This window comes from Vibrio sp. FF266 (genome assembly GCF_041439695.1).
GTDB classification, from domain to species: Bacteria; Pseudomonadota; Gammaproteobacteria; order Enterobacterales; family Vibrionaceae; genus Vibrio; species Vibrio tasmaniensis_A.
The window spans coordinates 1-44,111 of sequence record NZ_JBGOOO010000035.1 but is presented as its reverse complement, the minus strand read 5'-3'; the positions used below and the strand labels follow the sequence as shown (position 1 = coordinate 44,111).

The window sequence follows — 44,111 nt, the reverse complement described above, 5'->3', positions numbered from 1 at the left end:
TTACCTCAGCCTTCCAAGCTGATGATGCGGGTTCGATTCCCGCTGCACGCTCCAATTCCTCTTTATGTTTCGTTACGTGTTTTCTTCCAGCGATACCCTATTCAAAAAACTTCTCCGCTCGTTAAATCTATAAGCATTAATCCATATAGCTTAAACCCATTTTGTTAAGTCTAACCAACCACCGCTAATTGAGCCGCTAGCGCTATTAACTCCTTAAATCGCTTCGAATTTCTTAAACCTTTCCCATCACATATTGCAGTCTAGCTTTTAACGATTTTCAAAATTGTTCCAATTTAATAATCTTGGTCAATATCTGCAAAAATCATTGTGTTAATGTGCGCGCATTAGCAACAACCAAAAATAATTAAAAATGTTTAAAAGCAATGAGTTAACAATAAACATCGAAGCAATCAATGTCGCACTGTCAAAAGTCGAAAATGCGAACAAAATTCAGCTTAATACGTTGAAAGGTTATGTGAGCAGCGAACCAGAACAGGCCGTGCTTGCGTTTCGTTCTTTGAATGAAGTGGAATCGATCGACGACAAGCTTAAGAAGATCATGTCAGAGCTACCACACCTCAGTGGCGAAGCTCACCACCTACTAGAAACATCGATCCTATTACAGTAGTGGCCAAGAAAGATAAGTCTCAACTAGCGTGATGAACTAAGACTTATCTTTTAGCTTTCTGTTTTTAGTACTTTTCTAGCAGCTATTTCTAGCTCTATTAGATAATGCCTAAAGCGTTATCGACTTCGCCATGCCCGCTTCCGCATGTCCTGGAATATTGCAGGCAAATTCGACTTGATTATCACCGTGGAAATGCCAAAGCATCTGCTTTGCTTTGCCCGGCTTAACTGTAACTGTGCTGCCCGAGTCATGAGCGTGATTACCCATGTTTTTCATCATTTCACGGTGCTCTAACTGCTCTGAAGCAGAACCAATCGAGAATTCGTGATCAATCTTGCCCGTGTTCATAACAACGAACTGCACCACGTCGTTCGGCTCAATATCAACCTTGTTCTTAAAGGTGATTTTCATATCGTCACTTAACAGAACATGAACCACTTTATCCGGCTTTGCGCCTGTCGCAGGCATACCCACTTCAGACATGCCTTCCATATTCATCATTCCATCCATATTCATCATCTTCGAATGGTCCATCTTTCCATCCTTCATCATGCTGTGATCCATTTTTGAATGATCCATCTCTCCACTCTTCATCATCGAATGGTCCATTTCAGCAAAAGCCGTTGCAGTAGTTAACGTCATTGCAATCGCAATAAGTGTCTTTTTCATGATCGTTCCTTAGATTAATTCAGTTATTTATTTGTTAGTTTCACATGTTCATGTGGTACGCCCTTACCCACTCTGTTTTTGGTAGGTAAGGGCTAATAATCAATACGTTATTTGTTTGTCTCGTTTTGGCTATGCGTAATCTCACGCTGTTTCCAGAGCTTAAAGATTGCAGGCAAAACCAGTAGGGTAAGCAACAGTGCAGACGCCATTCCGCCTATCATCGGCGCAGCAATTCGCTGCATCACTTCAGAACCCGTTCCCTCGCCATACATAATTGGAATGAGGCCAATAATCACCGTAAGTACTGTCATCATCACTGGGCGAACACGTAGTCCTGCGCCCTCACGAATCGCATCCGTTAAGTCTTCACCCTGAAGCGCTTGCTGGTTCTGCTCCGCATCCAATTTCTTGTAGTGCCATGCTTGGTTTAGGTAGACCAACATAATGACGCCTATCTCAACAGCTACCCCGGCAAGGGCGATGAAGCCCACCCCCACTGCAATGGAGAAGTTGTAATTGAGGATATGCATTAGCCATAAACCACCAACCATCGCGAGTGGTAATGTCAGCATGATCATCATCACCTCACCGACACGGCGGAAACTGAGGTAGAGCAACAACATGATGATGGCGATGGTAATTGGCACAACGACACTTAAACGTTCTTTGGCGCGCTCCATGTATTCGTATTGACCAGACCATGCCAATGAATATCCAGCAGGCAAGACGATTTGATCTGTAACGACTTTTTGCGCCTCTGCCACATAAGAACCAAGGTCGCGACCTTCGATGTCAACGAACACCCAGCCATTAGGACGCGCGTTCTCCGTCTTAATCATTGGTGGCCCATCTTCATAGCGAATATCCGCGACATCAGACAAAGCAATTCGCGCTCCATTTGGTGTCACTAACGGCAGGTTCTGCAGCTTAACGACAGAATCACGATAGCTTTGTGGGTAACGGACATTGATTGGGTAACGCTCTAGCCCCTCAACGGTTTCGCCCACGTTCATGCCACCAACCGCAGTCGAAATAACCTGTTGCACTTCTTTAATGCTCAAGCCATATCGCGCAGCAGAACGACGTTTGATGTCTATCGTGACATAGCGACCACCAGCCACACGTTCGGCATACACAGAAGCCGTACCGCTAACACCATTTAAGATAGGTTCGAGCTGAGAGCCAATGTCCTCTATAACACTCAGATCTGGCCCTGCTATTTTGATTCCGATTGGCGTTTTAATACCGGTCGCTAACATGTCGATCCGAGTCTTGATTGGCATAACCCATGCGTTAGTCAAACCGGGGAATTGAATCAGAGCATCAAACTCTTTTCGTAGCGACTCAGTAGTGACACCGTCACGCCATTCATCTCTTGGTTTAAGCTGAATAACCGTTTCAATCATAGTCAGTGGCGCAGGATCGGTTGCTGTCTCTGCTCGGCCAATTTTTCCCCACGTGGTTTCGACTTCTGGAATGGTTTTGATGAGCTTGTTGGTTTGTTGCAACAACTCACGAGCCTTACCTATTGAGATACCCGGATACGTGGTTGGCATGTACATCAAATCCCCTTCGTCTAAAGGAGGGATGAATTCACTACCAAGTTTACTGGTTGGGTAATAAGCAGACGCCATTAAGCCAAGTGCGATAACAATCATCACCTTTGGATACTTTAGGCTGAGGTTCAGAAGCGGTTTATACATCGCCACTAGGCTGCGGTTTACTGGGTTTTTGTGTTCAGGTAGCACGTTGCCGCGAATGAAGTAACCCATTAGCACAGGCACAAGCGTGATAGCCAAACCCGCCGCTGCCGCCATCGCATACGTCTTGGTAAACGCAAGTGGCGAGAACATCTTGCCTTCTTGCCCTTCTAGCGCGAACACAGGCACAAAGCTCAAGGTAATGATAATCAGAGAGAAGAAAAGCGGTGCGCCAACTTCTTCTGCTGCCTTACCAATCACTTGCCAACGGTTTTTATCAGTGAGCGGAGTCCGTTCAATGTGTTTATGAACGTTCTCGATCATCACTATGGCACCATCCACCATGGCGCCAATCGCAATCGCTATTCCGCCAAGAGACATGATGTTGGCGTTAATACCCTGCCAATGCATAACGATGAATGCGCCTAAGATACCAACAGGTAAACTTAATGCGATAACCAACGACGAGCGGATATGGAACAAGAACAGCGCACACACGACGGCGACCACGATGAACTCTTCAGCCAGCTTCTTCCAAAGGTTTTCAACGGCTGAATCAATCAAAGTCGAACGGTCATAAGTCGCGACAATCTCGACACCGTCAGGTAAGCCAGCTTGCAGTTCAGCGAGCTTGGATTTGACTGAGTCGATCACTTCACTGGCATTTTCACCAAAGCGCATCACGATAACGCCGCCAACCGCTTCTCCTTCACCATTAAGTTCAGAGATACCACGACGCATTTGCGGGCCAAGGTTAATGTCAGCAATGTCACCTAATAGCAGCGGAGTACCTTTGTCGGTCACTTTTAGCGGCAGAGATTGAATATCTTCGATGCTTGTCAGGTAACCGGTGGTACGAACCATATGTTCGGCTTCCGCAATCTCAACAACAGACGCTCCTGTTTCTTGATTACCATCTTGGATTGCCTTGTTGACTTGCTGAAGCGTCAGGTCATATGCACGTAACTTGGCCGGATCAATCTGTACTTGATACTGCTTCACCATGCCACCAACGGTCGCCACTTCAGACACGCCTTCTACAGTTTGCAATTCATACTTCAAGAACCAATCTTGCAAACTACGAAGTTCCGCTAAGTCGTGCTGACCTGTTTTATCTTGCAACACGTAGCTGTAAACCCAGCCCACACCGGTTGCATCGGGTCCTAGTGTTGGCTTGGCACTCGATGGCAAGTTAGGTGCAACTTGGCTTAAGTACTCCAACACTCGTGAACGCGCCCAGTACATATCGGTATCGTCATTGAAGATGATATAGACATAGGAATCACCAAAGAACGAGTAGCCACGAACTGTTTCAGCACCCGGTACAGCTAACATGGCGGTGGTCAATGGATAGGTCACCTGATCCTCGACCACCTGTGGGGCTTGACCCGGATAACTGGTTTTGATGATTACCTGAACATCTGACAAATCAGGAATGGCATCGACAGGTGTATTTTTAACGCTGTATAAACCGCCAAATACGATGGCGACAGTGGCAACCAGCACTAAGAAACGGTTGCTAATAGACCAGCGAATAATTGCATTGATCATAGTTCGCCCTCACCCGTGCTATTCGTCGGTTCGAGAGATTTGAGCACATAATCAGAACCTTGCTTCGCCACTAGAAACCGAATGGTTTGACCCTCGGCAAACTCAGATAAATCAAGGTCATCACTGGCTTGGAAATTCATTTCACCCGCTTTCCAATTCCACTCAGGGACTGGCTGATGTTTTACAGTGATCATGCCAAAATCTGCCATCAACATGGTGATGTCACCCGTTACCCAAACTTCGCCGGCGATCTTGTGTTTGTTGACCTTGTAATCAACAACCTCGTACTGCCCTGACTCTGTCTTTCTCATCTCAAAATCAATCGCCTTACCACGTTTCACGTCACTCATGTCTAAGCCTTCCGCAAAGGTGAAATTCATCACCATACCCGGCCAATCCCATTCAGGAACAGGCTGATGGTTAATCGTCACCATACGGCTGCCTTGCATAACGTCGGAAATTTCACCGTTTGCCCACACGGTTTCAGCTTCTTCCTCAACACCATTGATGCGTGACAGATCAGCAGATTGGCTCGCTTCAGAATCCAACATGAAGTGCGCAGAAGTGACAATGTTCTCACCTTGCTCTAGCCCTTGAAGCACCTCTATTTTTTCGCCAGCTTCACGACCAACCTCAATACGAGCAGAGCGATACTTGCCAGAACCTTCTGACATCACCACTCGAGTCATACCACCGGAGTGAATCACCGAAGATCTTGGGATAGTAAGAACCGCTTCATCACTAATGGGTTTCAGCGCAATATTGGCAAACATATTTGGCTTAAGCTCGCCATGGGGATTGGAGAACTTCAAACGAACGCGCAAGGTTCGAGTTTTTGGGTCAAGGATTGGGTACACGTAATCGACATTACCCAACCACTCTTTGCCGGGAATGGCATCTAGCGTCATCACCGCATTGCTGCCTGACGAGATCCAATGCGCTTGGCGCTCAAACACCTCTGCATCAACCCATACTTCGCCTAATGGGCCAGCACTGATCACCGCTTGTGCAGGTGAAAGATAACCACCTTCTCGGATATTCAGGCTTGCGATGACACCATCGGCTGGCGCTTTGACTTCAATGGTTTGCGAGGCTTTGCCTTTGCGCGTAATAGCGCGGATTTGAGTCTTATCAACACCCAAGGTAATTAGGCGTTCAGTCGAGCCCTTGATCAAACCTTTACGACCCGTTTTATAAGCACTGATCAACTCTTCTTGTGCTTTAACAAGCTCTGGAGAATAGAGTGTGAAAAGCACATCACCTTTGTTTACCTTCTCACCCACTGAGTTGATGTAGAGCTTCTCAACCCAACCAGCTGCTCTTACGTTGGTTTGCCACAATGTACTTTCATCGAACGCCACATAACCCACGGTTTCAATCCGAGGAGACAGCGCTTCGAACTTAACTTTCGCTGTTTTGACACCCAGATTATTTTCTACCGACGAATCAATGAACACGGTACCGGGCTCATCTTTAACACCACTTGAGTCATCCGCGTAAACAGGGATTAAATCCATCCCCATAGGTGACTGACCCGGCTTGTCTCGCTGATAATTTGGATCCATCGGAGCCACCCAATACAGAGGTTCATCCTTGGCCTGTTTACTTACATCTGCGCCTGTACTCGTTGCCATTGCTGACATGTCATGTGCTGGATTAATTAGAAAATGGTTCACACCAAAACCCAATGCACCACCGACCAATAAAGCGATTGTTGCTACTTTTACTGTACTCATTGTCTATTCCCTTATTGATTGGCTGTGTGTTTAGTCGCGCTTGAATTGAGTTGTGGTTGGTTTACTTGGTATTCAAAGCCACTGACTAACGCCGCCAGTTTGCTGTTAACGATGTTGAGATCGGTGATCAAACGTTGTTGCTCTAACTTAAGCGCCAGCTCATCGGTCGTTGCTAAAATGACATCGTTAAACTGGGCGGTATTGTTTTGATAGCCCCTCTCAACCGCGCTGATTCGGGCTGCGGTTTGAGGAAGCAAGGACGTTTGATAGCGATCTAATCGCTGGATCAGATTTGATCTGTCCACCAGCAATGCGTTCACTTGCGCGTTCATTTGGGAAAGTAAGGTGTCTTTTTGAGATTTGGCCGCACCAACTTGATACTGAGCAGCCGATAAGTTTTTATCTTGTCGGTTCCCTGTAAACAGCGGGATGTCGACAGTCAGATAAGCACTTACCAGATCAGAAGTTGGTTCACCCGCCATGTTATTGGCTTGACGGTGTGCATACATCACTTCCACCCCAAACTGCGGGGTATAAGCTTGCTCGGCTAACTCAACCTGAGTTTGATTGGAGGAAATACTGACATCGGAGATCTTAACCAAAGGATGGTCAGTCAGTAGCTGGTAGTGCTTGGTTGAATCAATATTGGTCGCTAATTTACTTTCCAACAACGACCAATCGATTTGGTTAGTTGCATTCAGTGTGCCCTGAGAATCAAGAACCTGAGAGCCTAGCCAATCAGAACCCAACCATTCAGAAAGCTGAGAGATTAGACGACGCTGAACCTGCTGGTTTGCCTGAAGTTTCTCATCAAGCTTGCTCACTTGAAGCTGAGCGTTAAGCAGATCTTGCGCTTCACTTTTACCAATCGAGTAATTGGTTTGTACATAGTTTTCAAGCTCAACCAACAAACGACGATTTTGACGAATCACCGACTCAGCCTTTTGCTGATAACCTAACTCAAGCCAAAGCTGCGTCATGCTATTCGCAACCGTCAATTCTCTTGCTTGCACCTGCAAAGCTAAAGCATCTGCCTGTTGGCCTGCCTTTTTCTGTTGGAGGTTAAGCGTATCGCCACGCTCAAACTGCTGCATCAGCCCTACCGATATATTAGTCATCGGGTCTTCGTCGAATTGAAAGCTATCGACAGGCAAACCGCCAAATCCAACTTTTAATTTCGGGTCCATTAAGGTCGCGCTGGCAATGCCCGTTTCTCGCATCGCTTGAGACTGAGCAAAGTACTGTTTGCGATTTCCATCTTCGCTTAAAGCAATCTCAATCAGTGTATTGAGTTGCTGCGTCGAGCTTGCTTGGTCATGTGCTGAGATGTGTTGAGCATTTGAAGCTGACGCCGTGGTAGCCGCGAGCGTAGCACTTGAAAACAAGGCCATAGGCAAGGCAGCAGCAACCACTAAGCTCGTGTTCATGACAAACACAGAGGTTGTTGGTTTCATATTCACAATGAATGTCCATATCTAGCGCTAATTAGCGCATAAAAAAGAATGGCTTATCAGATTTATCTAACTGATAGAGCTGTATTTTTAGATATAGGTTTATGCGGAAGGTGGGCGTAGCAAAGATTGTGCACGTGCGACTTTCTGGCCAATCGTGACCGATTGAAAACGAGCTAATGAAAAGGAAAGTTGATCAACGGCTTGAACAGCCTGGATTGGATAGGGACTTGCAGAACACATTGAGGCACAGCAATCGGCACTCGAACAATGGTTACCCATCATCGGAATGCCGTCTTCGCTCATTGAAGACATATCGAATTGAGCCATCAAAGCATGGGCACTCATGTTAGAGTCTTCAGCGTGTACTTCTTCACTCATCACATGACACCCTGCCATTGAATCATTAACCGAAGTATCGCTGTGGTAACAAGCCGACTTGCTCGACCCCATTTCCATCATCATTACTTCAGTCATCAAGGCTGAGGAGCTTGAGGCATAGCTAGACATCAACATCGCAATGATGCTGAAAACAATAATCCAAGTTTTTCGGAATGTGTTTGTCATAGTTTACCTTTGAATTTACATCGCAACTATAAACGTTCCCCTTAGGGTAAGGTCAATGCCATTGTGCCGATATTTACCTGACCGTTGAAAAAGTATTCATCCTCTCTTTCATCAAAATGAGATAATTCTTCGACTTTGCAGTTTTTTCTTTAAAAATTATCCAATTAGCTAGCGAAACCTCTATCTGTGTATTTTACTTAAGATAGTGCAACCACGATTCACGGATGATAAAAATGGCTAACAAAAAAAACGTCGAAGCAAACAAGAAAAATACAGAAATCAAAAATAAGAAAAGTAACAAGCTAGAACAAAAGAAACCAACACAAAAAAAGAAGCGCAGACTGCATTCACATCTAAAAGTGAATATCCCACTTTTTCAGTCACTCATGATGATTTTGCCATCATTGGCTAAACACGCTGCTGCAGAAAGTATAGACAATTCCAGCGACGCAGCAGATCAAGTAACCGCAAATAACGTGACCGAAAAAAATGTCACCGATGACCATAACAAGGCGGATTCATCAGCGGTTGCTCTCCAAGAAGCTCAGACGAGTGACAACGACGTAAACTCAACCTTAAGTGCAAGTCATGCCGCCCATGGTTCGAGCTCTCACTTGGTTCCTTCTCATCATTTATCGACGCTTTCTCACCCGCAAGTCCATTACATTCCTTCGGTATCGATGCCGACTATCTCCTCAGGAAGTAACGGTCAGCCGACTCATTCGAATGCGCCTACGACGCCCGCTTTACCCGTCACCTTTATGCCAGAAGTCATAAAAGGTACGTACGGAGAGCTTCATGTTGATGCAAATGGTCAATACACATTCGTATTGAATCCAAATTCTCCTCAATACATCCTGTTAAATCAGCACCAACCAGGTACTGACCATTTTGCGTTACATCTATCTAATGGCTCGAGCATCATTGTCCAGATACCAGTAACAGGTAAGCAAGACACGCCAAGTATTTCTGGAGACTTAACAGGTGTGGTAACAGAAGATCACAATATTGATTCACAAGGCTTGTTACATGCCAACGGCAAAATCGATGTCATAGACCCTGACCAAAATGAAAGTTCGGTTACACCGGAAGTTATCTCAGGTAAATATGGTTCATTAACTATCGATGCTGATGGACATTGGCAGTATCAAGTTGATAACTCGCTCTCTAATGTTCAAGCTTTAACCGCAGCCACTTCATTGCACGAAAGCTTCACTATTCACACCAAAGATGGCACTCCACAAACCATTGATATGACGATCGGCGGGAACGACGACAACGCCGTTATCACAGGTGTGGATGCAGGCACGTTAACTGAAGATTTAACGACACAAGTTCAAGGGCAGCTTTCGGTAACAGATTCAGATCTTGGAGAAGATCATTTTCAGGCATCACAAGTAACTAGCAATTTCGGTACGCTAAGCATCACCAAAGACGGTGCGTGGACATACAATTTAGACAACAATAACCCAGTAGTTCAAAGACTTGGCCAAGGTTCAACTGCGACAGACATCGTCACTGTTCACTCAGCTGATGGTACAGCGCATCAAGTTATGGTTACGATCAATGGCACCAACGACCATGCAGTAATCACGAGTAGTACAGCAAATTCACCAAGTTCGTTTTTCGCTATCGGGACAAGTAATGGCTCAAGCCAAGTTACTGAAGATAAAGATCTAACGGTTTCAGGCCAACTCAACATCACCGATATCGACTCAAAAGAGGCGCATTTTTCTAATTCCGACCTCAAGGGGACACTGGGTACTTTACACCTTAAAGACAATGGCGATTGGACCTACGATCTAGATAATAAAAATTCACAAGTTCAGGCTCTTGGTCAAGGCTCTACAACAACAGACATCATAACCATCCACTCCGCCGACGGCACTCCTCATCAAATTGCAATTACCGTTAACGGCACCAATGATAAAGCCGTGATAAGTGGAACCAGTGCCGGCGCGGTAACCGAAGAGTCCCAACTTCAGACCTCGGGCATACTGACTGTTACGGATGTGGATACCGGTGAAGCGCACTTCGCTACTTCATCCACAGGAAATACCGATATTGCAGGCTCGTTTGGTACGCTTCATCTGACCGATACTGGTTCTTGGACGTACGATCTTGATAACACTAACCCGACCGTTCAAGCATTAGGTAAGGGCTCGACAGCTACTGATACCATCACCGTTCATTCTGCTGATGGCACGCCGCATCAAGTGACTATCACAGTAAATGGCACTAATGACGCAGCTACTGTCAGCAGTGCGACCGTTGCCATCTATGAAACCGACAAAGCGGTAACCACCTCAGGCACACTAACCAGTACTGACGTGGATAACCCAGACAATGCGTTTACGCCGGATTCTATTTCAGGCACCAACGGTGACCTGACTATCGATGCTAATGGTCATTGGGCGTTCACCGCGAACGGTGCGTTTAACCAATTAAACGTCGGCGATAAGGTCGAAGAAACCTTCACGGTGTCGTCTGTTGATGGCACACCGTCCACTATCAAGGTGACAATTAACGGTACTAACGACACCGCAACTGTCAGTAGCGCGACCGTTGCCATCGATGAGACTGACAAAGCAGTAACTACCTCAGGAACCCTAACCAGCACCGATGTGGACAACCCAGACAACACGTTTACTCCGGATTCCATTGCTGGCACCAATGGCGACCTCACCATTGATGCCACAGGCCACTGGGTATTCACTGCCAACAGCGCGTTTAATCAACTAAACGTTGGCGACAAAGTCGAAGAAACCTTTACTGTATCGTCTGTTGATGGCACACCTTCGACCATCAAAATCACTATTAATGGTACCAATGACAAAGCCGTGATAAGCGGAACAAGTGCCGGCGCGGTCACCGAAGAATCTCAACTTCAAACCTCTGGCTCACTGACTGTGACTGATGTTGATGCCGGTCAAGCACACTTCTCCAATACCGATATTGCTGGGACTTTAGGCACCTTACACCTCACTAATTCGGGGACATGGACTTACGACTTAGATAACACCAACCCAACCGTTCAAGCGTTAGGTAAAGGAACAACCGCTACCGATACCATTACTGTTCATTCTGCTGACGGCACACCACATCAAATTACTATTACGGTTAATGGCACTAACGACAAGGCCATCTTTGGCGGTACAAACTCTGGTGCAGTGACTGAAGAATCTCAACTTCAAACCTCTGGTACGTTGACTGTCACTGACGTAGATACCGGCGAAGCACACTTCTCCAACACAGATATCGTAGGCAACATGGGGACGCTGCACCTGACAGATTCTGGTTCTTGGACGTACGCTCTTGACAATACAAACCCTAACGTTCAAGCGCTAGGCAAAGGAGCAACCGCTACCGATACCATCACTGTTCATTCTGCTGATGGCACGCCACATCAAGTGACTATCACAGTAAATGGCACCAATGATACGGCTGTAATTGGCGGTACAAGTGCTGGCGCAGTAACAGAAGAGACACAACTACAAACTACTGGCACATTAACCATTACTGATACCGATAGCGGTGAAGCACACTTTGCGAATACTGATATCCAAGGCACCTTAGGTACATTACATCTAACGGATAATGGCGCTTGGACGTACGACTTAGATAACACTAACCCAGCAGTTCAAGCGTTAGGTAATGGCGCAACCGCTACTGATACCATTACCGTTCATTCAGTCGATGGCACGCCGCATCAAATAACCATTACAGTGAATGGAACTAATGATGCTGCTGTGGTAGGTGGAGTAGATACTGCAAGTGTCACTGAGAAAGCGGCTGGAGATAATATGTCACCAGATCATGCTCAATCGGGTATGGCGACACTTCGAGTTAGTACACTAAACGCTAATGGACATTTATCTGTGATTGATCCTGACTCTGGTCAGTCTGGCTTTGCTGATAATAATGTGGGGTATAACTATCACGGTACATATGGTGACTTAATTTTAAATCCAAATGGCGATTGGAATTACTATGCCGATGCTGGAAGTCTCACTCACATTGGTGGAAGGCCCACGACCAGAGGCTCCGCTATCGATAAGTTAGGTGAGGGTGAAACACTCACAGACACTATCACCGTTCACACAAAAGATGGAACACCACATAATATAGTCATCACTATCAATGGTAGTAACGACAGGCCTTATTGCTCTTCAGAAGTACAACTCAACGCAGGTACTGAAGATACGAGACAAACCATTACAGCTGCACAACTGTTACAAAATTCAATAGATGTCGATAAAAATGACTCTGGACTGCTTACAGTAGCAAACCTTCATCCAGATCACGGCTCGATTTTAGATAACCAAAATGGTACATACACTTTCACACCAGAAAAAGACTATAACGGTAAAGTTCATTTCACCTATGATGTCAAAGATGCACATGGCGGTGTCACTCATACTGGAGCTACCAGCAGTTTAAGTGCTGTTGCTGATAAAGCGGTTATAAGCGGTAGTGATACCGGAACGATTATTGAAGATCATAATGTGGGTCACAGTTCATTACAGCCTGTCGTTGCATCGGGTTTGCTGAGTGTGACAGATCCTGATGCAGGGCAAGACCATTTTCAGGTCAATCTGTTATTAGGAGAACAGGCGATTCACGATCCCTTTGGTGGTTTTTTACGCATTACACCAAGTGGCGCTTGGGGATATGAAGTAGCCAATAGTCGCTTGCAATCATTAGCTGAAGGTGAAGTAGAAAAAGTTGTATATCGTGTTTACTCTGCAGACCACACTGCCCACGATATAACAATAACGGTGACAGGCACCAACGATCAACCGAGCATTACTGCGACGACACTTGCACATGGCACTGAAGATACGCATTACCAAATGCAAGCCAGTCAGTTTGGATTCAGTGATATCGACACAGGCGATACGTTACATTCCATCGCAATCACAGATCTACCATCAGCAACACAAGGTAAGTTTGTACTTGATGGAAACGATGTTACAGCGGGGCAACACATCTCTACAGCTGACATCAGTAAACTTCAGTTCGTTCCTGCGCAAGATTTTAATGGCGATGTTCAGTTTAAATTTACAGTAAATGATGGACATGAAGATTCGTTAGAAGCTACCAATACCCTGCATATTGATGCGGTTGGAGATAAAGCCGCTATATCAGGTGTGGATACTGGCGATGTTTATGAAAACAGAAACCCTGATATGTCGCCAGACTTTGCCCAGCCCGGTATGGCACATTTAACTAATAGTATGATTCATGTTGAGGGGCAACTAACAATCATCGATCCAGATACCGGCGAGAATAGTTTTGATTCTAAGGGTATTGGTTATACCTATCATGGAAAATATGGCCATTTGATTCTTAATACAGATGGTAAATGGTTTTATGGTGTTGCAACCGGCACTGCTGATGTAAATGGTGGATTAACAACAAAGGTAGGATCGACGATTGATCAACTTGGTGCAAATGAGACACTCACTGATACGATAACGATACAAAGTAAAGACGGTACTACTCATGATATTGTTATCACCATTCATGGCGACAACGACCGTCCATACTGCTCTTCAGAAGTGCAGCTCAACAGCGGTAAAGAAGACCTCGCGCAAACCATCACGGCCACCGAACTCTTAGCAAACACTATAGACGTGGATAGCAACGACCTAGGCAAACTCACCGTTGCGAATCTTCACGCTGATCATGGTTCTATTCTAGATAATCAAGACGGCACATACACTTTTACTCCAACCAAAGACTACAACGGCCAAGTGCACTTCACTTATGACGTGACAGATGCTCATGGTGGAACGACTCATACAGGGGCGTCTACCACACTCACCGCTACCCCAGACGGCGCCATCATTTCAGAAGTGACAACTGACCACGTCACTGAAGATGGTTCACACAGCGGCCACAATGCAGGGGTTACAACTGAGCTCGCGAATGGAAGACTACAAGTTGTGGATCCAGATAGCGGGGAGAATAAATTCCAATACAGTCAGTTTGGTGAATCAGCAGTTCACGATCCGTTTGGTGGCATGTTACGTATTGATAGCATGGGCAATTGGGGGTACAGCGTTAATAATGCCAATTTGCAACACCTTGCTCAAGGGCAAACTGAAACCGTTATCTACCGTGTTCATAGTTATGATGGAACGGCATACGAGTTGCACATAGACGTTGTAGGCACCAATGATACGCCAACCGTTACCCAAGTTGCGCTGAGTAACGGCACTGAAGACACACATTACCAAATGCAAGCCAGTCAGTTTGGATTCAGTGATATCGACACAGGCGATACGTTACATTCCATAGCAGTCACAGATCTACCATCAGCAACACAAGGTAAGTTTGTGCTTGATGGACACGATGTTACAGCGGGGCAACACATCCCTACAGCTGACATCAGTAAACTTCAGTTCGTTCCTGCGCAAGATTTTAATGGCGATGTTCAGTTTAAATATACTGTTAACGATGGGCATGTTGACTCACAAGAGGCTACTAACACTCTTCATATTGATGCCGTTGGGGACGCAGCAGTAATCACTGGAACTACAACTGGCGATGTCGATGAAGGGCATGGCACCTATCATGATCGGTCACCAAACTACGCACAGCCTGGGATGGCTAAATTAACCAATGACCCTTTATATACTGATGGCAAGTTAGAGATTATTGACCCAGACACTGGCGAAGCACAATTTGATACAAAAGGCGTAGGCTACTCCTACCATGGCACTTATGGTCAATTAATACTAAATGCCGATGGTAATTGGCATTATAAGGTTACCGTTGGTAGTAACCAACAAAACGTAGCCACAAAGATCGATCAATTAGGCGATGGGCAAGAATTAACAGATACGATTACCATTTATTCTAAAGATGGTACTGCGCAAGACATAGTCATTACCATTCATGGTGATAATGATAGACCTTATATCAGTTCTGAAGTAACACTTTCCACAGGCACAGAAGATACAGCTCTTACTTTCACCAAAGCTGATTTATTAGCCAATACTGTCGACGTGGATGCCAATGACGCAGGTAAGCTTTCCATTGAGAATCTGTTAGTCGATCACGGGTCTGTTGTCGATAACAAAGATGGTACTTATACCTTTACTCCAACCAAAGACTACAACGGCCAAGTGCACTTCACTTATGACGTGACAGATGCTCATGGTGGAACGACTCATACAGGCGCAAACACGTCTCTTGCTGCTGTTAATGATGTCGCCACATTTGCCGGTGACTCCAGCAGCATAAAAGAAGATACAAACATTCACCACAACGCGCATATCACGGGGTCAGCAACTATTCCAGATGCCCTTTCTTGTCATGGGCACCTGATTGTATCTGACGCTGATGGTCATGGCGAAGCTGCATTAGATCTTAAGGGGCAACCGAAAATATCTCTGGATGGAACCTACGGTCATTTCGACATCACTAGTACTGGGACATGGGTTTATAAAGCAGACAACAAGAGTACGCAGATTCAAGACTTAGACAATGGACAAACACTCACAGATAGCATTGAAGTCACATCAAAAGATGGTACCAAGCATTCAATAACCGTCACGATTAATGGGACCACCGATGATCCTGTTCTACACAGCCTCAGTGATTCTGGTGTTCAACATAGTGGTCCAGTTGAAGGGAATCTACTTACTGGCTCTGGGACGGATCAAGGATTGAGCGGTGCAGCAACAGACACCGATTCCAACGCACATCTGGTGTTGCAAGATATTCAAATAAAAGACCCGGTGTCAGGTTATGTCGCGGTAAGGCCGGGGCAACCACATACTATGGCCGGTATCGGTACACTCGCGATCGAAGCGAATGGTCATTATACCTTCACCCCGGAAGCTGGCTTTACAGGTAAAGTGCCAAGTATGGTTTATCGCGTCGGCGATGATGGCGGTAACCCAATAGGAGACTCTTCTCAAAATTCTCTCTCTATTGAAGTCACCCCTCCCCTGCAACATGCGCCAACGGTTACAGCGCAAACCGTTTCTACAAATGAAGACATCACCAGAACCTTTACAACCAGTGAATTTGGTTACAGTGATCAAGATGGTGACGCCCTGCAGTTCGTGACTATTAGCAGCATACCGAGTCATGGATTATTACTCTTAAACGGTAATGCCGTAACCGCCAACCAGCAAATCAGTAAGGCAGACTTAGACGCAGGTCATTTAACCTTCACGCCAATCAGTAATGAAAATGGTGCAAACTATGCGCAATTTACATTTACTGCAAATGATGGCCATCAAGATTCAGCAAGTGCAACGATGGTAGTGGATGTCAATGCAGTCAATGATGCACCTATCGTTGGATCGAGTTTTATTAGTTCTTTAGAAGATAAGCCTCATGCGTTCACCACCGCAGACTTTAAATACTCTGATATTGATGGAGATGCGTTAAACCACATCACGATTACCAATGTCGCCCATGGCGTGTTATCGCTGAATGGCACCACAGTGAATGTTGGTGATGACGTCAGCGCCTCCGATGTTTCATCACTCATCTTCACCCCAACTCACAACTATTTTAGTTCTGGTGTCAGCGGGCTGGGTGCGGTGCAATTTACCGCAAACGATGGCCAAGCTGATTCAAAAGAAGGGTCAATATTCATTAACATTGCTAATGCCGCCGACCCAGCAACATTCGGAGGCGATTCCACAGGGGTAGGTCAAGAAGACATGACACTTCAAGCGTCAGGTACGTTGACATCTAGCGATCCAGATGGAACTACAGGCTTTATTGCCGTTCAAGGTGGTGCTGGGATAGTAGGAAGTAAAGGTTATGGGCATGCACACATTGATAGTAATGGTCACTGGACTTACGACCTTTACAACAAACACCCAATCGTTCAACAGCTTGGCGAAGGTCAGACAGACACTGAAACCATTACGGTTCAATCTGCAGATGGTACGCACCATGACATCGTGGTCACTATTACCGGAACCAATGACGCACCGATTCTCGGCGTTAACCAAACATCATCAACAGCAGGTACATTAACAGAGACAGATGTAGACGTTAATGACACTCATATGTTCTCTGTCGTCAGCTCAACAGGGCAATTCGGTTCATTGTCGGTCGATCCAAATACTGGTGACTACGTCTACACACCAAATACGTCTATCACAGGGATGAGTTATAACTCTGCCACCAACTCCTATCATGGTGTCGATGTATTCGAAGTAAAAGTCAGTGACGGCCATACTGAAGATTCGAAATTCATCACCTTTGATGCCTCGGGACATGTCACCATGTCACCAACGGGTGGCCTAGTCATATCAACCACAGTACCTCAACAACCTACGGTTACAACGACACTACCAACCGTGCAAATGGTCACCAACGTAGCGCCAACCAACTCGGTGACATTGGATTTGGCATCAACGAGTGACTCGGGTTCGTCGAACACTGACAATCTTACCAACGACACTACGCCAACGATTACCGGACACACTGATATTCCATTCTCGAAAGTCACTATTTACGATGGTTCAACACCCGTTGGACACGCGGTATCAGATGCTTCTGGCCAATATAACGTTGTAGTAAGCAGCTTACCGAATGGCGATCATAATCTATCCGCCAAAGCATTGGCTCCTTCATCAGTGCTACCGGCTACATCTTCGCTTCTTTCCGTCCATATAGATACACAAGTACACGTCGGTATTCAAACAGACCCAATTACCGCCGACAATGTGATTAATGCTCAAGAATCCAACAGCTCCATTGACATCACCGGATCCGTTTCTGGCGATTATAATGCAGGCGACATTGTGACTTTAGATGTAAATGGGACACAGCATACTGGCGTGGTCGATGCAAAAGGACACTATTCAATTGCCGTACCTGGCAGTGAACTCATTGCCGATGCTGACCAAAAAATAGAGGCATCAGTAGCGGTAACAGATACCGCAGGTAATAGCGCTCATGCCACTGCAGATGTTACTTACCAAGTTGATACACAGGTTAGCGTTCCTACGATTACCTTTGAAAACGCAGGGGCAGACAACTTATACAGCAAAGCTGAAATCGCCCGAGGACAAGCAAACACGATCACAGCAACCGTTACGCCTCCTGGTGATGCCAAAATCGGAGAGCATCTTGTCGTTAACGGACAAGATCATGTATTAGATGCTCATACTCTGCAGCATGGAATACAAATTGAAGTTCATCCCGGTTCTAATGTACAAGCAACAATGACTGACGAACACGGTAATACCGCAGGTAGCCAAGGTTTCGCTGCAAGCGCTATTCCTGAACCTATCATTGTCAGACCACCATCGGGAAGCCACCAAGTGTCTGGCACACTTGGGGTACCACCACTGTTACCATCTTTAACTCCGGTACCAACAGCACAAAGCGGTTGGCGAATCCATTTACCTAATGGACAGTACGTCACTAGTCATCATGGCCAATACGGGACATTAACTATTGATCCTCAGACCGGTCATTTACATTATCAAGAGCAAGCCCAAGTTCACACGGGCCCTCATGGCAGCGCTTCTGGTATAGGTCAACATGAAGATAAATTTGAAGTGGCATTGCAAGGGACAAATCAAGATGAAGTTGTCGCCCATGTGAATATCCAGATACTCAGTCATGGGCCAGGAAATAGTGGAAAGCTGACAGTTGGAACTGAAGTGGTTGATATGACAATCACTCCTGTCGTCCATACATCACACCCTGCTCCACCACCACCGCCTCCTGTTCAACATGACGAGCCAGACATGGCTTCGCAAGCCGACTTTACGGTCACACTAAGCGATGATAGTAATCTGGATTTAACCCAGCAGACCCATCAAGAACCCGAACAGAAAACCAGCCACCATGGTGCAGCAGCTTATCTGGATGCATTGGGCATCAAACCCGATGCGACATCGACAACGGTTCACGATCAACCTGCGGATATGGATATCGTACTTGCACAAGTCGACCAACAAGATGCAACAACACATGACCAAGCGCACTTGGATATGTCAGACGCGTTGGAACACCATGATGCGAACATCAACCATAACCAAGATGATGAGCACCATCACCACAACGATATCGATGGGTTACCGGACATTGATCCAAATAGTTAACGCATAAAATGCCAATCACTAAAACCAAAAAAGGAACACTATTTAGTGTTCCTTTTTATTTCTATTCTCTTTTAAATTTCAGTTATAACTTTTAACTATAAAACAAACTAACGCTCCCCAAACGCGACACTCACGTTGGTATAAATCGGTTTCCATAAATACTGGAATACTGACTTCTCACCGGTTGTAATATCTACCTCGCCCGTCATACCTGGCAAGATAGAAAAGCTCTCAGGATTATCACGGAAATAGGGAACATCCACCGAGACGACGACTTCATAATAGATCTCGCCACGCTCGCTTTGACTTGTGGTCGGTGAAATACTCTCAACCGCCCCTTTTAGCGCCCCAAAGCGGCTGTAATCAAACGCATCAATCTTGATACGAGTCGGCTGCCCTACACTCACAAAACCAATATCTCTTGGCGACAAACGAGCTTTAAAGTCGGCTTTCCCACCAACAGGAACAATTTCAACCACAGTGCCACCCGGCTGAATAACACCTCCGTTCTTTGTACTTGGCAGGCTTTGCACCAAACCTTGTAGCGGCGACACTAACATGGTGTTGGTCAGTTTCGCTTGGCTTGAACGTACTCTGGCGTTCAGGGCTGACAAGTCAGAGACGGCTTTAGAACGATCATCGCTCACTTTAGCTTTCGCCTCGGCCAGAAGCTGTATGATTTTTTGGTCATTACTGTCAGCTTGTCTAATCAATACCGACTTCTTGCCACGAGCTTCTTCAATTTTCTGCTCAATACTGGCCAGTTTTTGACGCATTTCAAGCACACGTAAGCGTGAAATGTTGCCCGATTTATAACCCTTTTCTAGTATATTCAACTCTTGCTTAGTCGCATTCAACTCTTTCTCATAACTCGGCAAGGCCTTTTCTACACTACGAAGCTGCTCTGCAATTTGTTCGCTCTCTTTCTCAAGCACCACACGCTTTTGGAAGTAGAGGGCTTTTTGCGCGTTCAGCTGCGCTTTTTGTTGGCTGACGATCTCTGGGTAATCGACCTCAAACTCAGCAAGGTTAGGCTCACGCTGCTCAAGCAGCGCATTCATACGTTCCACACTGGCTAGAAGCGTCACTTGTTGGGACTTTAGCTCTTCAAGGGCGGTACGCTGGAAAGTGGCATCAAACTCAACAAGCGGCTGGCCTTTCTCAACCAACTGCCCTTCTTTAACGAGAATTTGCTTTAACTTCCCGCCAATCGCGCTTTGTAATACTTGCTTCTCGCCTTCCGGAATCACAGCACCTTTGGCTTTGGCGATTTCATCAACTTGAGTGACTACAGACCAAGTGGCAAAAGCAATAACACATAAGGCAACCGACCATGTGGCCAGCGCCAATGTACGAGCCGTATTTTGTGATTCAACAAGTTCACCGTAGCGCTTGCCCTTCTCGATAGATTGTTTAGTCATTAGCGACTCCTTGCTTAGACTTTGATTGTTCTTGTTGGGCTGCATTTTTTTGAGCAGACGCCTCTTGAGTTGACGGCTGTAGCTCTTGAGATAACGGTTGCTCAGATAACTGCGGTTCTTGAGAAGCTTGAGGCTCTGAAGGCTGTTCCTGCTTCGAAGACTGCTCCGGCTCTAATGGACCGGCATAAACCACTGCACCTTCATTTAATACCACCACTTTATCGGCAAGCTTGATTAAATCCGGATCGTGGGACGTGTAAATCACCGTTGCTTTTCCTTTTTTCGACTGCACAAACTCACCAAATATACGTTTAGCATTTGGGTGAGCATCAGGCACAGGATTATCCATTAAGAACATTGGGGAGTCATAAACCAGCGCTTTTGCATCAATGAGGATCTGCGCGACGCTGCCAGACAACATGTCAAAAAGGCTGTCCGGCTGAATACTGCTGATGGAAGTATCGAGCCCACCTGATAATGTCTCGAACCAACGCTTTCCGCCCACCATTTCAATTGCAGATATCATTTTCTTATCTTCGACTTTGTGACCGTCGTTTAGCCACTCTCGAATACTCAGCGTAAGCAAATCAGGATATGCGGCTCGAATAAAACACCAGTGGCGATAAAGCTGCGGATCGTATTGAACGAGGTTAACGCCTTCAAGCTCGACCATGCCATTTTGGATAGGCTGCAAGCCAGACAGCACTTCAATTAATGTTGATTTACCGCTCCCAGAAGGGCCGGTAATCGCGACAATTTCACCGGCTTCAATATCAAAACTCACACCGTTCAAGGCCGGGCGACTCTGTTTGGGATAGCGCAGTGTCACTTGGTCTAATTTCAAGTTAGGCGCTACCACAGGTAACGGGTGATGCTGGTAACTGAATTCACGCTCAGACGGCTGAGACAAAATACGGTTCACTTGCAGCTTGGATTGATTAAAGCTATTAAAACGCATAGCGCTGTTTGCCAACACCTGAGCTGGGCCAGTCACCTTAGATATCAACATCATTGAAGCAATCAAACCACCGGGCGTCATCACTTGTTCAAAAATAAGTCCTATTCCTAACCCCATCACGGCGAGTGTCGACCCCACACCAATGAAATAGTAAATCGAGGTGTACCGGCTCTGGAGAACCGATTGATTAAAGGTCACTGTTGAAGCAAGAAGATTGGCCTTTTTGAAACGTTGAATCCAGTGCTCTGAGAATCCAGCACTGCGAATAAAGGCAAGCTTGGATGACAGCTCATTAGTCATGTTTTGACGATTCGTACCTGCCACTGTCGATTGCATAGAGCGCTTGCTGCTAGAGCGTATCGAGCGTTTTGCTAGCAAGTAATAAAGGATTAAAGAGACGACTGGAACCAGTACCAACCACCCGCCTAAAACACCTATCGCAAGTACAAAAATAAGAATGAATGGTAGGTCAAATAACGCATTTCCTAATGGCCCCGATAGCACACCTGAAATACGCTCTGACAGCATCACTTGGTTTTGCTGACTAGAAGAAGCTGTTTGCTGATTTTGAGCATAGCTATTACGAAGCAGACGCTGCACGAGGGATTGAGAAATCTCACGACTTACTCGGTTGGAAACTGAAGCAAACACTCGGCTACGTAATGTTCTCAACCAACCCATCATCACAAACAACAACGCCGCGCCAATGGCGATACCTTGCAACTCATGCCCTGCATCACCACCAATCACATGGTCATAAATCGACATCGTGATGAAGGGAACAGCAAGCGCAAATAAGTTAGTGATAAAGCTGACCAATAACAATTTAGGAATGATGGGACGAAACGCATGTAACCTTTCGCCAACCCAATCAGGAGAGGCCTTCTCTAATGGTGGCCCTTCGATAACAATACAAAACTGAGGGATATCGGTGATGTCGTCATTGGCATTAAAGGCAACAAATTGCTTGGATTCTAAATGACCAGAGACCAGCTCATGTTCACCAAGTACCAGTAAGACCAATTTATGTTCACCAACTTCATCTAGGTTGGCAACCAAGCGATAAGGCAGTGCAAGCCTGTCTAACAAGGCAAACATATCGTCGATTGATTCAATGCCATTTTCATCGACCCATTGATGTGCGAACAACTGGATATTAGCATTAACTTCCAACTGCTTAAGAACGGAAAGGCTCTCGGTTTCTAAATGATTCATCACCTCTTGTCGACCGCTGGTATCTGCACGGTTGTTCGTACCTGAAGGGTTACCAATATCTAAACGATTCATACGATAGCCTCCTGGTTGCTCTCGCTGTCGACCGTAATAGCTCGACTTTCCACTGTAATGATTCGATTAGCCAATTCGCGAAGCTTCGAATGGTAGCTCACCATCAGTATCGTGCGTCCTGCCGTTACTTCTTCTTCCAACACCTTAGCTAGATTCCCAAGGGCGTCTAAATCAAGTGAAGAATCCGGCCTTTCCAACATGATTATGGGTTTATCACTTGCCAATTGAGCCGCGATATTGAGCATTTTCACGTTACCCATACTCAACAAAGAAGCACTCGTATGGCCAATTTGTGTCTCGAGCCCATCGGGTAATCGAGTAATCTCTTTGGTTAAACCCAAACGCTTTGCATAGTCACTGGCGCTTTGCGTTTTCTCAGGGTCAAAGCCACACAAGTTGTCGAGAATAGTACCCGACACCAACTGCCCTTTAACGCCACAGTAGGCCACAATATTGGTTACGGATGCGATTGAAACTGCAGCTCCGTTAATGAAGCACTCACCCGCTTTTAGATCATCAATACCTGCAATCGACGACAATAAATGACTGTTGGTGTGGCGATCTTCACTCTCTAACAATACCAACTCACCTTTATTCAGTGTCACATCTGCATGAGAGAGTTCACCATACCTTTCAACGGTCGCTTGCTTGATTTCCAACGTATCAAAGTCAGATAAGTGGTTCTCAGCATGCTCAGAATCTGAAGATTCCGATAGTGATAAGTCACTCAATTTTTCTATTGCCTGATTGGCACTGTGTATTGAATTAAGCTTGATTCTAACCCCAACCAGAGCACTCAAAGGCGCAACCGCTCTGCCAGATAAGATAGAACATGCTGCCAAGCCACCAGTAGTTAACTGACCATCCAACACCCATAAGCTGCCAGTGATCACGAGTAAAACTGACGTGGCTAATGCAGCAAGCTGAATACATTCTTGGGCGAAGGCGTTCTGTTCTTCTTCTCTCGCTTTAGACTGAGAGCGAACATTATTGAGGGATTTAAACTGATTGAAGATTCGAGACTCAACAGCCTGGCGTTTGATTCCCTGAATGGTTTGGCTCAGTAAAATCAAGAACGCTTTTCGCTCCTGCTCATCTTGGGAAGCTTCTTCACTTAAGCTTTTAACGCGAATAGAAGATAACCAAACGATTCCGAGAGTAATCAGCCAAACTGCCAAAGGTATCGCCACCAGCTCACCGCCGATGTAAGCCACCAAGCCCAAGAAGAACAAGGCAAAAGGCAAATCAATAAAGCCTGCAATCACACCACCGGAATACCAATCTTTGACTTTGGATACAGAACCAAGCCCCTCTTCCACGCCGCCAACACCAATTTGGCGGAGATGGCCTGATGAAGCCGTTGTTACTCTTTCAACCAAGGTTTGATAGGTCGCTTTCTCGGTATTGCTGGCCGCGGCTGACAAAAGCCAAGTACGCACAAACCGGATCAATGCTTCCATGGCAACAGCCAACGCTGCACCCGCCAACAACAAAGTGGCAGTACCGTAACTTTGGTTAGGTAAAATACGATCGTAAATTTGTAAAACCGTTAACGGAACGGCGAGAGAGAGAAGATTTATGAGTAAAGAAGGCAGTAGGACTTTCCCCACCACCCCTTTGTTTTTCATTGAACTTGCGGGCATACACAATCCTTATCCATGCTTATGAAATAAGATTGGTACACCATGTTGAGTATTGCAAGGTAACGGACTGATTTAACGTGTTTTTCAATATAAATATGACACAGATCTTTCTACACAAATCTGTGGCTATACCCGTACCTTAAAAACGCACCTTACAAATGCTCGTTACAAGCGCTCCTTACAAACAATTGTCGTAATCCGTTATCGCCTGCTTTAACTTTGAAAAGTCTGAGTTACATAAATACGGTTTCAGCGCTTCAAATTTATCTGAGGGCCACTCGTATATTTTGAATGAAATGAGCTCGTCAATAACGGACTCATCAAAGCGGTATTTGACGACTTTAGCTGGAGAACCACCGACAATGCTGTAGGGTGCGACGTCTTTAGTCACCACACTATTCGCTGCAACTACAGCGCCTTCGCCAATCGTCACACCGGGCATAACCATCGCTCGCATGCCTAACCACACCCCATCTTCAATGTGAGTGTCACCTTTGCCAATGTAGGCATCGTCGATGACATCCATAAATGGATACAGCGAAAACCAATCAACTCTGTGGGTATGGTTGCCCCCCATCAAAATCACGACCTCTGCGCCAATACAGACATAATCGCCGATATAGAGTTCGTCGATTTTCCATCGTGGCTCCCACTGGCGGCTGACTTCGTCGCCGTGTAAATAACGCACTACCGATTGTTCAAAACCATTATCCCAGCAATCGCTGTAATAACTGTGTTGACCTTTTACATGAATATTGGGGTTGGTTACGACTTCATGCAGCAACTCGAATTTGGACCAATGCTTCTTTTGCATTTTTACCTCTGAATGATCTATTTAGTTTTATTCGTTAACTATCAAAATGTTCGACGATGCAAATCCAAGGTGCACAAACTAACGCCCTATAAACACAGGGTTCACTGGGATGAATAGTGAGTATCACGCTTAAATCATAGCAATGTCGCTAAAACTAAAGAGACGTCAGTGGATTCGAGGTTGCTTAAGAAGAGGAAGTAGTTTCAAAGTTTGTCCAGTTTTTATCGATAACTTGGTTGGATAATTTACAGGCGTAGTGTATCTGTTTAGTCGCACCCATTTGACAGGAAGATGTGATTACTAAGGTTTCAAATTTCGTTTCGTAGAATACGGCATGAACAAGAGCCTGCGCGATTACACAGGCTCAAACTTAGACTCGGCTATAAATTTCGGCTCACGCTTGGAGTTGGGCTCAGCGACTACATACGTGCAAGCTGTACTTTTCTGTCTTTATTCACCACGCAAAAATTACCGCGCTTAGTACGACACTTAGAGCATCGTTCGCATTCAACAGGGCTTCTATCCCCTTCCTTCCAGCGCTTAACTAAATGGGGTTCAGAAAGCAGCGGTCTTGAAAGCGCGAAGTACTCAATGCCCGTGTTGTTTGCAATCGCTTCTATAGCATCAAAATCCGTTAGGCCGCCAACCGTGATCACCGGGATATTAACGTCTTGGCTGATCGCGTGACCATACTCATGGAAATAGCCTTCAGCTTGAATGGTAAAACCATCGTGCGACTCGCCAATCATAGTGTCTGCTTTGCCATGAATATTGCCTGACACGACAATGCCATCCACACCCACTTGTTCAAGCTTTTTACAGACAATACGTGTTTCCTCAAAGGTGACGCCACCTTCAAAAAACTCGGATGCCGTGAGCTTAACTAAGATAGGGAAATCATCACCCACCAGCTTACGTGTCGCGGTATAGATCTCTAACAAAAATCTCATGCGGTTTTCTAAGCTACCGCCGTATTCATCTTCACGTTGGTTGTAATAAGGGCTTAGAAATTGGTTAATCAGGTAAGTGTGAGCGGCATGAATTTCAACGCCATCAAAACTTGACTTCTGTGCTCTTAATGACGCTTGAGCAAAGGCATCAACAATGTAGTCGATCTCGCGTTTGGTCATCGCTTTGCCTAGTGTTTGAGTTCCTTTTTCTGGAACCTCACTTGGTGCGTAGATGACTCGTTCACCAAGATCATGTGTGGTTTTGGTGCCACCATAAGCCAACTGCATCACGATTTTAGAGTCGTTGTCGTGCACCAGCTGAGTCAGCTTCTGATACTCTTCGATGAATGAGTCGTTATACATACCCATCATGCCCGCATTCGGCTTTTCTTCTTCAACGATGTTCGCGTAACCCGTCACGATCAGGCCGACTTCACCTTGAGCCAGCTCTTCATAGATAGCGTACAGTTTATCTGTCATATGCCCGTCTTCGGTAGCCATATTTTCCCACGTTGCACTTCTAATGAAGCGGTTCTTTAGTGTCATCTTGCCAATGTGGGTTTCTGTAAACAAAGTGCTCAAGTCTTATCCTCATTAAATCTTTATTATGTTTGCCCATTTTAAAAGACAAAAGAGAACCACTTCTTATTCACAAAGTGACTCTCTTTTGTCCATTACTGAATGGGCGTTGATTTATGCGGATAGTACAGAGAATAAGGCGAGGAAAACTTAATCTAGATTAAGAGAGCAGTACTCTCACATGAGAAAGAGATAGAAAGCAGCAGAAAGAGATAAAAAAGATTGGGAAATAGAATAAAAGCAAGTCGCTCAGTTTTAATAAGCGACTTTGTTCAATTTAATCTGGACTAAGTTAATGGTTCTTACGAGAGGTGTCCACCTGCGAATTGCTGCCTGCTAACAGCTATTTAAACTCATAGGTGTAAGATGCACCAACACTGTTGTTCTCTCCAAAATCATCCTCAGCAAAAATTGTGAAGAAATTGAATGATTGAGCATCACTCAATTTATAACTCGCACCAACGCCAGTCCAATAGCCAGAGTAATCGTCAGAACCCATTGAACCACCACCAAAGCCCATGATAGACCATTCATCGGTTATCGTTTTTAAGCCAAACGCTCCGATATAACCACCATGTGTCGAGCTCGGCATCAATACATAATCAGAACCCACATTCTCATCATCGAATACGGCTACTTCACCATCGTTGTAGCTGTAACCAGCCATTGGGAAGATTTGCCAACCGAACGGCTCAATATCGAAATAGCTCAGTGGTATAAATGTGCCAATACTGTAGTTGTTCTTATAAGCATCGTTATCATATTCAGAACGGCTAAAGTTGAAATTCACGATACCCATAGGCAACAGCCATGAACCGCCTAATCGCCACTCTTCGCCGTCCGCATTGACACGAGCGTTGATCATTCGCGCTTCATCTAAACCGATAGAGCCTGAGAACTGCAAATCTTCGTTATAAGCAACGCCCGCTTTGGTCACGATTTTAGTCGGATCATCAGGGTGCTTCTCTTCAGCAAAAGCCCCCATCGACCCGAACGTTGCAGCAGCAACAAGTAATAAAGTACGTAATGTCATTAGAAGGTCGCACTAACGCCAACAAAGTGGATACGGCCATCGAAAGAACCATTGAGCAAGTTGCGCCCTGTAGGTCCATCACGATTCATCTCAACCGAACCTAAGTCCGCGTATTCGTAGAACACATCGATCAAGATATCATCCCAATACGTTGAAGCACCTACAGAGTAGCGGTACTGTTCGCCTACAGGGAGGTCAACCCATTGCATTGACGGATCGTCTTGTGGTGATGTTTCGTAAGAGAAGCCAGCTTTTAGACGCCAATCTGAGTTAAGTTGATAATCAGCACCAACCGCAAATTTCCAAACATCATCCCAGTCACGATCGATCTGGAGCCCCCCTATTTGGGTTCCAAAATCGAGAACAGTAGTATCCCACTCACTCCAACGGTGCAACTGAATACTCGCCAACAGGTCAAGCTGTTGGTTCAACGCATAGCTCGCACTTAAGTCAATAATTTCTGGAACTACAATATCTGTAGATAAAGAGTTCAGTAGTCCGATATTTGTTGGACCTTTTACGTCATTATTGAACTCATGTTCTAGCTTCGAACGGTAACTCGCACCCAACTTAAGCTTATCTGTCGGGGTATACATCACGCCAAGGTTATAGCCGTATGCCCAATCTGTGTCTTGTTTGACGGTCAACGCAGATGTTGACTGTTGTAATGCAGCCCAACTCAATTGAATACCTGCGCCAACAGACCATTGGTCATTCAGCTTATAACTCAGTGATGGATTCACTTGCATTGCGGTCAGAGTAATTTCTTCTAGAAGGGCTGCACCTGCCCAATCGCTACCGTAATCAAGGCTTGAGCCACCGACAGCGCCAAGTGCTATACCAAGGTGCAGTTGTTCTGTTACTTGATGCGCGTGGAAAGCACCAAATGAAGGCAACACTGAATGGCCTTTACCATCACCGCTAGAGTCTTGGTTGTCTTGATATTTCATCTCAAGGTCAAACGCCATGGTATTGATAGTCGTTTTGCTTTCGCCCATGTGAGACATGGTTGCTGGGTTGGTCCACATCGCAGCAGCTGAACGAGAGTAAACACCGTCACCGGCACCAGTTGTACCGGCATTGGCGACGACAGCTTCTTGTAAAAATAGACCACTTGCGAAAGCATTTAAACTTGTAAAAATTGCGGTGGCAGCTAGCGAGTAAGTAAAAGTTTTGTTCATCAGATTGCTCATTTAGCCTTAGACATTAAATTGATCTAAGGTTACCGCAAAGCCCTATAAACAATGGGAATACCCGTTATTACTTTACAAGCGTTATTTGAACTTTCTAGCGACGTATGGACGCGGCTTGTCTCGATGAATTTCACGTTGAGCAGCAATTGCTCTGTTCTTACCTAGCCCTACCTTTATTTGATACCAAGTCTCGTAAAATAAGGCGAACCCAGGACTGGACCACCAAGTCTTGTTGTAGAGTTTCTTATTAGCTGCGACGACATCTGGCGAACGATTCGCGCACTCAAGTGCCAACGCATAAGCTTCAGCGTAAGGATCTTCGGCGATTTTAGTCACCAAGCCATATTCCTTAGCGGTTTGGCTGTCGAGCACTTTGGCCGTCATTGCCATTTCTAAGGTGTGATCTTTACGCATCAGCTCGCGAAATGCGATGGCGCCTCCCATGTCAGGAATCAACCCCCACTTCGCTTCCAATATCGAGAAGTTCGCATCTGGGCTAGCGATTCTAAAATCGCCACCACTGGCTAATTGAAGCCCACCTCCCCAACAACGCCCGTGAATCGCAAAAATGACAGGGCAAGGGATCTCTCGCCAACCAATAGAAAAATACTGAGCCGCATTTGGCAACGTCGGCAACCATTTGAACAAAAGCTTCATCGCTCCAACTTTACTGTTCAATAACGATTTAACATCGAGCCCTGAACAAAAATCCGTACCATTACCTTTCACTATCACAGCGCGAATCTCGTTATTCTTTTTGAGTTCTCTGATCATATTATCGACGCCTTCAAACATCGCCATATCAATAGCGTTGAGCTTATCGGGTCTATTCAGCACAACGGTGGCAATTTGGTTTTCATCAATGGAACAAGTGATACGATCGAGGTTTGGCATGGTGGCTACCTTATGAGTGGTCAGACCTTTAGATTATACATTTTATTAACATATGCCAAACTTGCACATTAAGAAGCGAGACCTGTGTTGCTTAACACCTCCCCCTTACACAAACGACATCAATAAAAAAGCAGTGATGGTTCGCTCCATTCACTGCTTTTCATTCGTAGCTTTTATTGCCAGTAGCTTTGATAATCAAGGGCTCTCTGTTTTGACAGAACCTATGTTCTTCGAGATTTCAGTAACAAGAAGATGAAATAACTGCCACCAATAATTGAAACTAACGTCCCTGCTGCAAGCTGCGCTGGGAACACCACCACTTGCCCTAACCAGTCTGCAAATAGCATGAGAGCAGCACCAATTAAAAACGACAAGATGATCTGCTCTCGAACCAAGCGAGCCCCCATCATTGCAGCGATATGCGGAGCTAACAAGCCGACAAATGCGACTGGCCCCATGGTGGTTGTCACGACCGAGCATAAGATCGCAACAATACACAACAATGCCACGTAGGCGAGATTGATATTTAACCCTCTGGCACTCGCGAACTGACGTCCAGTCGCAATTAAGGTCACCCAACGACTCAACAGTAAAGCAGCCCCGATAGAAGCCGTTATCACCATGGCCAAAATCATTGCTGATTCAGGTTCAACACGATAGGTAGACCCCGCTAACCAAGCCAATAAAGTGTATTTCCCCTCACCCACTCGCGTTAAAGAGAATTGCACCAAAGCTTCTAGCATTGCGGTGAGCGAGATACCAGTCAGGATTAAAATAGACGGCGCAAACTGGTGCTTCTTGCCAAGAAGTAACAATAAACACAGTGCAATCGCACTGCCCAAAAACGCAACCCACGGGCTCAAGGAGTGAATCGAATATCCCATAAACAGGCTACTGAAAATCAACGCCAGAACTGCGCCCGCCGACACACCAAGAATGTCCGGGCTTGCAAGCGGATTGTAGACTAACCTTTGTAAAATCACGCCCGCCACCGCCAAACCGCCACCAGCGAATATCGCCGTTAATATTCTCGGCCAACGAATCGACCATTCAAATGCGTCTGGGATAACAAAATAGCCCATATCAGAAGAAGGCTGTGACAATGCACTCAACGCCAACAGCCCAAAAATCATTGTGCTTAACAAGAAGTAAGCCAAAGGTGAAATAAACTTTGGGCCTTTAGGCATCGAGAAAAACAGCTGATCTTGAGCCGATAATTGCTTTCTCGCAATTATGATCAACGCTGGAGCGCCAATGACCGCGGTTGCCGTCCCTGTTGGAATCATATCCAAAGACCATTGTGCCAAGAAGATCGCTAAACTGTCAGTGACGCAAAGCAGTAACGCACCTAATACACAGCTTGCGACGAGTTCAGATTTGGCCTTTAGAAAACCTAGATGCCTCGCAATGTTCGGAGCTATCAAACCAATAAAGCTGATCACGCCCACTGAGGTAATCGACACCGACACCAACCAAACGCCAACCGCCATCAATACAAAGAATGTTGCGCCAATATTGAGCCCGCGTGCTGCTGCCCCTTCAGTGCCAATCGAAAGTAAAGTCAGGACTCTTGGCGCCAATAAGAAGATGGCGATGATCGGCAGTAGCTTAGGCATTAACCAAAGTACTTGTTCCCAACCGTTCTGTCCTAGATCACCCGCTCCCCATACAAACAAGTTCTGTGCGTACTGGTCGTTAAGCAGGATAATTGCTGTCGCAAATGCCCCTAGTAACAAGTTGACCGCCATGCCCGCCAAAACAATTGGCAAGCCGCTCATGTTTTTGATTCCGACAATCGAAACAATCAACCCCATCGCCAGCAGTGCACCGATCAGAGCGAACCAAACTGAATACTGAGCGACCAACATCGGCGCAACCACATTCAGAATAACCAGACCAAGCCATGCTCCTGACGATGTACCTAAGGTTAGCGGCGACATCATGCGATTTTGTGTCAGTTGTTGAAACAGGCTACCTATGGTGCCGAGTGTTCCGCCAACCAAGATCGCCATGACCAAGCGAGGCAAGTTGACATAGATTAACGCCATCAACTCGAATGAATCATCAACCATTGAGTTGAATGCCGCGCTGTCACTGATCAGTGAAACTTGCTGGAGCAGCTCACCGATAGGGCCAAATTCAGATTGCCCTAACCATAAATGAACAAGGGAAGCGAAAAACAGCACTGCCCCCATCACCAAACCACTGGATTTCATTACTACTCCGCTAACGTCAACAGCGATTGCGCCATAGCTTCTGCGTTATACAAAATCGACATGGCACCGCCGTAACTCCAACTTGCCGCTACTGGGCTAAATTGACCATTACGAACAAAAGGCATGCTCTTCCAAACCGGAGAACGGTCTAGTTTGTCTTGATATGGGAAAGGTTCAAAGTAAAGTGCAATGCCCTTCTTTACGTTCTTAAGCTCTGTCATTCGTTTTTGACTGATGCCCCACTGACTCGCAGGAAGATCCATCGCATTTTCAAAACCTAACTGTTCAAGCGCATATTGTGGAATAGAGTTATCGCCGTAAATGAACACCGATGTGGTGCTCGCAAAACGGAAAGAGGTCACTTTCGGTTTGTCGCCCGGATACGCTTTATCCAGTTCAGCCTTAAGGACAGCGATACGCTCATCCATTGCGGCCAGCTTTTGGTTCGCTTGTTCTTCTTTACCAAGCAACTGTCCGATCTTCTTGAAGTTCTCGATAGCAGCCGCTGCATTGCTGTGTTGTTCACTGTACGTTTGGTAGTAAAGCACGGGCGCAATTTCAGATAGTCGCTCCTGAAGATCTTTCTGAGGCGAAGCGATGAGAATCACATCAGGATTTAGCTTCTTCAAAGCAGAAAAATTGGGCTCAGTTCGAGTGCCAATGTCCGCCACGCCTTCTGGAATGGCAGGTTGAACAACCCAATCGGTATAACCTGCAATATCAGGGACCGCGACTGGCGTAACACCGAGTTCAATCACTTGTTCGGCTATGTCCCAGTTCAGCGCCGCCACTCTAACAGGCTGAGCTTCAAGGGTTTTAACGCCCTCGCTATCTTCAACTTGGTAATCAGCCATCGCATTAAACGATAAAGCGCTCGCTAATACGGATACTGCTAGCTTTGTATGCAAGCTCTTTATTTTAGAAACATGGGAAGCTATTCGTTGTAAATTCATATTGTTGCCTACTCAATCTAAATTCTATATTTATTCAAACGACAAAAGCAGCCCAGTAATGGCTGCTTTAAATTGATAACCCTAACTTAGTTAGAATTCGTAATTAACATTAAATTCTACAGTTTGCTCTTGACCGTACCAGCAATAGCTCTCATTCCAACAAGTGTAATACTCTTCATTGAATATGTTATTTGCAACGACATTAGCTGTTGTGTTCTTAAGCGAGCTGTTAACCTCTCCTAAGTCATAACCTAGAGACAAATCAACTAAAGTATATGATGGTACTTGGCCTTTATTTTTGTCTGACGTATCGTTTAGAACAGTTTCTCCCACATAACGCACGCCACCGCCGACTCTAAGGCCACTCATTGCACCACTACGTACAAAATAGTTAGCCCAAACATTTGCAGTATGATCTGGTACAAATACTGGTGTTTGCCCGATATTTGATGCGTTTCTATCTTCAGTAATTTCCATATCGGTGTATGTGTAGTTCGCTAACACATCCAAGTTATCAGTGACTTGTGCTCGTCCTTCTAACTCAATACCTTGTGATCGAATCTCACCAACTGAAGTCCATGGTGAAGCTCCATCAGGACGAACGCCCACATTTTTTTTGTTCACTTGGAACAGAGCCATCGAGCCTGAAATCATATTCTCATATGAGTCATACTTAAGACCCAACTCAACTTGTTCACCTGTTTCAGGATCTAGGTTGTTACCGTTAGTATCTAACTTTACACTCGGTTCAAAACTGGTAGCAAAGTTAGCAAATGGAGATAAACCATTATCAAATTTGTACAAAGCACCTAAGCGGTATGAGAAATTAGTATCATCAGTATCCGTTTTACTTGGTGCACCACCAAATACTGATACTTTTGTCGTTGTTTCGACTTTGTCAAAACGACCACCAGCAATAAACACCCAATTATCAATCAACATCTGGTCTTGGAAATAGAAACCAAGCTGACTCACTTCAATGTCGTTATTTTGATAATACGTTTTAGTAAAATCATTCGGGTTCAGCTTATCGTTATTTGGATTGTAAAGGTTGATGCTATCAACACCTGCGAAAGCGTCGTAGGCTACATCACCCTCTGTGTTTCGATAATCCACACCAAAAAGTAAATAGTGATCCAATGAGCCAGTCGACACTAGGCCCGATAGTTGGTTATCAACACTAATACCCGTAGAACTTTCATCGGTGCTATATGCTGAACGAGCTAATGAGCCAGTTGAAGCATCAAAATTGCCACTGCTAGTACTTTCTTGATAAAAGTCAGTTTTCATATAACGGAAATTCTGAAGAAATGCCCAATTTGAGTTGAAATCATGGTTAAACTTATAGCCAGTAATCAAGAAATCACGTTTGATGGTGTTGTAATTAACATCCCCGGCAAATGTCGAAGGTGAGACTTTTCCTGATTCAATCGCCGCTAATGGGAGTGTCACGTTCTGACCTAGTGCAGGGTCATTCTGATAATAAAGATTGAAGTTAATAAAGGTTTTATCAGACACATACCAATCGATTGATGGCGCAATCACATAGCGCTCTTCCTCAACGCCGTCTACTTGCGTATCTTTCTTACGACCCAGAGCAACCAAGCGATAAGCAACGTTGTCACTCAAAGCACCCGTTGTATCAATTGAAGCTTCAACTAAGTTATCTAAACCCGTTGCTAAGCCAATTTTCGTAGACTCTTCAAACTTAGGCGCTTTTGCAATGATATTAACCATGCCTCCTGGTGGCATTGACCCGTAAAGAACCGATGTTGGACCTTTAAATATTTCCAAACGCTCCATTGCAATAGGATCAATCTGAGGTTGTACGTTCCATCCAGGAAGGATTGGCAACATCATTCCGTCATAATAGTTATTCGTAGAGTCAAAACCGCGAATTTTAACCCAATCACTAAGAACCACTGCACCACCTTTATTCTCGGTTGATACACCTGGTGCATAACGAAGAGCTTGCATTACAGACTTAACACCACGTTGTTCCATCTGTTCGCTTTCGATAACGTTAAGTGTTTGCGGCGTTTCTTCTGGCGCTAAAACGGTTTTCGTTGCTGTATTACGGTAGGCTTTACCCATAACAGTAATAGTTTCTACATTCGAATCTGCCGAAGTAGCGGTATCTTCCGCGAATGCTTGCGCTGAAAACGCAGTCAGCAATGCGACTGCCAATGATGAATACTTAAAACGAGTGTGAGTGGTCATGATTCCCTCGGTACCAATGCTTAATTGTAAATAGTAATAAATCTCATTTGCATTGTATGTATCTAGAGATGGGATAATTAACAATTTGGTGCAAATTCAAAAAGAACTTGGCCTATTTTGAGTAAAACCAGGTCAATTGCTGATTAAACACACAATTGATCTAGTAACATTTGACCTTGTAGCCTTTGACCTTGTAACACAAAGGCTTTTGAGAAGGGGGGAGAAAGTCGGAGGGCTGAAATATGACTACGATTTAATAATAGGAACCCAGTACTCCATTTCCGCATCAGAAGCATGAGCTTGATAGCCAAATGGGTACATCTCAAGTTCATAACCATCAACGCCACGATAACCTGAATTTGGAAGCCAATTAAGCACAAACCAACTTAGAGTATGGGGTAGATGCTCTATAGGACCACGGTGCTTCACTACAGCATAGGTTTGCTTCGGAATCGTCAGCACCTCTAACTTATCAGAGATAATACTAGGCAGTTGCGGGATAGAGATCTCGTCATGAAGCTCAACGCCCGCACAATAGTAAATATTGGTTCCGTCAAAACAAGACTGAGTCAGGTCAACAACGCCAATAAACTGGAGCATGTTGGCGTCAGGGATTTCAACCTCACCTTCTAAACGTGACCATAGCTGAGGGACTTTCTGCGCGAAGTCTTGCGTGAGTGAAAACAAGCCACTGATTTCTGATGTCATTCCTTTCACTAAGAAAGACTCTCTTTCATCAATGCGTACTTCCACAAAGCTTAACGCCCTATTTTCTGAATTACTCGCCGTCTCAGATACTTGTATCGGCTTTTTTAGCCCTACTCTTTTGCCTGCTTTTCTATACTGACTTGGGCTTACCCCAAACATTTGCTTAAACGAACGGCTAAAGCTTATTTCTGAATTGAATCCGAGACCAAGCGCAATATCGATAACACGATCTTTTCCATCAAGCAGCTCTTCGGCAGCCTGACTTAACTTTAACTCTCTCACATAGTTCGCCACGGTAAGCCCGGTTTCGGCTTGAAACACTCTTTGCAGCTGCCAACGAGACCAACAGCTTTGCGTCGCTAAATCTTCTAGCGATAACGCAGAGCTAAGATTCGCATGGATATAAGCCAGAACGCGGCTGATACGGTCAAATGCAGGTGTGTTCATATTCAAGCTTTCATCTTCTCTATTTTTGACTAGGGCGTGTTGGGTTCAACAATACTTTTATCACTTAAAGTGGCTTTTATCACTGAAAAAAGGACAGCCCACCCAAACTTTATAAATCTCAAAAACGTAAAAAGCACCGAGTAGATGCTCCATTTTGTATGGTTATCCTCGACTATGTTCGTTATGATAACGCAACTGATTCTCATTTATTGATTTAAGATGCTTCCCCAACTGCACAATATTATCACTCGTCGGAAAGCCCCGTCTCTACATCAAAAAATCTTCGCTTACTCAAAACAAGTGACCCCTTATTTAAGCGGAAGCTTTGGTGCACTTAATAACAAGAGCATTGCGGTAACAAATGAGAATAGCCATAAAGAGCTCAAACGAGTTTACGATGGTCTTTCGCAAAGCCACCCAGAAGCAGGCAAAGCGTATTGGTTAACGCGAACCTGGGATCTCGTGTGTTGGCAGCCTATCTATGTGACTTTCATTTCTATCTATGGGCTTCATTCATTGCCCGACATCAAGAATATCGGTCAATTTAGATACAAAGAGTTCATTACTGGCTACCGCTTCTTTAATGGTGATCATCAACATGGTTCACCAGAAGAGCTGATTCCCGATGCTGGTGAAGCCATTCTTGCACTGACTGAGTTTTATCGAAGCCAGATCAGTGAATGGACACGTATTCGCCCAGGATTTACCAATCATTTATTGGCCGATCTATTGTTAGGCAGTTTGATAAAACTTCAGCAACACGAACCAAGCCTGACCAACGATTACATTATTGCGCAAGCTAAGCTTTGGTTAGAAGCATGCCAGTTGTCTGAAAATCATTTAGACAGCCTTAAAGTGGACTCTAGTTCGGGGATGTTAAAACTGATCAGAATCAGCTGCTGCCTGGTTTATAAGTGCGATTCAAGAAAGTACTGTGATAATTGCCCTAGGCATCCAGACAACAAAAAAATCGCTTAGTCACGCCATTTATTAAAGTTCAATACGACGATCCTTCTCCCATTGAGCTTCGCTACTGATCTAATTACAGGACTGACATGTTTCAGCTTTCAAACATAAAAATTGTTCGTGATGAACGAACCATTCTCTCAATCGAAGACCTCACGATTTCGACCAATGAACTGACAGTCGTTCTTGGCCATAATGGTTCGGGTAAATCTACACTCGTTAATTTACTCTCAGGGCAGATGTCGCCGGATCACGGCAGCGTGGAACTAGACGGCGCTTCCCTCTCTTCATTCAAAAGCAAAGATTTAGCGAAAAAAATTGCTTATCTACCGCAAAAGCTCCCCGCTTCTGCAGGCTTAACCGTAGAAGAGTTGGTTCGTTTAGGTCGCTTCCCATGGAGAGGCGCGCTAGGCCGTTGGAATTCAGAAGATAAGTCGATTATCCAACAAGCGATGGAAAGAACCGGTGTCACTGAATTCTCGCAAGCCTTGGCGGATGATTTATCTGGAGGAGAGCGTCAACGCGCGTGGGTATCGATGTTGTTGGCTCAGCAATCACCAGTACTAATCCTTGATGAACCAACTTCGGCACTGGATGTGCATCATCAGTTTCAGCTTATGGGTTTACTGTCTGAACTCAACAAAACGGAAAATGTTGGGGTGATCGTCATTTTGCACGATTTGAACTTAGCACTGCGTTACGCGACACACATCGTTGCACTGAAAAAAGGTCAGATTGCTTTTGAAGGCAGTGCGGATAAGTTACTTGATGAACAAGCGCTGTCAGCTTTGTATGAGTCTCCGATTCGACTGATCGATCATCCAGTTCCAGCTAAGACAGCAGCAAGTGAGAAGGTTGCAGTCGTCTGTGAATAGTTCGGGCATTTCAGCTTAAGTCTAAGCTCTAAGCTCTAAGCTCTAAGCTCTAAGCTCTAAGCTCTAAGCTCTAAGCATAAAGAAGGCCATTGAAATCATAAACTTCAATGGCCTTTTCGTTTTTCACTCGCTAGCTAAATAACTAATTAACTAATTAACTAATTAACTAATTAGCTCAGCTGCGACTCTCTCGCTTCTTGACTACTGAAACCACGTAAAATATTAATCAGAGTAATAATAGTGAACAACATGATGACAAGCGATAAATGCCACGCTTCTCCTAGCCCTAGTTGAACTAGCCCCATACTCACCATTGAAGACACCACCATCTGCCCGCCGCCAGACATCGCAGCAGCAGCGCCAGCGTTCTTCTTATAAGGCAACATCACCAACGCCTGAGCACAAGGCAATGCAATACCATTGCCAAGAATCATCAAGAACTGGCCAAGCATGAGATACAAAGGCTCAAGTGGGCAAAAGAAAAGCCACAACGCCGCGAAGATATGCAATACAGGGGTACATAACAGAGTTTTCTTGTTGCCCAACATGGGGCGAATACGGTTACATAAACTTGTTCCACCCAGCATGCCTAAAGCAGGAATGACCGCCCACATAGCGTATTCATCAGACGTCATGCCAATCTGGTTTTGCATAATAAATGGCATCACTGATACGGTAGTGATCATCAAACTAAAGTTAAGCCAGCCAATACTCGCAAAACTCATAAAATAGCGAGAAGTTAGCAACTCTTTGTATTGAGAAACCATTTTATTTGGCGAAGGAATAGCGGAGATCTGAGTGACGGTTTCCTTAAACTTGAACGCCAAAACCACCCAAGCTAATGAGACATAGCCAAGTAGCGAGATGAACACCATGCTCCAGCCAAAATGGAAGTTAATAAAGCCGCCGATTACGGGCGCAATCAAAGGTGTAATAGACGCGACCATCGCAATGTAGGACATAGCTAAAGGTAAATCTGCCCCACTGAATCTATCCCGCGTGGAAGCACGAGCAAGTACAGCGCAACAACCCGTTCCTAAGCCTTGCAGAAAACGTCCCATCACCATGCTAGTAAATGAATGGCTAAAGAAGATGATCATTAATAGCCCAAGCATCGCAATCAACAAACCACTTAACAGCACCTTCTTACGCCCTAGAGCATCGGAAATTGGACCATAGATAAACTGAGAAGGTCCAAAACCTAACAAATAGACACTCACCAGAAGCTGAGCTTGCTCTAGCGAAACATCAAAGTCTTTCGCGATCCATGGTAATGATGGAAATACCAGCCCCATACTGAGTTGGCCGATGCTGATGACCAAACACGCAAGTAGGATCGATTTAAAGTCAAATCGACGACTCATGATGTAAAGTATCCAATATAACAGCTGTTTTGAGATCGGGTGGTTTGAGAATAGATAGCTTGAGTATCAACCTGACAACATACAGACAGAGAAAACAGCGAAGATGTTGCAAGGGTAGTATTCATTATGCTCCGAAGGAATCGAATAGAGAATGGCAGGCTAAACATACGTGAGCTTGCTTACTCATACAACACTGGTTGAACTAAATAAATGAATAGTCACTTTTCAGTAACCCAACCTTTGCACCTGTCGACCACAAGCTAAACTAATACCACGTCATGAAAACAAAGGACTCCCATGAACAATCATCATCGTCTTATTTCCTGTGCTTTGGCACTCATCGCATCGAGTCCAATATCCTCTGCTTTTGCATGGCAAGTAGAGAAGATCACCGACGGACTCGTGATCCCTTGGGGGTTGGCTTATATCAACGATAACTCCATGCTAGTAACAGAAAAAGCTGGCGTCATTAAACAGGTTGATTTAAAGACGGGTGAGCAAAGCACGCTGTTCAGGCTGCCCAATGTTTGGGCGAAAGGCCAAGGTGGTCTGTTGGATATCGCGCTCTCCCCTTTTGAAAACGAAAAGTTCTACGTCACTTACAGTAAAGACGTCGATGGTGAAGGCGTAACGACACTGGCTTCTGCTAATTACAGCAATCATGAAGTTACCAATTGGACAGACGTGTTTGTATCTAAATCCAGAACGGACACCGGACGTCACTTTGGTAGCCGTATCACCTTTGATGATAGCCACCTGTATTTTTCAATCGGCGACCGTGGTGATCGAGACAACGGCCAAGACACCATGACTCACGCCGGATCAATATTACGATTGAATGCTGATGGAAGCACACCAAGCGATAACCCGTTCTCGGATAACAGCAAGGTACTCAATGAGATTTGGAGCTATGGCCATCGTAATCCACAAGGCTTGTATTACGACTTCCCGACCCAGAAGCTGTGGTCGATTGAACACGGCCCGCGAGGTGGTGACGAAATCAACCTAATTAAAGCAGGTGCCAACTACGGGTGGCCTGTCACATCACACGGAAAAGAGTATTGGGGCCCAATTAGCGTAGGCGAGTCTGAAACTAAGGATGGCATTGAAGCGCCTAAAAAAGTCTACGTGCCTTCAATCGCTCCGGGCAGCTTGATTGTTTACCAAGGTGACAAATACCCAGAGTTGAAAGGAAAGCTGCTGGCCGGCGCGCTTAAACTTACCCACATCAATATTGTGACAGTCAATGGACAAGGTGAAACAATTAAAGAGGAACGTATTTTAGAAGATTTAGGCGAGAGGATAAGAGACATTGAAACTTCACCAAGCGGCGACATCTTTTTCAGTACCGATAATGGCAACCTGTATCGCTTGAAAAAGTAGTCAAAAGCTCGTTCCAATAGACACATGATGCTTACCGTGAGATTTATAAATATAAGCCGTTAAAATTGGGGCCAGGCACCAATTAGCGGCTTAATAATTTGGAAAATAAATGTGCCAAAACAGTGCAATTACTCCAAATTCGTCATCAATTTCGACCACCTTTTTCACAAAAACTACAACAAATCACCATACAACTGTAACTCCATGATATTTAAGGAATGCAAAGTTTGACTACCCCCAAGTTTCTGCAACCTTTCACTATGGATTCGATTGACTATCCCCTAATTTGATTTAGACTTCATCTCGGCTAGAAAGAAAGTTCTTTGTATATAAACATTTCGTTGGATTACTAGTAACCCCGTTGTGTTGTACGCAATAGCAATAAACTTTTCCGCGCTATCAGTGCCACAATTGGCTCAAAATAAAAATTTAATTTTAGGATATCATCATGTCTAACACAGTTACTGGTAAAGTAAAATGGTTCAACGAAACTAAAGGCTTCGGCTTCATCGAGCAAGAAAACGGCCCAGACGTATTTGCACACTTCTCTGCAATCACAGGCGACGGTTTCAAAACTCTTGCTGAAGGCCAACAAGTTGAGTTCACTGTATCTCAAGGTCAAAAAGGCCCACAAGCTGACAGCATCAAAGTACTTTAATTTAGTATTTTAAAGCTTTCTAAAAATAGCCAGCCTCTGCTGGCTATTTTTTTACCCGCTATTCAGAGATTTAGGGTAGTTAGTTCTATTCAACGTTTTCGCGAACGTGAACACATTCTTAGAAGCAACACCTATCCTGTATGAAATGAAGCTCATCGGTAAATCAGAGAAACGAACAAGACGCCCTACTACCGATGAAATAGACTTGTTGAAAGAGGCACTAGAAGAGCGCGAACAGCGCAGAGAAAACAAAATCCCCTACTCTATACTTTTAGACTTCAGCATCCTGAGCTGTATGAGGGTAAGCGAAGTGTGTGGTATTCGTTGGGGAGAGTTAATTTTCCCTTGCAACCTACGCTATCATGACCTACGCCGTGAAGGTGCAAGCCGCTTGTTTGAGAAAGGCTTTACCATTGAGGAAGTTGCTCAGTAACTGGTCATAAGAACCTAAACACCTTGTGGCAGGTTTATACCCAGCTGTTTCCGCATAAATTGCATAAACGCAAGATATGAACAAAGCTACTAAAAAGGAGCCTATTGACTCCTTTTTAGCGAACTCAACTATGTGAGTGTTTACCCCTACAACTATCAAATTCCCTTATCGAACCTAAGGGCGTAATAGCTGTAAAGTCTTCAAATCACAATAGAGCCGAGAACAAACCCGGCTATTGATATTGATTATTCTTACTTCTTACGGAATGAAAGGTACTGCTCTTTCAAATCGTTAGGTAATAGCTCTATCTGCTCTTCAGAAAAACGCGTTTTTTCATCAATTGTAACATTTATAAATTCAACACCTTGTAAAACTGCACCTTCCGCATGAGTAGGTTCATCTTCATCAACATTAGTAATACATTCAGAGAAGTTCACGCCTGATAGATCAACATTAGAAAATATAACCTGCGATAATCTCGAACCTGAAAATGAACTTTTAGACAGATCCGAATTTATATATTTCACGCTGCTTTGTCTAGAGTCAATAAACTCAGCTTCGATCAACTTGCAATCATCGAATGTAACTCCTTGAAGAGATGAAGCCTCAAAGGTAGCGTTAAGAGCCGGGCAAACCTTGAATCGAACTGAATACAATACGGCCCTATCAAAAGATGCTTCATTTAAAGTTGAGTTATGGAATTTACCTCCATTAAACATTGAATTCTGGAAATGGGAGTTGTCGAGGTTACAGTCATCAAAGACAGTAGATCGTAGAGCAGTATTAAAGCACCCTGCGTACGAAAAGTTACTACCTGTGAACATTGAGTGCAAATGAGAACCAAAACTAATGTTACCTCCATGAAAATTCACATTTGAAATCTGGAGGAAGTTAAAATTAACTAGTGGAAAACTACAATGCGGAAAAGACATATAACTGAGTGCTTTACTACTCTGATGTCCTCCAACCCGTGGTAAAAATGCGACAACCCAATCCCTTAACAAATTATTGTCTGCATCTGTTTCAAACTCTGAGCTGCTCTCTGTTCTCTGTGCACATGCAAAATGCACATTCATCAAAGTGGCATTTGCATTCTGTATATAAGCTTTCATTTCATGAAAGTTCAAACCAAGTATTTTTTCAATTGGCCAATTTTGAGTAATACTTCGCTTTATTAGTTGCTGAGCGGTTTTCTGCCATTCAGGTTTGAAATCTTTATGGTCTCGAATTTCATTTACTAAAAAATCAAATATGTACCGATCGACTTTCGCTGGGCCACATAATTCTAACCAACTTGTCAATGCAGCTTCTTCATTAAAAGGGAAACTCGTCGGATCTTGATAGTATGACTGAAGGTGCTTGTGAATTTGAGTAAACTTCCTAGCGATCTTTCTTCCGATTAAGTATTCATCAAAGCTTTTATGTGTAAATTCAAATGTATTTTCATTACTCACGTGCTGTTCGCTTTCTCTAAAATAGAAAGCTGTAAGCAATTTAGAAACACCTCTTCTAGCATCTTCTTTAAATTCGCCTAACTGTGAACTCAAATTCGCTTTTTCACAAGCAAGTTGAATACTAGAAAGAGTTGCAGTTCTACCATGCCCATGCCAAACAGCTAGAGCAATTTCTTCTAAAACAAGTTCGAAAGAGCCTTGTGTCAGATCTATGATCCGCACCAGAAGTTTTGGACACTGAGTTAAGTGAGTACAATCACTAACGAG

Annotated in this window: 25 protein-coding genes and 1 pseudogene; 7 read left to right on the top strand and 19 right to left on the bottom strand. The window is 44.8% G+C overall.

Going from position 1 to position 44,111, the window contains the following annotated elements; genetic code table 11:
* The first annotated feature begins 370 nt into the window (after positions 1–370).
* Entirely contained in the window at positions 371–628 is a 258-nt protein-coding gene (locus tag ACED59_RS19720) for a hypothetical protein (RefSeq protein WP_016788617.1), read from the top strand.
* Positions 629–736: 108 nt separating this feature from the next.
* On the opposite strand, the gene ACED59_RS19715 is transcribed toward ACED59_RS19720, so the two are convergent.
* The 5 genes from ACED59_RS19715 to ACED59_RS19695 form a co-directional block, all read right to left on the bottom strand.
* A complete protein-coding gene (locus ACED59_RS19715; protein WP_017099022.1) occupies positions 737–1,297 on the bottom strand; it encodes a cupredoxin family protein in 561 nt (186 codons plus the stop codon).
* Positions 1,298–1,404: 107 nt separating this feature from the next.
* Positions 1,405–4,548, bottom strand: coding sequence for an efflux RND transporter permease subunit (locus ACED59_RS19710; RefSeq protein ID WP_017099023.1), 3,144 nt, complete (start codon positions 4,546–4,548; stop codon positions 1,405–1,407).
* The gene (locus ACED59_RS19705) at positions 4,545–6,284 is read right to left on the bottom strand and encodes an efflux RND transporter periplasmic adaptor subunit (protein WP_017099024.1); all 1,740 of its coding nucleotides are present in this window, start codon (positions 6,282–6,284) and stop codon (positions 4,545–4,547) included. The genes ACED59_RS19710 and ACED59_RS19705 overlap by 4 nt, the downstream gene beginning before the upstream one ends.
* Before the next feature lie 11 nt (positions 6,285–6,295).
* Positions 6,296–7,738, bottom strand: coding sequence for a TolC family protein (locus tag ACED59_RS19700; protein WP_029224059.1), 1,443 nt, complete (start codon positions 7,736–7,738; stop codon positions 6,296–6,298).
* Positions 7,739–7,837: 99 nt separating this feature from the next.
* Complete coding sequence (locus tag ACED59_RS19695) at positions 7,838–8,302, bottom strand: hypothetical protein (RefSeq protein ID WP_017099026.1); 465 nt, start codon at positions 8,300–8,302, stop codon at positions 7,838–7,840.
* A 233-nt stretch (positions 8,303–8,535) separates the two neighbouring features.
* Here ACED59_RS19695 and ACED59_RS19690 point away from each other — a divergent pair, with 233 nt between their 5' ends.
* On the top strand, positions 8,536–19,395 hold the full coding sequence (locus ACED59_RS19690; protein ID WP_371731376.1) for a VCBS domain-containing protein: 10,860 nt from the start codon (positions 8,536–8,538) through the stop codon (positions 19,393–19,395).
* A gap of 107 nt (positions 19,396–19,502) precedes the next feature.
* Here ACED59_RS19690 and ACED59_RS19685 read toward each other — a convergent pair whose 3' ends face one another.
* The 12 genes from ACED59_RS19685 to ACED59_RS19630 form a co-directional block, all read right to left on the bottom strand.
* Positions 19,503–20,816, bottom strand: a complete 1,314-nt coding sequence (locus ACED59_RS19685; RefSeq protein ID WP_017098437.1) for an HlyD family type I secretion periplasmic adaptor subunit — start codon at positions 20,814–20,816, stop codon at positions 19,503–19,505.
* Positions 20,809–23,061, bottom strand: coding sequence for an ABC transporter transmembrane domain-containing protein (locus ACED59_RS19680; protein ID WP_017098438.1), 2,253 nt, complete (start codon positions 23,059–23,061; stop codon positions 20,809–20,811). Before ACED59_RS19680 ends, ACED59_RS19685 begins: the two co-directional genes overlap by 8 nt.
* Positions 23,058–24,704 (bottom strand): ABC transporter ATP-binding protein, encoded by a 1,647-nt coding sequence (locus ACED59_RS19675; RefSeq protein ID WP_017098439.1) that lies wholly within the window; start codon positions 24,702–24,704, stop codon positions 23,058–23,060. The genes ACED59_RS19680 and ACED59_RS19675 overlap by 4 nt, the downstream gene beginning before the upstream one ends.
* 178 nt (positions 24,705–24,882) lie before the next feature.
* On the bottom strand, positions 24,883–25,518 hold the full coding sequence (locus tag ACED59_RS19670) for a CatB-related O-acetyltransferase (protein ID WP_017098440.1): 636 nt from the start codon (positions 25,516–25,518) through the stop codon (positions 24,883–24,885).
* Between the two features lie 419 nt (positions 25,519–25,937).
* Positions 25,938–27,050, bottom strand: a complete 1,113-nt coding sequence (locus ACED59_RS19665) for an NADH:flavin oxidoreductase (RefSeq protein ID WP_017098441.1) — start codon at positions 27,048–27,050, stop codon at positions 25,938–25,940.
* 340 nt (positions 27,051–27,390) lie between these two features.
* Positions 27,391–28,080 carry a hypothetical protein gene (locus ACED59_RS19660; protein ID WP_017098442.1) on the bottom strand — a complete coding sequence of 230 codons (690 nt, stop codon included), beginning with the start codon at positions 28,078–28,080 and terminating at the stop codon, positions 27,391–27,393.
* Entirely contained in the window at positions 28,080–29,261 is a 1,182-nt protein-coding gene (locus ACED59_RS19655; protein ID WP_017098443.1) for an OmpP1/FadL family transporter, read from the bottom strand. Before ACED59_RS19655 ends, ACED59_RS19660 begins: the two co-directional genes overlap by 1 nt.
* Positions 29,262–29,354: 93 nt before the next feature.
* Complete coding sequence (locus tag ACED59_RS19650) at positions 29,355–30,167, bottom strand: crotonase/enoyl-CoA hydratase family protein (protein WP_017098444.1); 813 nt, start codon at positions 30,165–30,167, stop codon at positions 29,355–29,357.
* Between the two features lie 221 nt (positions 30,168–30,388).
* Positions 30,389–32,383, bottom strand: coding sequence for a Fe(3+)-hydroxamate ABC transporter permease FhuB (gene fhuB / locus ACED59_RS19645; RefSeq protein WP_017098445.1), 1,995 nt, complete (start codon positions 32,381–32,383; stop codon positions 30,389–30,391).
* 2 nt (positions 32,384–32,385) lie between these two features.
* A complete protein-coding gene (locus tag ACED59_RS19640) occupies positions 32,386–33,336 on the bottom strand; it encodes an iron-siderophore ABC transporter substrate-binding protein (RefSeq protein WP_017098446.1) in 951 nt (316 codons plus the stop codon).
* 90 nt (positions 33,337–33,426) lie between these two features.
* The gene (locus tag ACED59_RS19635; protein WP_017098447.1) at positions 33,427–35,556 is read right to left on the bottom strand and encodes a TonB-dependent siderophore receptor; all 2,130 of its coding nucleotides are present in this window, start codon (positions 35,554–35,556) and stop codon (positions 33,427–33,429) included.
* Positions 35,557–35,802: 246 nt separating this feature from the next.
* Positions 35,803–36,711, bottom strand: a complete 909-nt coding sequence (locus ACED59_RS19630) for an AraC family transcriptional regulator (RefSeq protein ID WP_017098448.1) — start codon at positions 36,709–36,711, stop codon at positions 35,803–35,805.
* Between the two features lie 219 nt (positions 36,712–36,930).
* Between ACED59_RS19630 and ACED59_RS19625 the strand changes: the two genes are divergently transcribed.
* Together ACED59_RS19625 and ACED59_RS19620 are read left to right on the top strand one after the other, a co-directional pair.
* Positions 36,931–37,689, top strand: coding sequence for a siderophore ferric iron reductase (locus ACED59_RS19625; protein WP_012600441.1), 759 nt, complete (start codon positions 36,931–36,933; stop codon positions 37,687–37,689).
* Between the two features lie 77 nt (positions 37,690–37,766).
* Positions 37,767–38,552 (top strand): ABC transporter ATP-binding protein, encoded by a 786-nt coding sequence (locus ACED59_RS19620; RefSeq protein ID WP_017098449.1) that lies wholly within the window; start codon positions 37,767–37,769, stop codon positions 38,550–38,552.
* A gap of 170 nt (positions 38,553–38,722) precedes the next feature.
* Here ACED59_RS19620 and ACED59_RS19615 read toward each other — a convergent pair whose 3' ends face one another.
* The gene (locus ACED59_RS19615; protein WP_017098450.1) at positions 38,723–39,916 is read right to left on the bottom strand and encodes a multidrug effflux MFS transporter; all 1,194 of its coding nucleotides are present in this window, start codon (positions 39,914–39,916) and stop codon (positions 38,723–38,725) included.
* Between the two features lie 297 nt (positions 39,917–40,213).
* On the opposite strand from ACED59_RS19615, the gene ACED59_RS19610 reads away from it, so the two are divergent.
* The 3 genes and pseudogenes from ACED59_RS19610 to ACED59_RS19600 all read left to right on the top strand — a co-directional run.
* Positions 40,214–41,299, top strand: a complete 1,086-nt coding sequence (locus ACED59_RS19610) for a PQQ-dependent sugar dehydrogenase (RefSeq protein ID WP_017098451.1) — start codon at positions 40,214–40,216, stop codon at positions 41,297–41,299.
* Between the two features lie 448 nt (positions 41,300–41,747).
* A complete protein-coding gene (locus ACED59_RS19605) occupies positions 41,748–41,957 on the top strand; it encodes a cold-shock protein (protein ID WP_004731543.1) in 210 nt (69 codons plus the stop codon).
* Positions 41,958–42,042: 85 nt separating this feature from the next.
* A pseudogene (locus ACED59_RS19600) lies at positions 42,043–42,470 on the top strand (tyrosine-type recombinase/integrase); the annotation flags it as partial.
* 171 nt (positions 42,471–42,641) lie between these two features.
* Here ACED59_RS19600 and ACED59_RS19595 read toward each other — a convergent pair.
* The coding region (locus ACED59_RS19595; protein WP_371731375.1) for a pentapeptide repeat-containing protein at positions 42,642–44,111 on the bottom strand (1,470 nt) is incomplete at its 5' end.

Bases quoted from the DNA above. Each gene is read 5' to 3' on its own strand.
- ACED59_RS19720 (WP_016788617.1), top strand. From the start codon at position 371: ATGTTTAAAAGCAATGAGTTAACAATAAACATCGAAGCAATCAATGTC.
- ACED59_RS19715 (WP_017099022.1), bottom strand. From the start codon at position 1,297: ATGAAAAAGACACTTATTGCGATTGCAATGACGTTAACTACTGCAACG.
- ACED59_RS19710 (WP_017099023.1), bottom strand. From the start codon at position 4,548: ATGATCAATGCAATTATTCGCTGGTCTATTAGCAACCGTTTCTTAGTG.
- ACED59_RS19705 (WP_017099024.1), bottom strand. From the start codon at position 6,284: ATGAGTACAGTAAAAGTAGCAACAATCGCTTTATTGGTCGGTGGTGCA.
- ACED59_RS19700 (WP_029224059.1), bottom strand. From the start codon at position 7,738: ATGAAACCAACAACCTCTGTGTTTGTCATGAACACGAGCTTAGTGGTT.
- ACED59_RS19695 (WP_017099026.1), bottom strand. From the start codon at position 8,302: ATGACAAACACATTCCGAAAAACTTGGATTATTGTTTTCAGCATCATT.
- ACED59_RS19690 (WP_371731376.1), top strand. From the start codon at position 8,536: ATGGCTAACAAAAAAAACGTCGAAGCAAACAAGAAAAATACAGAAATC.
- ACED59_RS19685 (WP_017098437.1), bottom strand. From the start codon at position 20,816: ATGACTAAACAATCTATCGAGAAGGGCAAGCGCTACGGTGAACTTGTT.
- ACED59_RS19680 (WP_017098438.1), bottom strand. From the start codon at position 23,061: ATGAATCGTTTAGATATTGGTAACCCTTCAGGTACGAACAACCGTGCA.
- ACED59_RS19675 (WP_017098439.1), bottom strand. From the start codon at position 24,704: ATGCCCGCAAGTTCAATGAAAAACAAAGGGGTGGTGGGGAAAGTCCTA.
- ACED59_RS19670 (WP_017098440.1), bottom strand. From the start codon at position 25,518: ATGCAAAAGAAGCATTGGTCCAAATTCGAGTTGCTGCATGAAGTCGTA.
- ACED59_RS19660 (WP_017098442.1), bottom strand. From the start codon at position 28,080: ATGACATTACGTACTTTATTACTTGTTGCTGCTGCAACGTTCGGGTCG.
- ACED59_RS19655 (WP_017098443.1), bottom strand. From the start codon at position 29,261: ATGAACAAAACTTTTACTTACTCGCTAGCTGCCACCGCAATTTTTACA.
- ACED59_RS19650 (WP_017098444.1), bottom strand. From the start codon at position 30,167: ATGCCAAACCTCGATCGTATCACTTGTTCCATTGATGAAAACCAAATT.
- fhuB (WP_017098445.1), bottom strand. From the start codon at position 32,383: ATGAAATCCAGTGGTTTGGTGATGGGGGCAGTGCTGTTTTTCGCTTCC.
- ACED59_RS19640 (WP_017098446.1), bottom strand. From the start codon at position 33,336: ATGAATTTACAACGAATAGCTTCCCATGTTTCTAAAATAAAGAGCTTG.
- ACED59_RS19635 (WP_017098447.1), bottom strand. From the start codon at position 35,556: ATGACCACTCACACTCGTTTTAAGTATTCATCATTGGCAGTCGCATTG.
- ACED59_RS19630 (WP_017098448.1), bottom strand. From the start codon at position 36,711: ATGAACACACCTGCATTTGACCGTATCAGCCGCGTTCTGGCTTATATC.
- ACED59_RS19625 (WP_012600441.1), top strand. From the start codon at position 36,931: ATGCTTCCCCAACTGCACAATATTATCACTCGTCGGAAAGCCCCGTCT.
- ACED59_RS19620 (WP_017098449.1), top strand. From the start codon at position 37,767: ATGTTTCAGCTTTCAAACATAAAAATTGTTCGTGATGAACGAACCATT.
- ACED59_RS19615 (WP_017098450.1), bottom strand. From the start codon at position 39,916: ATGAGTCGTCGATTTGACTTTAAATCGATCCTACTTGCGTGTTTGGTC.
- ACED59_RS19610 (WP_017098451.1), top strand. From the start codon at position 40,214: ATGAACAATCATCATCGTCTTATTTCCTGTGCTTTGGCACTCATCGCA.
- ACED59_RS19605 (WP_004731543.1), top strand. From the start codon at position 41,748: ATGTCTAACACAGTTACTGGTAAAGTAAAATGGTTCAACGAAACTAAA.